Origin of the sequence: Paenibacillus sp. PK4536 (assembly GCF_028594455.2) — a bacterium.
GTDB lineage: Bacteria > Bacillota > Bacilli > Paenibacillales > Paenibacillaceae > Saccharibacillus > Saccharibacillus nuruki.
The window spans coordinates 242,171-299,841 of sequence record NZ_CP126313.1 but is presented as its reverse complement, the minus strand read 5'-3'; the positions used below and the strand labels follow the sequence as shown (position 1 = coordinate 299,841).

At 40.3% G+C, this 57,671-nt stretch carries 53 protein-coding genes, 2 tRNA genes, 3 rRNA genes and 1 riboswitch (1 of these 59 cut by a window edge); of the genes, 45 read left to right on the top strand and 13 right to left on the bottom strand.

The genetic code is table 11. The features are described from left to right. The first annotated feature begins 92 nt into the window (after positions 1-92). Positions 93-1,025, top strand: a complete 933-nt coding sequence (gene abnA, locus PO903_RS01505) for an arabinan endo-1,5-alpha-L-arabinosidase AbnA (protein WP_245703385.1) — start codon at positions 93-95, stop codon at positions 1,023-1,025. A 229-nt stretch (positions 1,026-1,254) separates the two neighbouring features. Here abnA and PO903_RS01500 read toward each other — a convergent pair whose 3' ends face one another. The 7 genes from PO903_RS01500 to PO903_RS01470 all read right to left on the bottom strand — a co-directional run bounded on the left by PO903_RS01500 (position 1,255) and on the right by PO903_RS01470 (position 8,542). Beyond that, on the bottom strand, positions 1,255-2,733 hold the full coding sequence (locus PO903_RS01500; protein ID WP_273592426.1) for an amino acid permease: 1,479 nt from the start codon (positions 2,731-2,733) through the stop codon (positions 1,255-1,257). A 147-nt stretch (positions 2,734-2,880) separates the two neighbouring features. Then, a riboswitch (Lysine riboswitch) is annotated at positions 2,881-3,078 on the bottom strand. A gap of 136 nt (positions 3,079-3,214) precedes the next feature. Next, positions 3,215-4,360 (bottom strand): virulence factor, encoded by a 1,146-nt coding sequence (locus PO903_RS01495; RefSeq protein WP_273592425.1) that lies wholly within the window; start codon positions 4,358-4,360, stop codon positions 3,215-3,217. A 122-nt stretch (positions 4,361-4,482) separates the two neighbouring features. Next, positions 4,483-5,238, bottom strand: a complete 756-nt coding sequence (locus PO903_RS01490; protein ID WP_273592424.1) for a DUF4253 domain-containing protein — start codon at positions 5,236-5,238, stop codon at positions 4,483-4,485. A 173-nt stretch (positions 5,239-5,411) separates the two neighbouring features. After that, positions 5,412-5,747: a heme oxygenase gene (gene isdG, locus PO903_RS01485; protein ID WP_069325621.1), complete on the bottom strand. Its 336-nt coding sequence runs from the start codon at positions 5,745-5,747 to the stop codon at positions 5,412-5,414. Positions 5,748-5,749: 2 nt separating this feature from the next. Then, complete coding sequence (locus PO903_RS01480) at positions 5,750-6,574, bottom strand: ABC transporter ATP-binding protein (protein WP_137225309.1); 825 nt, start codon at positions 6,572-6,574, stop codon at positions 5,750-5,752. After that, a complete protein-coding gene (locus PO903_RS01475; protein ID WP_273592423.1) occupies positions 6,571-7,575 on the bottom strand; it encodes a FecCD family ABC transporter permease in 1,005 nt (334 codons plus the stop codon). The genes PO903_RS01480 and PO903_RS01475 overlap by 4 nt, the downstream gene beginning before the upstream one ends. A 1-nt stretch (position 7,576) precedes the next feature. Continuing rightward, positions 7,577-8,542, bottom strand: coding sequence for an ABC transporter substrate-binding protein (locus PO903_RS01470; protein WP_273592422.1), 966 nt, complete (start codon positions 8,540-8,542; stop codon positions 7,577-7,579). Positions 8,543-8,936: 394 nt separating this feature from the next. Between PO903_RS01470 and isdC the strand changes: the two genes are divergently transcribed. The 11 genes from isdC (at position 8,937) to PO903_RS01415 (ending at position 22,372) form a co-directional block, all read left to right on the top strand. Beyond that, positions 8,937-9,416, top strand: a complete 480-nt coding sequence (gene isdC / locus PO903_RS01465) for a heme uptake protein IsdC (protein ID WP_273592421.1) — start codon at positions 8,937-8,939, stop codon at positions 9,414-9,416. Between the two features lie 28 nt (positions 9,417-9,444). Continuing rightward, positions 9,445-9,927, top strand: a complete 483-nt coding sequence (locus PO903_RS01460) for an NEAT domain-containing protein (protein WP_273592420.1) — start codon at positions 9,445-9,447, stop codon at positions 9,925-9,927. Between the two features lie 123 nt (positions 9,928-10,050). After that, positions 10,051-10,542 carry an NEAT domain-containing protein gene (locus PO903_RS01455; RefSeq protein ID WP_273592419.1) on the top strand — a complete coding sequence of 164 codons (492 nt, stop codon included), beginning with the start codon at positions 10,051-10,053 and terminating at the stop codon, positions 10,540-10,542. 103 nt (positions 10,543-10,645) lie between these two features. Beyond that, positions 10,646-14,614 carry an NEAT domain-containing protein gene (locus PO903_RS01450; protein WP_273592418.1) on the top strand — a complete coding sequence of 1,323 codons (3,969 nt, stop codon included), beginning with the start codon at positions 10,646-10,648 and terminating at the stop codon, positions 14,612-14,614. A 121-nt stretch (positions 14,615-14,735) separates the two neighbouring features. After that, positions 14,736-15,602, top strand: coding sequence for a heme ABC transporter substrate-binding protein IsdE (gene isdE, locus PO903_RS01445; protein ID WP_273594609.1), 867 nt, complete (start codon positions 14,736-14,738; stop codon positions 15,600-15,602). 24 nt (positions 15,603-15,626) lie between these two features. Beyond that, the gene (locus PO903_RS01440) at positions 15,627-16,685 is read left to right on the top strand and encodes a FecCD family ABC transporter permease (RefSeq protein WP_137225321.1); all 1,059 of its coding nucleotides are present in this window, start codon (positions 15,627-15,629) and stop codon (positions 16,683-16,685) included. Continuing rightward, complete coding sequence (locus tag PO903_RS01435; RefSeq protein WP_069325614.1) at positions 16,675-17,451, top strand: ABC transporter ATP-binding protein; 777 nt, start codon at positions 16,675-16,677, stop codon at positions 17,449-17,451. The genes PO903_RS01440 and PO903_RS01435 overlap by 11 nt, the downstream gene beginning before the upstream one ends. A gap of 127 nt (positions 17,452-17,578) precedes the next feature. Further along, positions 17,579-18,583 (top strand): MBL fold metallo-hydrolase, encoded by a 1,005-nt coding sequence (locus PO903_RS01430; protein ID WP_137225334.1) that lies wholly within the window; start codon positions 17,579-17,581, stop codon positions 18,581-18,583. A 304-nt stretch (positions 18,584-18,887) separates the two neighbouring features. Continuing rightward, positions 18,888-20,513 (top strand): ABC-F family ATP-binding cassette domain-containing protein, encoded by a 1,626-nt coding sequence (locus PO903_RS01425; protein ID WP_069325612.1) that lies wholly within the window; start codon positions 18,888-18,890, stop codon positions 20,511-20,513. 336 nt (positions 20,514-20,849) lie between these two features. Further along, positions 20,850-21,725, top strand: coding sequence for a cation diffusion facilitator family transporter (locus tag PO903_RS01420; protein WP_069325611.1), 876 nt, complete (start codon positions 20,850-20,852; stop codon positions 21,723-21,725). A 50-nt stretch (positions 21,726-21,775) separates the two neighbouring features. After that, complete coding sequence (locus PO903_RS01415) at positions 21,776-22,372, top strand: hypothetical protein (RefSeq protein WP_273592417.1); 597 nt, start codon at positions 21,776-21,778, stop codon at positions 22,370-22,372. 129 nt (positions 22,373-22,501) lie between these two features. Here the strand turns inward: PO903_RS01415 and PO903_RS01410 are convergent, their stop codons facing one another. Next, positions 22,502-22,666 carry a DUF1328 domain-containing protein gene (locus tag PO903_RS01410; RefSeq protein ID WP_083243274.1) on the bottom strand — a complete coding sequence of 55 codons (165 nt, stop codon included), beginning with the start codon at positions 22,664-22,666 and terminating at the stop codon, positions 22,502-22,504. A 334-nt stretch (positions 22,667-23,000) separates the two neighbouring features. On the opposite strand from PO903_RS01410, the gene PO903_RS01405 reads away from it, so the two are divergent. From PO903_RS01405 to PO903_RS01360, 10 genes are all read left to right on the top strand, one after another. Then, a complete protein-coding gene (locus PO903_RS01405) occupies positions 23,001-23,510 on the top strand; it encodes a DUF948 domain-containing protein (RefSeq protein WP_069325609.1) in 510 nt (169 codons plus the stop codon). Between the two features lie 88 nt (positions 23,511-23,598). Further along, positions 23,599-24,177, top strand: coding sequence for a hypothetical protein (locus PO903_RS01400; protein WP_273592416.1), 579 nt, complete (start codon positions 23,599-23,601; stop codon positions 24,175-24,177). A gap of 78 nt (positions 24,178-24,255) precedes the next feature. Continuing rightward, positions 24,256-24,612: a YflT domain-containing protein gene (locus PO903_RS01395; RefSeq protein WP_241669431.1), complete on the top strand. Its 357-nt coding sequence runs from the start codon at positions 24,256-24,258 to the stop codon at positions 24,610-24,612. A gap of 202 nt (positions 24,613-24,814) precedes the next feature. Further along, complete coding sequence (locus tag PO903_RS01390; RefSeq protein ID WP_069325607.1) at positions 24,815-25,984, top strand: PP2C family protein-serine/threonine phosphatase; 1,170 nt, start codon at positions 24,815-24,817, stop codon at positions 25,982-25,984. After that, positions 25,981-29,685: a response regulator gene (locus PO903_RS01385; RefSeq protein WP_069325606.1), complete on the top strand. Its 3,705-nt coding sequence runs from the start codon at positions 25,981-25,983 to the stop codon at positions 29,683-29,685. Before PO903_RS01390 ends, PO903_RS01385 begins: the two co-directional genes overlap by 4 nt. Before the next feature lie 102 nt (positions 29,686-29,787). Further along, entirely contained in the window at positions 29,788-30,681 is an 894-nt protein-coding gene (locus PO903_RS01380; RefSeq protein ID WP_083243273.1) for a CheR family methyltransferase, read from the top strand. 18 nt (positions 30,682-30,699) lie between these two features. Then, entirely contained in the window at positions 30,700-32,370 is a 1,671-nt protein-coding gene (locus PO903_RS01375) for a hybrid sensor histidine kinase/response regulator (protein WP_069325605.1), read from the top strand. 198 nt (positions 32,371-32,568) lie between these two features. Continuing rightward, complete coding sequence (locus tag PO903_RS01370; protein WP_069325604.1) at positions 32,569-32,907, top strand: STAS domain-containing protein; 339 nt, start codon at positions 32,569-32,571, stop codon at positions 32,905-32,907. Between the two features lie 18 nt (positions 32,908-32,925). Next, on the top strand, positions 32,926-33,378 hold the full coding sequence (gene rsbW / locus PO903_RS01365; protein WP_069325603.1) for an anti-sigma B factor RsbW: 453 nt from the start codon (positions 32,926-32,928) through the stop codon (positions 33,376-33,378). Then, positions 33,375-34,151, top strand: a complete 777-nt coding sequence (locus tag PO903_RS01360; RefSeq protein ID WP_069325602.1) for a sigma-70 family RNA polymerase sigma factor — start codon at positions 33,375-33,377, stop codon at positions 34,149-34,151. The genes rsbW and PO903_RS01360 overlap by 4 nt, the downstream gene beginning before the upstream one ends. Before the next feature lie 227 nt (positions 34,152-34,378). Here the strand turns inward: PO903_RS01360 and PO903_RS01355 are convergent, their stop codons facing one another. The 5 genes from PO903_RS01355 to PO903_RS01335 all read right to left on the bottom strand — a co-directional run bounded on the left by PO903_RS01355 (position 34,379) and on the right by PO903_RS01335 (position 37,021). After that, entirely contained in the window at positions 34,379-34,744 is a 366-nt protein-coding gene (locus tag PO903_RS01355; protein WP_069325601.1) for a DUF5665 domain-containing protein, read from the bottom strand. Positions 34,745-34,861: 117 nt separating this feature from the next. Further along, on the bottom strand, positions 34,862-35,404 hold the full coding sequence (locus PO903_RS01350; protein WP_069325600.1) for a YtxH domain-containing protein: 543 nt from the start codon (positions 35,402-35,404) through the stop codon (positions 34,862-34,864). A gap of 172 nt (positions 35,405-35,576) precedes the next feature. Then, positions 35,577-35,834: a GlsB/YeaQ/YmgE family stress response membrane protein gene (locus PO903_RS01345; protein WP_069325599.1), complete on the bottom strand. Its 258-nt coding sequence runs from the start codon at positions 35,832-35,834 to the stop codon at positions 35,577-35,579. A 119-nt stretch (positions 35,835-35,953) separates the two neighbouring features. Continuing rightward, entirely contained in the window at positions 35,954-36,682 is a 729-nt protein-coding gene (locus tag PO903_RS01340; RefSeq protein WP_137226268.1) for a phosphatase PAP2 family protein, read from the bottom strand. 114 nt (positions 36,683-36,796) lie between these two features. Beyond that, positions 36,797-37,021 carry a DUF1128 domain-containing protein gene (locus tag PO903_RS01335; protein ID WP_069325597.1) on the bottom strand — a complete coding sequence of 75 codons (225 nt, stop codon included), beginning with the start codon at positions 37,019-37,021 and terminating at the stop codon, positions 36,797-36,799. Between the two features lie 176 nt (positions 37,022-37,197). On the opposite strand from PO903_RS01335, the gene yyaC reads away from it, so the two are divergent. From yyaC to PO903_RS01220, 23 genes are all read left to right on the top strand, one after another. Continuing rightward, on the top strand, positions 37,198-37,752 hold the full coding sequence (gene yyaC, locus PO903_RS01330) for a spore protease YyaC (RefSeq protein WP_273592415.1): 555 nt from the start codon (positions 37,198-37,200) through the stop codon (positions 37,750-37,752). A 16-nt stretch (positions 37,753-37,768) separates the two neighbouring features. After that, entirely contained in the window at positions 37,769-38,566 is a 798-nt protein-coding gene (locus tag PO903_RS01325) for an alpha/beta fold hydrolase (RefSeq protein ID WP_273592414.1), read from the top strand. A 19-nt stretch (positions 38,567-38,585) separates the two neighbouring features. Then, positions 38,586-39,239: a DUF6483 family protein gene (locus tag PO903_RS01320; RefSeq protein WP_069325595.1), complete on the top strand. Its 654-nt coding sequence runs from the start codon at positions 38,586-38,588 to the stop codon at positions 39,237-39,239. Positions 39,240-39,268: 29 nt separating this feature from the next. Then, positions 39,269-40,450 (top strand): class I SAM-dependent methyltransferase, encoded by a 1,182-nt coding sequence (locus PO903_RS01315; protein WP_273592413.1) that lies wholly within the window; start codon positions 39,269-39,271, stop codon positions 40,448-40,450. Between the two features lie 234 nt (positions 40,451-40,684). Continuing rightward, on the top strand, positions 40,685-41,296 hold the full coding sequence (gene uptA, locus PO903_RS01310) for an undecaprenyl phosphate transporter UptA (RefSeq protein WP_069325593.1): 612 nt from the start codon (positions 40,685-40,687) through the stop codon (positions 41,294-41,296). Positions 41,297-41,300: 4 nt separating this feature from the next. Next, positions 41,301-41,870, top strand: coding sequence for a thioredoxin family protein (locus PO903_RS01305; protein ID WP_273592412.1), 570 nt, complete (start codon positions 41,301-41,303; stop codon positions 41,868-41,870). A gap of 3 nt (positions 41,871-41,873) precedes the next feature. Continuing rightward, complete coding sequence (locus tag PO903_RS01300) at positions 41,874-42,512, top strand: MBL fold metallo-hydrolase (protein WP_273594608.1); 639 nt, start codon at positions 41,874-41,876, stop codon at positions 42,510-42,512. A gap of 255 nt (positions 42,513-42,767) precedes the next feature. Continuing rightward, a complete protein-coding gene (locus PO903_RS01295) occupies positions 42,768-43,145 on the top strand; it encodes an ATPase (protein ID WP_069325590.1) in 378 nt (125 codons plus the stop codon). 129 nt (positions 43,146-43,274) lie between these two features. Next, the gene (gene gatC / locus PO903_RS01290; RefSeq protein ID WP_069325589.1) at positions 43,275-43,562 is read left to right on the top strand and encodes an Asp-tRNA(Asn)/Glu-tRNA(Gln) amidotransferase subunit GatC; all 288 of its coding nucleotides are present in this window, start codon (positions 43,275-43,277) and stop codon (positions 43,560-43,562) included. 54 nt (positions 43,563-43,616) lie between these two features. After that, on the top strand, positions 43,617-45,071 hold the full coding sequence (gatA, locus tag PO903_RS01285) for an Asp-tRNA(Asn)/Glu-tRNA(Gln) amidotransferase subunit GatA (RefSeq protein WP_273592411.1): 1,455 nt from the start codon (positions 43,617-43,619) through the stop codon (positions 45,069-45,071). 30 nt (positions 45,072-45,101) lie between these two features. Next, positions 45,102-46,535, top strand: a complete 1,434-nt coding sequence (gene gatB / locus PO903_RS01280; protein ID WP_175425093.1) for an Asp-tRNA(Asn)/Glu-tRNA(Gln) amidotransferase subunit GatB — start codon at positions 45,102-45,104, stop codon at positions 46,533-46,535. 115 nt (positions 46,536-46,650) lie between these two features. Next, positions 46,651-47,145, top strand: coding sequence for a GNAT family N-acetyltransferase (locus PO903_RS01275; protein WP_273592410.1), 495 nt, complete (start codon positions 46,651-46,653; stop codon positions 47,143-47,145). Then, positions 47,145-47,852: an MgtC/SapB family protein gene (locus PO903_RS01270; protein WP_069325586.1), complete on the top strand. Its 708-nt coding sequence runs from the start codon at positions 47,145-47,147 to the stop codon at positions 47,850-47,852. Before PO903_RS01275 ends, PO903_RS01270 begins: the two co-directional genes overlap by 1 nt. A gap of 29 nt (positions 47,853-47,881) precedes the next feature. Beyond that, positions 47,882-48,463, top strand: coding sequence for a hypothetical protein (locus tag PO903_RS01265; protein ID WP_069325585.1), 582 nt, complete (start codon positions 47,882-47,884; stop codon positions 48,461-48,463). After that, a complete protein-coding gene (locus PO903_RS01260) occupies positions 48,447-49,853 on the top strand; it encodes a DUF4097 family beta strand repeat-containing protein (RefSeq protein WP_273592409.1) in 1,407 nt (468 codons plus the stop codon). Before PO903_RS01265 ends, PO903_RS01260 begins: the two co-directional genes overlap by 17 nt. A 143-nt stretch (positions 49,854-49,996) precedes the next feature. Then, positions 49,997-50,431 (top strand): peroxide-responsive transcriptional repressor PerR, encoded by a 435-nt coding sequence (perR, locus tag PO903_RS01255; protein ID WP_069325583.1) that lies wholly within the window; start codon positions 49,997-49,999, stop codon positions 50,429-50,431. A 110-nt stretch (positions 50,432-50,541) separates the two neighbouring features. Continuing rightward, the gene (locus PO903_RS01250; RefSeq protein ID WP_273592408.1) at positions 50,542-52,254 is read left to right on the top strand and encodes a glycosyl hydrolase family 18 protein; all 1,713 of its coding nucleotides are present in this window, start codon (positions 50,542-50,544) and stop codon (positions 52,252-52,254) included. A gap of 258 nt (positions 52,255-52,512) precedes the next feature. Continuing rightward, positions 52,513-53,397 carry a nucleotidyltransferase-like protein gene (locus PO903_RS01245; protein ID WP_273592407.1) on the top strand — a complete coding sequence of 295 codons (885 nt, stop codon included), beginning with the start codon at positions 52,513-52,515 and terminating at the stop codon, positions 53,395-53,397. A 401-nt stretch (positions 53,398-53,798) separates the two neighbouring features. Next, positions 53,799-55,353, top strand: a 16S ribosomal RNA gene (locus PO903_RS01240). Between the two features lie 168 nt (positions 55,354-55,521). Next, positions 55,522-55,638: ribosomal RNA gene (rrf, locus tag PO903_RS01235) — 5S ribosomal RNA — on the top strand. A 35-nt stretch (positions 55,639-55,673) separates the two neighbouring features. Continuing rightward, positions 55,674-55,750 (top strand) — tRNA-Ile (locus PO903_RS01230). A 23-nt stretch (positions 55,751-55,773) separates the two neighbouring features. After that, positions 55,774-55,849 (top strand) — tRNA-Ala (locus tag PO903_RS01225). Positions 55,850-55,990: 141 nt separating this feature from the next. Continuing rightward, a 23S ribosomal RNA gene (locus PO903_RS01220) occupies positions 55,991-57,671 on the top strand (it continues 1,379 nt past the right edge of the window). The 16S, 23S and 5S rRNA genes sit together here with 2 tRNA genes alongside, the layout of an rRNA operon.

Here is a 57,671-nt window from a genome sequence, read left to right as displayed (position 1 = left end):
AGGCGCTAAACGTTGTCAATAAAGCATTTGGCGGACTTCGGAAGCAGGAGGCGAACATCATTAATATGAAGCTGAAAAGCAAATTAGTTTTAATGTTGACCTTAACAGCACTTCTTTTTTCTTTTGCACCCAATGGTAAAATTTTTGCAGCACCATGGGCATTATCTGGTGATGTAGGGGTACATGATCCATCCCTAATTAAAGAAGGCAATAGCTGGTATACCTTTTCTACCGGAAAAGGCATTCAAGTATTGAAATCCGACAATGGCACGAACTGGTACCGTGTGCCTCAAGTATTTTTATCTCCTCCAGCTTGGTGGAAAACATACGTACCTAAGCAAGCAGCAAATGATGTCTGGGCTCCAGATGTAAAAACATATAACGGTCGCACATGGTTGTACTATTCGATTTCGTCATTTGGTTCGAATACATCTGCAATTGGACTTGCTTCGGCTAGCAGTATTGGTGCAGGTAGCTGGCGTGATGATGGTCTAGTGTTACGCACGACTGAAGGTTCTAATGATTACAATGCCATTGATCCTGAATTGGTTATTGATGCTTCTGGTAATCCCTGGTTAGCTTTCGGTTCATTCTGGAGTGGTCTTAAATTAACCAAGCTCGACAAAAATACGATGAAACCAACAGGTAGCATCACTTCGATTGCGGCACGTCCTAACAATGGTGGTGCTATCGAAGCGCCATCGATCACGTACCGTAATGGATACTACTATTTGTTCGCTTCTATCGACAACTGCTGTAAAGGTGTAAACAGTACGTACAAAATCGTCTATGGTCGTTCCGCCAATATTACAGGGCCTTATGTTGATAAAAATGGTGTGAATATGCTTAATGGTGGTGGTACAATTCTAGATAGTGGTAACGCTCAATGGAAAGGTCCAGGCGGTGAAGACATCGTCGGTAACAATATTATTGCTCGTCATGCTTATGATGCCAATGATAATGGTGCACCGAAGCTGTTAATCAGTGATCTCAATTGGGATTCCAGCGGTTGGCCTACGTATTAACTTTATGATTTAAACGTAAAATAAAAGAACAGATCACGCTATCATATCAAAATAGGTGATACCAATAACGTAATTGTAAATGATGTCATGCGATGGTTCTGAACATACACTAGTTTAAAAAAGAATTTCAGAAGCACACATCAAAAAAACACCTTCCTACTTCTCTAGCGATTTTGTCATTAGAGAGTGGAAGGTGTTTTTTTATTCAATCACAGTATATGCGATAAGATTACTTTTTATCTAAATGAGGCCCACTGTTCAGGTCACATTCAGTTAAAGGCACCACTTTTGTGTTTTTAATTAACTTATAACCAAGCCATAAGATCAAGAACAATGGAACACTAATATAAGAAGCAAAAATAGATTTCCAGTCAATCGCTTCTGGTGTAATATACGCCAGACTTTGACCGAGAATAACAATTGCACATAAGATAAATGCAAATAACGGACCGAACGGGAACCATTTTGCTTTGAAAGGTAAATCATCTATACTTTTACCTTGAGCGTAAAAAGCACGGCGGAAGCGATAATGACTGATTGCAATGCCCAGCCATGTAATAAAGCCACACATCCCTGAAGCATTGAGTAACCATTGATACACAATACCATCACCGAACAACGAAGCTAGAAATGCCAGCATACCTACAGCAGTCGTTAACAACAACGCATTTTGCGGAATTCCGCGACGATTTAATCGACCGAACATTCGTGGTGCTTTGCCTTCTTTAGCCAGCGCATATAAGACACGGGTTGAAGCATACATACCTGAATTACCTGCGGATAGAACCGAAGATAGAATAACCGCATTCATGACTGCTGCGGCAAAAGCCAAACCTGCTTTTTCAAAAACAAGTGTAAACGGACTCACTCCGATATCGGTTAAATCACGTTGTAATAAAGAAGGTGTTGTATATGGAATAATTAATCCAATCACTAGAATCGCTAAAATATAAAAGATCAGAATACGCCAGAATACCTGACGAATCGCTTTTGGTACATGTTCACGTGGATTTTCACTTTCACCCGCCGCAACTCCGATTAACTCTGTCCCTTGGAAAGAGAACCCTGCCGCCATAAATACACCGATAAAGGCTAACAATCCTCCATTGAAAGGGGCATCGCCCATCGTAAAGTTACTGAATCCTACAGCTTTGCCACCTAGAATCCCGAAGATCATCAACACACCGACTACAAGAAACAGAATAACAACGACAATCTTAATCATCGCAAACCAGTATTCTGATTCTCCATACCCTTTGACTGATAAAATATTAAGCAAAAAGATGACAGCTAGAAATAGCAGACTCCAGATAAAAGAAGAACTCTCCGGAAACCAATACTTGATAATAATTGTTGCCGCAGATAATTCCGCTGCAATCGTGACCGCCCAGTTGTACCAGAAATTCCAACCCATAGCGAATCCAAATGCAGGATCGACATAACGAGCGGCATACGTATTGAATGAACCCGATTCAGGACGATAGGTTGCCATTTCACCCAGACTAGTCATTAAGAAATACACCATAATTCCGACACAAGCATAAGCGAGTAGTGCACCACCGGGTCCTGCTTGAGCGACGGCGCCACCACTGGCGAGAAATAGACCGGTACCGATCGAACCGCCCAAAGCGATCATCGTCATATGTCTTGCACGTAGACCTGCTTTGAGTTCACGCGGTGGTGAGGATGGAGAAGATGAAGATGCCATAATAGTTAGATACACTCCTTACTGAATTAAGCATGTCAACGCATGCTGAGAATAGATAAAGGAAGCAGACAAACGCAAGAACACAACAAAAAAGACCACGTATATATACGTGATCCTTTAATTATGATCCGCACCATACTTTTCCTTTGTAAAGATAGCTCAACACAGGACACATCCGAAGATGGTTCACTGTGACAGTCCTGTTCCTTTCGGACACAGTCCCAGCATAAGTAACAGAAGAGCGTTACGTATACTTCGGCAACGATACCTTTTTATTTGGGATCAACAGCGGCTCTAACGCTTTCTCCAAATAGACTCATTATAGTTGCGACCTCTACCTCATCGGATATTGTGTGATGAGGCAATTATTATGCAATTAGTGTCATTAATAAGATGACTGTTTTCCAGTATACGTCTAGTCTTTGTTTTTGACAACCACTTATATCATGAAGCTCTTATGAAGAACGAGTAATCACAATAATCATCCGTTATCTTTCGCACGACTTTTCGCCATTTGTTGCCAGATCGTACCTGCGGCTTGTTCACCTGACTCTATCCGTTCAAGCGCCATTTTGGCTTGTAGACTCACTTCAAATTCAGGATCTTCTACAGCTAATTCTAATTCATCACGTGCTTCTTCGGTTCCGACTTCATACAAGAAGCGTGCAGCACGCCAGCGTACTAATTTGCTGCTATCTTTCAGTGTAGTGAGCATGGCAGGTGTTGCCGCAGGATCACCAATATCAGATAAAGTATCCCCAGCTGTACGACGAACTGCCGCCGATTTATCTTGTAGTGCTTTGTATAGTAGCTCCATTGCTTCAGGTGTTTTGAGATCTCCGAGATAGACAACAGCTAGACGACGCAATTGCATTTTCTCATCGAATAACGCTTTTTCAATCAAGGGTAAGCTATGCTCGTCTGGTTGCAACAGATCAAAAGCCGCATAACGAACACGCCAGTCTGGATTTTCAAGAGCTATAGCGATATCATCTGCTTTCATTTCACGACGTTGTTCTACAAATTCTTCCTGACTGGCTCCATGAGAGATCGCTTGCTCAATAATTTTTTTCAATCGATCTTCTGGAAAAGCGGCTTCGATTTCTTGTTCAACTTCACGCGCAATATCAGCAAGTTCACCATAGCGCACACCATAGTCGGTTAATTTGCGTTCTTTGATCATTGTCGCTACAGCTACTTCGGTAACAGCCTGAACAAACCGATCCGCTAGACCAATACGTTCTTCTTTGGTTCCCGATTTCACTCGAATCTGCATCGGAATTCCACGGAAAAATTGTACAAATACTTCTGCTTCTCCAAAGTGCTCACCGGAAAGATCTGTCGGCACTTCGAATTTATTTTCAATCCCTTCTTGACCCATCTGTGCTTGGACTTCATTTAGAATATCAGACCAATCTGCACTTGCTTTGCGATCTAAAGCGACGAAATCAGCAGTATGGAATACACTTTTGACCCCTGCAATATGAAGCATTTGCTGAATAAATAAAGGCGCAGAGCGTTCATTAGTTAATGTATATGTTTTACGGATACCATGAGGTAATTGCTCATCCAGATGCAACATCATCGTATTCGGACTTGGCGTAGGTTCAATCGAAGTGATTTTCATAATACTGTAGATACCCTCCTTAGGAATCAAATGACATCAAGTAGCGTGCCATTTGTTTTAAATTTAATATAATACCATCTTCATATTGTACCCCAAAAAGGGTACTTATGATTGACTCTTTGTTAATCCCACCAGAAATACCAGAACTCTTGCTCTTGCAAATAACTAGCATATTCTCCAATCGAATCAAAGGATTCCAGTACATAAGAACAGAAGATAAAATGCTCTTGAGCCAGTTGTAGTGCTTCTTGATCGGTTTGTGGTCGGCTATGTGCTTGCAGAATCCACATACTTTCATCGACAACGATCGGGATAGCCTTATATTTGGTTTGCCAGTATTGAAATAAAGACGCTTGCAAAAGAGGAGCAGGGCATTCATTGAATCCACCCATCGGAACCATCAGTGGAGCTGTATATTCTTTGCCCGCAGGTAAAGGCAACTGGATCCATTCATCTGTATGTTCACTTTTTGCCTGTAGATCAGGTAATAAAGAAGTCACTTTACTTGGAATCAATGACTCATCTATCAAAGGCATTTCCCATAGACTGCTGTAGGTATGGTACAAGGATGCCCAATCCATACTTTGTACCTGTTCACTCTGGTCAGCGATATCGGTATAAAGTAATTGATGACTGACTAATGTTCGAAATGTATCCAGTACATTCATCTGCTCAACCTGTGCTAACTGTTGATCGACATAATCGGTTAATGAATCGTACTCATCCAGCGTATCTTCCATGATCTCCGCGATATTATCATCAGGAATAATAAGTAAAGAATAAGGGCTATCCTGTGCTTGGATCGGCAGAGAACTATTTTTTGCTTCTATAGATAATGCACTATACGGTTGCAAATAATCTAGAATCTCTGAACTCATTCATATCATGCTCCTTTAGGATATCAAGTATGTATCTTATCCGTAGATTATCTTAAATATAACGTAATGCCTCTAATGAAAACAAATCAAAAACAACCCTTCGATGATAGCAAGGGTTGTTTGGAGTAAATCAACTATACCTATTTGAGTTGTGCAAAAAGGATCATTTGAATTTAGACGACAGCTTGATCATTTTCAACTTGAATCGGATTACGTACTATCTTTACGTCATAAAAAGAGATTTTATTTTCGATCATATAATCTGGCGTAGAACCATGAGCATGGGATTCACGGAAAGCTTCGCTTTTAGTCCATCCTTGAAAAGCTTCTTTGGACTCCCAACGTGTGCTGATTGTGACTTCCTCGAATTCTTTGCTACTCTGATTGACCAATACTTCAAGCCCTAGAAACCCATCCATATATTCCACTTTGCCCACTTTATCAAACCGTTCTACCAACAAGTGCGCACTACCTTTAGTTAATTTAGAAGTGTTTGTTACGATAATCATATTCAATGACCTCCTGATTGATGATGGGGGATTACAGGTAAAATAACCGGATAACCACCCTCAAATTTAATTTGTGCTTGCATATGATAAATGTCTTGGATGAATTGAGCGGTGAGAATATGCTTTGGAATACCCGACGTAGCGACTTTGCCTTGCTTGAGTGCAATCATATAATCACAATAAGCGACTGCTTGTTGCAGATCATGCAGTACCATCACGATCGTTAGACCGGATTCTGCATTGATCCGTCTTAACATATCCATCACTTCAAATTGATGAGCAATATCGAGAAACGTAGTCGGTTCGTCCAATAACAAAATTTCAGTCTGTTGAGCCAGTGCCATCGCTATTCGTGTACGCTGTTGTTCACCTCCTGATAAAGTATGGAACATGCGATCTTGATAATGTTCAATTCCTGTCCAGTGCATCACCTGATCGATCATGTCTGTATCTGCTGAATCATAGGATCTTTGCCAGCTTCGCTTATAAGGCATTCGGCCGTAAGCAATCAGTTCACGAACAGTCAATTGCGGAAGCATTTCTTTCATTTGCGGTAACATCGTAATCGTTGTCGATAATTCTCGCAGAGAATATGTATTCATTGGACGATTAAGTAGTTGAATCTGTCCGCGATCAGGTTTAAGCAGTCTGGTGAGCAATCGCAACAAAGTCGATTTACCAGAACCATTGGGACCTACAATTGCTGTTAATTGACCTTTAGGTAACGAGATATCAATCTGATCTAATAGAAAATGACCATTTTCAAGGCTAAGTTGTTTGCCTTCAATGGCTGCTGTAATAGTCGAAGGATGAATCGCCTCTATCATGATAGACCGAACCTCCCTTTGCGTTTCAAAAGGAATAAAAAGAAGGGTGCTCCGATAACAGCGAGTAAAATGCCAACCGGTAATTCAATAGAGCCAAACCATGAACGTGCTACAGTATCTGCAAATACAACCAGTGTGCCACCACCGATCATCGAGAAGGGAAGAAGGAAGCGATAATCTTCGCCAATAATTAGCCGAATCATATGAGGAACTACCAGTCCAACGAATCCGACCAATCCTGCTACACTTACCGCAGCTCCAGCTAGAAATGCAGATAACAAAATAATAAGCAAACGATTCATTTCGACACGTTGCCCTAACAATTGAGCCGAGTCATCGCCAAGCAATAGTATATTGGCAGGCTTGATAGCGAATAACGATAAGATCAACCCGACTACAGCATAAGGAGCCACAAATTCGAGGTGATACCAGCTTCGCCCATTCAGTCCACCGGATAACCACGGAAGAACAGCTTGTACCCGATCACTATAGATCACCATGATACCGTTGGTTAATGCACCAAGCAGAGCATTGACGGCTACCCCTGCTAGAATAATTTTCACCGGCGAAGCTCCGCGATCCCAAGCAAGTAAATAGATCAGTACCGCAGTGACAAAAGCGCCTAAGAAAGCCGTTATCGGAAGTAGATAGCTTAATTGGGGTAACATGACCATCGTGATCATCGCTGTGATTCCACCACCGGCAGAGACACCAATAATACCTGGATCAGCTAAAGGATTTTTCATAACACCTTGTAACAGTGCTCCAGCAGTAGCCAGGCAAGCTCCGACTAACCAACCAATGATGACACGTGGTACACGTAGATCCATTAAGATGGTACGATAAGCCGATGGTTCATTCCCCCATAAGATAGGCATTACTTCACGCAGTGGAATAGAGATCGATCCATATAAGACACCGTACAGACAAGCGATCAGCGATAAGATAGGCAAAACGATAGCGACAAGCCATCGCCTGCGATTACGTTGCTGTTTGTTCATCTTATGGAGATACCGGATACAAAGCTTGATGAATCAAATCCAGTGCATCTGTTACTTTGGTTCCAGGATTTGTCCCGAATAGATGAGATGGAAGCACTTCAACCTGATTGTTCTGTACGGCTTTGATACTGCTCCATGCTGGATTGTTTTGCATTTCTTTCAAAAAGCCTGCTTTAACTTCATCTGTATTCCCATGCGTCATAATCATAATGTAGTCAGGATTACTTTGAACGACCTGTTCGGTATTCAACTGTGCATATTGCGGGAAATTTTGTAGACCGGGTAGATCGGCTGCAATATTGCTCCCACCTGCCACTTCAAGAATATTTCCACTTAATGAATTGGGTAGAGCCGCCATATAGGTTCCAGGTGCTCCATAGACCAGCAATACTTTAGGCTTAATAGTAGAATCAGACTGACTTAATGTTTGGATATGATCTTGTATCTGTTGGTTGAGCTGTTTGGCTTTTGCTTCTTGTTGTAATAGTTGTCCAAACAATGTAATTTGGGACTGAATATCTTGAATCGAGTTGGCGCCTGTTAAGATAAGCTTAGAACCAATTCCTTCGATGGCAGGAATATCTTTTTCATTCATTGGATGATTTCCAAGCACTACATCAGGTTGTAAAAAAGTAATCTTTTCCAGATCGACTTCATGAGTGGAACCAATTTGTTCGACTTCTTCAGCAGCAGGAACAACCGCAGGGCCATTGGAATTGGGTCGACCGACCACTTGACCACCTAACGCATAGATAATATCCATATCCCCATTACTAAGTGCAATAATACGTTGTGGTGACTGAGCAAATGGAATCTGTCGTTGAGCAAAGTCAGTTATAGTAAATTGAGTCGTCTGTGTAGTAGCGGCAATAGCAGAAGGAGTAGCGACATTTGTTGATGCAGATGAACTACACCCGGTTACTGCCAGTAGAAGAACAGCAGATGACCAGAGTAAAGATGATTTCATGAGTATCCTCCTAATTACCATTCGCACTGCAAATGATAATCATTTTCAATTAAACTTTAACTAAATGATAATGAATATCAATTAACTTGTCAACGTAAAATATAATTTTTTTCCACATTTTTGAAATGAAATACAGACTTGATTTGATCGCATATATAGGAAAAGCTTTTTGAGAATAGATACTTAAAATTCATATATCACAGATTTTATGATGATATTAACGTATTGACAAGCACTGGAAGGTTGCTCTAATATCGGAGTTGTATCCACTTTGTTTTGCGATTCTGTATCGTGAAAGGAGAGAGACGACAGCTCATAGCGAGCTTCTTTTTTAATTCTCAATTGAGAATGATAATCAATTAAATTTAAAATAATTAGGAGGAATGCTGTCCATATGTATAAACGATATTCCGTACTTGTACTTTCAATCTTGATGGTGAGTCTGTTTATGATAGGGATGAAGCCTGTATCAATCACACAAGCAGCTTCTTCTTCAGGACTGGCGAATGGTACATATACCCTCAAGTATGATGTGTTAAAGGCGGAGAATAATTCGGTGTCGATGGCAAATGATTACTTTGAAAAACCTGCCAAGTTATATGTTAAAAATGGGAAAATGACGATGCAGGTGCAGCTCAATCATAGTGAGTGGACAACGCAATTCAAAGTGAAATACAAAAGTAAAATAATGGATACGAAAGTCATTCAAAGTAACAGTAAAAAAGATACACGGATTGTGCAATTTCCGATTGCAGATATCAAAAATCCAATTGTATCTAAAATTCATGTAACAGTGAGTTCGTACAACTATGATCACGACTATACGATTCGCTTAGCTTTAGATCAAAAAAGTCTGAAAGCGATCAAAAAATAAAATTAAACCTATAGGAGAGTGTTGAAGAATGAACGCAGTTATGAACCGTATGGAAAAAATGGATTTTAAAAAGGTATTTATGATGATCATCTTGGCGGTTTTGGTATTCGCAGTATTGGCTCCATTATCTGCTAAATCGGCACATGCAGCTCTAGCCAATGGCACGTACAGTGTAGATTACAAAGTATTAGCAGATGGTACAGAAAATACGTCTCGTCTGGATAGCTATGTAGTGAAGCCTGCTACAGTCACTGTTGTTAATGGTGTGAATACAGCGCGTCTGACCATCACAAGCAGTAACTTAATTACAGCTTTTAAAGTAGAACAAAATGGTCAATTGGTAGACGCTACTGTAGTAAGCACGAATACGTCTGCGAACACAAGAGTAGTGGAGTTCCCTGTAGCTGACTTGGACAGCAAAGTGAATGCTTATGCAGAAATCAAAATTCCTGTGATTAATTACACAGGTAAATATAACGTACAACTGCAATTCGACACAGACAGCATCTAATGCGTCACGCTATACTATTCTATTGGCATATAAGGTGCAGTAGATAAGTATAGATGAACATGAATAGTTCGAAATATGGATTTATTTTCGCATCACATTATAGATAGAAAAGAGGATGGAACTATGAATATGATGATAAATACAGTCGAGAAGTTTTCTTTGAAAAAAGTAATCACGATGGTAATGATGGTAGCTCTAGTATTCGCAGTACTAGCTCCGTTATCTGCTAAATCGGCACATGCAGCGATTCCAGATGGTACGTATGGTATTGATTACACCGTATATGCGGATGGAACGAACAATGCTTCTTATATGGATAATGGTGAATACTCTATCAAACCAGCGACTTTGATTGTCAAAAATGGCGTAGCTAAAGTCAAAGTCACATTGAAGCACAAAGACTGGATCAAATCGTTCAAAACACAGCAAAATGGTGCGTATGTTGAAGCTACGACAACAACAAGTGGCGATACCAAAACATTTGAATTCCCGGTGAGCAATTTATCTACTAAATTGAACGCACAAATTCATGTAGTCGTTCCAGCATCTGTTGCAGGTGTTGCGTATGACCATACGTATACCGTTCAATACTTGTTTGATGAAGATAGCGTATAAGTATTCATTTTAACGAATCATGTATAGAAAAAAAAGGATATTGCTTCTCTGGGACAATCTTGTTCCAGAGAAGTCTATTTTATTAACAGGGGGATCATATACATTGAAAAGGCAATTTAGAACTTATTTGATCGTATGTACTGTATTTTTGATGATGTTATCGTTGGTATCTCCGACGTTATCAGCTGTATTTGCAGAAGAGACAGATTCTTCATCATCAAGCAGTGCAACAGGATCAAGTGTAACTGGCGATACGTATTCTTCTTCAGACACAACGTCCACGACTACAACTCAGGCAACAACCCCTACAACAGAAACAGCAAAACCATTATTTACTGTACAATCTCATGATCCTTCAGTGACGTCTGCTACCTATGATACGTATGCAGATGGCGAATATACGATTGCATATCAAGTGATGCGTACGAATGCTTCTGGAAAAGTAGTAGCATCCAATGTATTCAAATCTTCAGAAAATGCGACCAATCCGGGTCAATTAACGATAGACAACGGCCATTATCATTTCTCCTTCGAGAGTAATAATGCATATCTATTTACCCAATTCAAAGCCACTCAAAATGAGCAAACTAATGATGCTCAGATCACATTAGCATCTGGAAGTACAACGAAAGGTACAGTTGCATTTGACGTATACGATCTAACCAAAGAAATCAATATTAACTACACATTTAACGAAATGTCTAACAATGAACGTCTCACTCTGAATCCTTCCACTTTGAAAGTTATAGACAAGACACCGCCTGTGATCCCGGTTGAACCGGCTACAGGAACGGAGACTGCTATTGCATATACGGTATTAAAAGATGGAACAACTACAACATCAATGATGGATAGCTATTTGCAAAAACCAGCTAAACTAATCACGAATGGCTCCCAAAAATATGTTCAACTGACGTTGAAAAATAGCAATTGGATTCAAGCTTTACAGACGGATGTAGATAAAGACAGCAACTATACGGATGTTGATCTCATTTCTTCAGACACAGCAACTAATACAAGATTGATACAATTTGCAGCCAATTCATTATCCAAAACCAATCCTGTGATCAATGCCAAAGTGCATGTGGTGATTCCAGCGGGCACGATTCCGAATATGGGTGCTTATGATGAATGGCATACGGTTCAATTGAGCTTTGACCCAGCTTCGATTCCATTATCGTTAGCAGATGGGCAATATAGTCTGACTTTTGCGACGCTAAAAGAAAAAACAGATGATGCGTCTTCTATGGCTAATTATTTTGGTAGTCCGGCTATATTAGTCTCCAAAAACGGTAAGTACGAAGTGATTTTGAATATTATCAAAGATAGTTCTGTGATCACATCACTCCAAACAGAGCAAAATGGAGTGTTCACCGAAACAAGTATAGTAAGTGCAGATAAAACAGCGAATACAAGAGTAGTTACATTCCCTATCGCTAATCTAGAAAGTATAGTGAACGCTAAAGTGCATATCAAAACATCATATGCAGGTTCAGTATACGAATCGGATTATCCTATTCGATTCAAATGGGATACAACGAAGATTGCCCCAGTGATCACACCTATACCGGATAGTTCAACGACACTGAATTATCAAGTATTTAAAGATAACAGTAGCGAAATATCGGTAATGGATGGATATGTGACAAAACCAGCTACATTGATTACCAAAGGTGAGAAAAAGTATATCCAGCTCACACTGAAAAATAGTGCTTGGATCAAATCGTTACAAGTCGATGGCAATGGTGGCAAGAATTATACCGATGTCACGGTCATTTCGACTGATTCAGCAGCGAACACAAGAGTCATTCAATTTGAAGCCAGTCATTTATCCAAAACGAATCCTGTGTTAAACGCCTATACTCATGTGGTGATCCCACCTGAAGTTGTGCCTGATTATGATCATTACTATACGATTCAATTCAAATTTGATAGTACTCAATTGCCAGAACCGACAACACCAACAGTACCAACACCTGTGGTCATCGACAATGGAACCTACACGATCCCGATGTCTACATTAAAATCCACCACAGATGCTGTATCGACAATGGGTAGTTATTTTGATTCCAAAGTCACGTTGACCGCAGTCGATGGTAAATATCAGGCATCTCTCAATGTGATCAAAGATAGCTCGGTGATTACTACGTTTAAAACAGAGCAAAATGGCACACTGACGGATACCGAGGTGATCAGCGAAGACACAACAGCAAATACAAGAGTCGTTACATTCCCTGTGACCGATCCGAGTCGTCCATTGAATGCTCAAGTGCATATCAAAACATCATATGCAGGTTCCGTATACGAAGCCGATTATCCGATTCGCCTCAAGTTCGATCTTGCGAATATGACGTTGGTTCCGACTACACCAGAAGAGCCAACTGCACCAACAGTACCAACCAACCCGAATGAAATGGCAGACGGGAAATATAGTGCTGGCTTTACCGCTTATAAGTTTAAAGAAAAAACGTTATCCGTAATGGATGAATATACACTCAAACCAGCTACAGTGATCAAGCGCTCAGGCAAGTTGTATGTCCAGATTACTTTAAAAGAAAGCGATTGGATCAAAACATTTAAAGTAGGCGGTAGCGATGCACAAGTCATTTCGACCAGTGGCAATCAACGTGTTGTTCAATTTGCTGTTAAAGACTTGTCAGAGACAATCGTAGTCAATACCCATGTGGTGATTCCATTAGGTGAAGTTGCAGGTTTAGGGGTATACGATCATACGTACAATGTCGATTTCAAATTCGGTTCACTGGGGCCGTATGAAGAACCCAAAGCTTCGGCGACATCTACACCTTTGATCCCGCTTGATTACGATAAATTAAGCAATGGGAAGTACAATATGCCATTCCAGGTTCTTGTACCTAACTCATCTTCGGATGAGGTATCTCCTGTACAACGTTATATATCCAAAGATCAGCCAGCTCAATTCGTGGTTGAAGGAGATCAACGTTATGCGGTCGTAACTCTTCAAGATGCCAAAGAAGTCAAAGCATTACGTGTTAGCAATAACGGCATCTATACCGATGCAGAAGTGACAGCAACAGATGAACAAGCGAATACCAAAACGGTGCGTTTTAGTGTAGCTGATTTCAAAAAGAATATTGCTGCACAGTTAGTGACAAACAGTGGAGTTAGTATAGCAAGTACTCCTACTGATAGTAACAATGAGACAGTCTATGATTTTGAATTTAAATTTGATACGGCTAAGGTCACCAAAGATACAACCGAGACGACAACCACAGTAGAAAAAGGAACCAATACTATCGAAGATGGTGAGTATACCGCTCCATATCGTATTTTACAAAATGGTAGTGAACAAGATTCGATTCTTGCTGATTATGTAGATCAGACTGCACATCTGACTGCGAAAAATGGCAAAGTCTACGCCACAATTACAATCGAAAATAGTCAGGCGGTACCTACATTCCAGACTGATTTCGAAGGCAAATATACCGATCCAACGATTGTAGCCAATACAACAACAAGTAACGCACGTACCGTTACATTTGAAGTGCCTAATCTGGATCAAAAATTAAGTATCTTCAGTCAAGTGTCTATGCCTGATCGTTATTTGAACGATGAGAAAATGGGCGGGCAGATCCTCTTTGATCGCAATACGCTCAAAGGAAACGGAATGGAGCCCACAGTAACAGCACCTGTTCAAGAAACACAACCAGCAGAACCAACAGAACAAAAATACAAAATAGCTTATAAAGTATACAAAGATCAAAGCAACGAATTATCCGTTATGAATGATTATGTGAACAAACAAGCGACTTTGATCCAAAAAGACGGTAAAACATTTGCTCAAATTACACTGGATAAAAGTAGCTGGATGCCTGTTCTACAAGTGAAGCAAAATGGCACTTTGCAAGATGTAGAAGTGATCTCAACATCGGGTGATCAGCGTGTGGTGCAATTTGAAGTGAATGATTTATCTCAAAAAATCAGTGCATACACCCATGTCATTGTACCGGGCTTAGTTATCGGTGGTGTGGCGTATGATCACTGGTATAGCGTCCAATTCCAATTTGATCTGTCCAGTAAAAAAGAGCTGTAAATTCATAAAGATAAGCAACAAAGTCTGTGAGTCTTGGCGCAATTGTGCCAGGACTTGTAGGCATTTAAGGCAGTAACCATAGAAAGAGGGGAAATAAGTGAAACGTTTAGCTTGGTTATGGATGCTTGTTCTTGTATTAGCAGGATGTTCGACAGGCGCTCAAGCAGGGCCATCTACAGCTACCCACGATACGTCTACGAATACCGCTTCGTCTGCACGGATTGTAGCGACAACTGTAGCTATTACTGAGATTACTGCTGCACTGGATCTTCCATTAGTCGGCAAACCAACCAGTACCAAGACATTACCTCCACAATATAAAGATATTCCTGATGTGGGTAATCCGATGAGCCCTGATATGGAGAAAGTATTATCGTTACAACCTACAGATGTATTGTCGGTCACAACGCTACAATATGATCTGGAACCCAAATTCAAAGATTTGAATATGAATGCTGAATTTTTAGATTTTGAAAGTTTGGAAAAAATGGAAAATGAAATTTTGAAAATGGGAACGCAATTTGATCGCACAACCAAAGCAAAAGAAATCACAGATACCTTAAAGGCTAAAGTGGCTGAAGTGAAAAAGACCGTAGCAGACAAACCTTCTCCTAAAGTATTGATTTTGCTAGGTGTGCCGGGAAGTTATCTTGTGGCTACTGAACACTCGTATATCGGTGATCTTGTGAAGATTGCAGGTGGAACCAATGTAGTCCAAGGAGAAAGTGTTGAATACTTAGCGTCCAATACAGAATATTTGCAAAAGTCGAATCCAGATATTATTTTGCGAGCGGCTCATGGGATGCCTGAAGAAGTGGTAAAAATGTTCGATGAAGATTTCAAAACGAATGATATTTGGAAACATTTTAATGCGGTTAAAACAGGACAAGTCTATGATCTGCCAGAACCTTTGTTTGGAACTACAGCCAGCCTGTCTGCTCCTCAAGCATTAGATGAATTACTGCAAATGATGTATCCCTCTTCCTAATCTATGACAAGAAGGATGTTATAAATGATAGCTAAACCATCTACAGAATATTCAAATCCATCTTCTTCTAAAAGTGAGCAGACTGCATATACTCATCAGAATCGTAAGCGACTATGGAGCTTTATAGTTGTCTGTGCGCTACTGATCGGAGTTGTGCTGTATTCAGCGATGACGGGCAGTCTCAAAGTAGGGATATGGCAACTGATACAAGGATTATGGACAGGCAATGATAATCAGGTCAATGTTGTACGAGACTTACGATTGCCTCGTATTATTGTAGCTATGATGGCAGGCGCAGCACTAGCCGTAGCTGGCGTATTATTGCAAGCAGTGATGAAGAATCCATTAGCTGATTCAGGAGTGATTGGCATATCTTCTGGAGCCGCATTAGTGTCACTTATTGCAGTGACTCTATTTCCAACCTTATATTTTTGGATGCCTTTATTTTCGTTTTTTGGCGGGGCTTTGGCTTGCTTCATGGTATACGGGTTTTCATGGAAATCGGGACTGCATCCGATTCGATTGATCTTAATCGGTGTTGCAGTGAACGCTATTTTTTCAGGACTGGGGCAATCTTTTAATTATCGAGGAAGTTATGCAGTCACCAGTATTAATCAAGTCACCACTTCAACATTAGCTATGAAAAAGTGGGTCGATGTAGAGATCATTTTAATATATGGTGGAATAGGATTAATTCTTGCCATGTTAGTGTATTCATGGTGTAACTTTCTAGCCTTACAAGAAAAAACAGCGAAAAATCTAGGTCTGCATGTTACCCGTGCTCGATTGTTGATCTCTGTGATTGCGGTTATTTTGGCGGCTACAGCTACTGCAATCGCAGGAGTGATTGTATTTATCGGATTATTGATTCCTCATATTGCACGCCAACTTGTTGGATCGGATCATAAGTGGCTAATTCCTTTTTCCGCAGTCGCAGGAGCTTTATTATTGTTGCTTGCTGATACGCTTGGAAGAACGGTACTGGCTCCTAATGAAATTCCAGCTTCGATTATTATGGCGGTTATTGGTGGACCTTTTCTTATTTTCCTCATTACAAGGAGTGACCGTATCTATGGACGTTAACGATATTACTTTTTCATATGATCGTCGTATTGATCGTCTTCATCAAGTCAATGCACAGATTCAGCCAGGGAAAATTACAACGATTATCGGTCCCAATGGATGCGGCAAGTCCACCTTACTGCATGTGATGTCTAATAATGCGGTACCTCGTCTTGGACAGGTGATATTAGATGGCAAAACCATTGCTCAATATAAACCGAAAGAATTAGCACGCAAATTAGCGGTTGTGCATCAGCAAAATGAAGCACCTACGGATCTGACGATCGAAAAATTAGTTAGCTTTGGTCGATTACCGCATCGTACACTATTTAGTTCACTACAAGCAGAAGATGAGCAAGCGATAGAGTGGGCATTAGATTGTACTAATTTACACGAAAAAAGATTCAGCACATTAGATCAATTATCTGGTGGAGAACAGCAACGGGTCTGGATTGCTATGGCACTTGCGCAACGGACGCCCATTCTTTTTCTTGATGAACCGACGACGTATCTCGATATGTATTATCAGTTAGAGATTATGGAATTGATCGATCGCCTGAATAAAGAACATCAATTGACGATCGTGATGGTGCTTCATGATATCAATCAAGCGATTCGTTACAGTCATCATCTGATTGCGATGAAAGCAGGTGCGATTATAGCCAGCGGAGTACCAGATGATATGATTACTCACGATCTTATTCGGGATATCTATGGAGTAGAAGTGCTTGTACGGCATGATGCTGAAGCAGGATTACATCTCATTCCGATAGGTGTAGGTTTGTAAAAGAATCGTTCTCTGATGCGCTTATTTGGTCTATTCTATCTATTACTGAACAGACGTAGATTGATACGCTTTTTTGAAAATAGGGTAATAATGGAAGAAGAAAAGCGTTGAGGAGAGTGAGTAGCACATGCCGAAAATTCGTTATAACAATATGGATAATATAAGTACAGATAAGACGCTTAAGCAATTACGGCAATGGCGTGAAGAACGACGACTCAAAAATAAAGATCATTCTTATATCGTTCCTAATCAACCCCCTGAGATCGATTATTTACATAATAATCGTGAAGATGCTTCGATTACATGGGTAGGGCATTCAACCTTTTTTATCCAATATGAAGGATTGAATATCGTAACAGATCCGGTATGGGCAAGCCGAATGGGTTTTCAAAAAAGGATAGGACAGCCGGGCATTCCGATTGTAGATGTGCCTCCTATTGATGTTATTCTACTGTCTCATGCTCATTACGATCATATGCATATCAGTTCGATTCGTCAGCTTTACCGTAGTTCGACGATTATTATTGTTCCCCAAGGACTCAAAGCCAAAATGAAACGTAAAGGATTTGCACGTTGTCATGAAATGCAGTGGTGGGAAACATTCAAAGTAGGCGATATCCATATTACTTTTGTGCCTACCCAACACTGGAGTCGGCGTACTTTATTAGATACCAACACATCACATTGGGGCGGTTATATTATCGAACCTGTTCATCATCCTGTTACGTTACAAGAGGTAGAACATCCAACAGATCATTCCACTGAAGAAAAAGTACCACCAACGATCTATTTTGCTGGAGATAGCGGTTATTTCCCGGGCTTCACTGAAATTGGTAAACGATACAAGATTCATATCACGTTGATGCCGATTGGAGCGTATGAACCGGAATGGTTTATGAGTTCGCAACATACCACTCCTGAAGAAGCGCTTCGCGCCTTTTGCGACGTGAATGCAGAGACGATGATTCCGATGCACTATGGTACATTCCGCCTTGCTGACGATACTGCCCGTGAAGCATTGGATCGCTTAGAAGCGGAACGCCAACGTCTTGAGATTGCTGAAGAGCGTATTCGTGTTCTAGCTCACGGTGAGACTTTAATCGTTCATGGGAATGCTGATAGTACTAAATGATACATGGATCTATTTCAATACGCTAAATCTACACATTCAACCGTTTAACGTATCCAAAGTTAAACGGTTTTTTACTTTGCTAGATCATAACTTATCTTTACTTGATATTTCAAATCATATATCCAATCCCAAAATGTTGATCATATTTTTTTCCAGTTTCCTCAATACTGCTGTTCGATTAGATGGTGTTGTGTGGTATACTATTGCCATCGGCAATTTTATGAAAACAGCGATGCTTATTTTCATGAAGGTCAACATGTTCTACAACAAATACTTCACTAACGATAAGGATGGTAATGAATACATGATCAATACAACAGGTGTCACGCTTCGCTATGGTAAGCGCGCGCTTTTTGAAGATGTAAATATCAAGTTCACGCCGGGTAACTGCTATGGTCTAATCGGTGCGAATGGTGCAGGTAAGTCTACATTTTTAAAAATTCTTTCTGGTGAGATTGAGCCTAACCAAGGCGAAATCCATATTACACCGGGCGAACGTTTAGCTATTCTAAAACAGAACCAATCTGAGTATGATGAATTTCCGGTGCTAGAGACTGTAATGATGGGTCACAAGCGTCTGTACGATATTATGAAAGAAAAAGATGCATTGTATGCCAAAGCTGATTTCACAGATGAAGATGGTATGCGTGCAGGCGAATTGGAAGCTGAATTCGCTGAAATGAACGGTTGGGAAGCAGAATCCGAAGCAGCAGAAATGCTAAACGGTCTGGATATCAACACTGAAATGCAATCCAAATTAATGAAAGAGCTTGGCGGTAACGAGAAAGTTCGCGTATTGCTGGCGCAAGCATTGTTCGGTCATCCGAATATCCTGTTACTGGATGAGCCTACCAACCATTTGGATATCGAATCGATTCACTGGTTAGAAAATTTCTTGGCCGATTATGATGGTACTGTTATCGTAGTCAGTCATGATCGTCACTTCTTGAATACTGTATGTACGCATATTGCCGATATCGACTTTGGTAAAATCCAAATGTATGTAGGTAACTATGACTTCTGGTACGAATCCAGTCAGCTTGCGCTACAATTGGGTCGTGAACAGAATAAGAAAAAAGAAGACAAAGTTAAAGAACTACAAGCCTTTATCTTGCGCTTTAGTGCGAACAAATCGAAGTCCAAACAAGCGACTTCTCGTAAAAAAATGCTTGATAAAATCACTTTGGATGATATTCGTCCATCGAACCGTAAATATCCATTTATCAACTTCAAAGGTGAACGTGAAGCAGGTAAACAGTTATTGTTAGTTGACGGTTTAACGAAATCAATCGATGGTGAAAAAATCATCGACAACTTGACTTTCACTGTAAACAAAGGTGATAAAATTGCTTTGGTAGGTCCAAACGGATTGCCAAAAACAACATTATTCCAATTGTTAATGGGTGAAATCGAGCCAGATGCTGGTACATTCCAATGGGGAATTACAACGTCTCAAGCGTATTTCCCGAATGATAACTCATCTTACTTTGATGGCGTAGAAGATTCACTTGTAGACTGGTTGCGTCAGTATTCTAAAGATCCAGACGAATCTTTCCTACGTGGATTCTTAGGACGTATGTTGTTCTCAGGCGACGAAGCGCTTAAAAAAGCAAACGTCTTGTCTGGAGGAGAAAAAGTACGTTGTATGCTATCTCGTATGATGTTGATGGGTGGTAACGTTCTACTATTAGACGAGCCTACCAATCACTTGGACTTGGAATCTATTACAGCATTGAACAATGGTTTGACTGATTTTGATGGTACGATTATGCTTACTTCTCATGACCATCAGTTTATCCAAACGATTGCGAATCGTATTATTGAGATCACACCAACAGGTCTGATTGATCGTATGATGAGCTATGATGAATATTTGGAAAATAAAGAAGTTAAAGAAATGCGCGAACGCATGTATCCAGTACAAGTGTAAATATAAGATTAGAGTGAAACAGCGGCTCTTTACGGAGAGCCGTTTTTTATTTGTGCCCAGAGCAGAATGATTTCGCAAAGGTAGATAAAGATGCGAAATGATTCGGCTTATTTTTCCTGTGGGCAAAAATGTTGGACAATCATTACAAGATTTCGTCAGTCATACAACATTTGCTTGGTCTCACAACGTTTGATCTAACCTACAACGTTTCTCTAGACCCACTATACATTCATTTGATAAGATGAACGGACGCTCATTGTGGCTAGCTAGGTAAAATTTGTGATCAGTGTAATCTCAGCATTTTCAAATGCTTACTTTTATAGCAGGGGGAACAAAATGGTTGATGTATATCAGAATATTAAAGCAGGGGAACGCGGGGCATGGGTTAGCATTATCAGTTATCTCATCTTATCCTCTTTCAAATTGACCATTGGCTATCTTTTTCTATCCAGCGCACTCAAAGCAGATGGTCTTAACAATTTAACTGATATTGTAGCTTCATTAGCTGTACTGATCGGGCTGAAGATTTCGAGAAAACCGCCTGATTCTGATCATGCGTATGGACATTTTCGTGCAGAGACAGTAGCCGCGCTGATCGCTTCATTTATTATGGCGATGGTTGGAGTGCAGGTGTTAGTAGATGGAGTACAATCTTTATTTGCAGGTCGAGAAGAATCCCCTGCATTATGGACAGCAGGAGTCGCTGTACTATGTGCTGTAGTGATGTATTTTGTGTACCGTTACAATATCAAGCTTTCCCGGCAGACAGGCAGTCAAGCGCTCAAAGCGGCGGCTAAAGACAATCTATCCGATGCTCTGGTCAGTATAGGGGCAGCAGTAGGAATTATTGGCTCTCAATTTGGGATGCCGTGGTTAGATATTGTGGCTGCTCTGGCAGTAGGATTGATTATTTGCAAAACAGCATGGGAAATTCTAAGTGAATCGATGCACCGTTTAACAGATGGCTTTGATGAAAAAGAATTGCCCGGTTTACGTCAAACGATTGAATCAATCGACGGGGTAGAACATATCAAAGATATCAAAGCTCGTGTAAATGGAAGTCAGACGTTGCTTGATGTCGTTATTGAGGTACAACCGGACTTAACCATTATTGAAAGTCATGATATTACCGATGAAATTGAAGCCAAAATGGAACAGGTTCATAATATTCGCTATGTTCATGTTCATGTGGAACCCAAAAATATAAAATAAATACATCCTACCAGAATTACACCATTATATTGGATAAAGGGGCAGCTTATATGTCCGTTACACGTTCTAAAGCGGTTCGTATCCGTTTGTGGATCATTTGCATATTAAGTGGAATTATAGCATTACTAATCATTGGAGCAGGAACGTTATACTGGATTGCGGCACCTGAGCGTCCATTGAATTTGGAGTATACGGATGTAGATACCACAGCCAAAATCATCAGTATGGTCGAAACGAAAAAGCTAGAAACCACTATTTCACAAGATGAATTCAATCAATTGGCAAAGCAAGAATTGCTAGATCGCCAACATGAATTTCCTTTGGGACTCAAACTGACTGGTGCACAATTTACATTGCATAACCAGAACGTCACTGCTGATCTAAGAGGGACATATTGGGGAATTCCTTTTGGAGCCTTGCTAGACTTTCATATCAAACGTGAAGAAAATCGCTTAGTTCTAGATCATCAAGCCACTCATGTTCGACATGGAGATTTTAGTGGAGCTTGGATCGAACCGATTACCATATCATTGACCAAATACTTCCCAGCTATCGTCAATGTGAATCAAATGGAATTTGCACAAGATCATATTCAAGTATCATTCAAGTTAAACTTGCTGAGTCTGCCCAAGTTATTACTGCGATAATCGCTACGGGCACTTACATATAAGGTATACAGAATATAGTTTGGATAAAAGATAAAAAAACGCTTATCTCTCTAGGAGATAAGCGTTTTTTGGTACATCATCGTATTCAGTTAAGCCTCTACAATGATGTTAGAAGCTTCGTTTTCTGCCTGTGAACAAGCTGATCACGAACAATACCAAGAAGATAAAGAACAACACTTTAGCAATAGAAGCAGCAGCTTCAACAATTCCGAAGAATCCGAAAATACCTGCTACTAATGCGATGATAAGTAAGATAACGGACCATTTCAACATAAGTAATCACCATTCCTTTTCAAATATTAAGTATAATAAAATAACGATTTAAATAAATCGTAAGACGACGTCCATTGAGTATATATGTATGTTTACTCTGAGATGACTCAATGTTGTGATGTCGTTGGTAGTTGTATCTTAACCGACAAACTTTAGCTTGAAACAATTTACATTGTTTAAGCAATCGTATCTTGATGCTCATAACGCTCTCATGTTTCGGTGGTAAAACTGAGGGGTAGTTATTGAGTAACATCTTGAAATGTTGACAGATACTATTTTTACCAGAACACCTTGTAACACCAAATCATATTGAGAAGAAAAGAGAGGGAATGCCATGATTATTGAAATTAGTGTAGCCGTTATCGCATTAGCATTTGTAGCACTCGTTATTTTCCTTATTAAAGTGCTTCAATCTGCTGCAAAATCGTTAGACAATGTATCTTCTACTTTGGTAGACGTACAAAAAACAATTGAGGAATTAACGTATGAAGTGAAACAAACGATTCGTAACGTTAATGATATTACAGTCGATGTAGAGCACAAGTTAAAACAAGTTGATCCGTTAATGGAAACTGTTAAAAACTTGGGTGAAATCTTAAACGATGTAACTTTATCTTCAAAAGACTTGTCTTTACGAGTGATCGAGAAAGTTAAACATATTGGTGAAAGTAAACCGAAGCCGGTTGCTTCTAATCCAACAGGTGTCAACAATAAAGCGACTGCTTCTACACCGCAACAACGTACATTGCAGTCATACTCAGCTACATATAGCCACGCAAATGCTACCAACTGGATGAAATGGGTAGATACAGCGGCTACTGTATGGCAAAGATACCGTAAATAAACCACATTCAGACACGTTGACAGATAATAATTAAGGTATAACCACTAAATATGTATCAAGAGTTTATACCGTAAGAAAGGGTGAGACGATGATTACTCTCATGATGTTACTTGCTGGAATATTGTCCCCTTACTCCGGTTCTGCTCAAGTATCCGATGCTACTCCAGTACAGGCAGTTACAACTGTACAATCTGCTGATTACGAAGCAACACCAGTATTTCATACTGAAGTAGCAACACCTAAGTTAACAGCTTCGACTGCGGTGTATTCAACGACTGACTCTGTTTATGACGAACAATATAGCCGGTTGAATGGAATTTCTTTGGCAGATACTAGAGAAGATGTGCTGCGAATCAAAGGAAAACCATCCCATATTGTTGAAAATGAGTTAGGCGATCAAGAATATCAATATCAAGATGTAAATATTGGTTTTCAAGATCAGTGGATCACTTATATCAGTGTACCAGCCAAAGTCGGCACAATCACACTGGATGGTCAGAAGATAACGCTAGGTAGAGACGAAATCAGAAAAGCACTGGGCAAGCCTGACTTTTCAGCGGAAGATGGAGAAGGTTATACCAATGGATTATCTGCTCTTAAAGTGTTCACGGATTCGCAAACAGGCGCTCTTCGTAGCGTAGATATATTTGATGCAACTTCGGAATAAGTACTTGTTTGTATGTTTCATTTGATGTTCAGTAAGGTTAATACTATTCAATCATAAGTATACTGAGGAGAGTGGCGAATGATGAGTTCTACAAATTCAACAAATTCCAAAGCTTATGCCAAAGTAGTTGAAAATGGTGTACAGGCTGTAGAAGAAGCTAAAAACTTACAAAAAACAGGATATAGCTTTGAAGAAATTTACGTACTGGCCCATAAAAAAGATATTACTGAAAAAATTGCTGAAACAGCTAATGCCAAAGAAGTGGGTGTGAAAGAAGAAGGAATGTTTGATTCTGTAGCTAACTTTTTCCGTTCACGTGGAGACGAATTGCGCTCCAAAATCACATCGATGGGATTTACGAAAGAAGAGGCTGATTTCTATGAGAGCGAACTTGATTTGGGCAAAGTGCTTGTTATTGCCAATCGTAAATCATAAAGAAATGGTATCAAAATATAAATAAGTAACGATCAACCTTCAATTTTACTTTTCAAAGTAGAGTTGAAGGTTTTTTGACGAATTTTTGATATTGTTCCTTTTGGAGAAAAGCAGTATTTGATTTATAATAGAGATTGCACTTTATTTATGAAGCTAGATCAGTGTTTGTCTAAAAGCTGAAATAAAGCGACAAGGAGAAATTATGCATATATTAATAGTTGATGATAACCCTACTAACGTAATTATTATTCGTGAAATTCTCAAAAGAGAAAAATATACCAATATCACGACTTCCTCTTCAGCACGCGAAATGTTTGGACATCTGGGAATCAATGATGAGGGAGTTGTCAATAAACCGAAAATAAATGAGATTGATCTCATTCTTTTAGATATGATGATGCCTGAAATGGATGGGATTGAAGCTTGCCGCATTGTACAACAATATGATGAATTACGTGATATTCCGATTATTATGGTTACTGCTGTAGGCGATTCCAAAAAATTAGCAGAAGCTTTAGATGCTGGAGCAGTCGATTATGTGACTAAACCGATCAATAAAGTAGAATTGCTTGCGCGAATTCGCTTAGCTTTGCGTCTTAAGCATGAGAAAGATTGGCACAAAGAGCGAGATCAACGTATTCAAGATGAGTTGAAATTAGCTAGTCAGGTGCAACATGCCGTATTAAGTGTGCCTATTCAAGATCTTAATATTCAGATTGAAGCTTTATATAAGCCTTCTTTTGAATTAGCAGGAGATCTTTATGCATGGTATCCATTAGGCGAAGGTCGATATGGAGTCATTCTACTGGATATGATGGGACATGGTATTTCTTCTTCTTTGTTCTGCATGTTTATCGCTTCAGTACTCAAAGACACAGTGACTACCTATGTAGAACCTGAAAAAGTTATTCAAGAGCTGAATCGACGCTTTAACCAATTGCATATCGAAAATCAGTTAGTGCAATATTACTTCACAGCGATTTATTTAGTAGTCGATACCAAATACAAACGTGTTGATTATGTTAATGCAGGGCATCCACCAGGACTCTTTTTCCATGATGATGGTCAGATGACCAAATTATCTACCACGACATTCCCTGTAGGATTGTTTGATCGTATTGATGCGGAATCCAAAAGCTTCACTTATGAAGGTGATGCTCATCTTGTTCTCTACACAGATGGCTTACTTGAAATGGTTGAAGGAGATCAAGATGTACAGTTAGAGTTCTTGATCAATGAATTGAAATCCAGTCATCATATTAATACCCAACAGATCGAAAAAGTATTTTTTGACGAAATATCTTCACAAGAACGTGATGATGATAAATGTTTAGTATGGATTTCATTGAGTGAAGGAGCGGACATTGGATGAAAATTAGAACCAAGCTGGTTATAGGATTCAGCGTTATCATTATGTTAATGATGACGCTGGCTTTTATCAGTTATGATCGAATGAACTACATGAATGAACAGCTAGATAAAGTATACCAAGATCGTTATCTCAAAGTGAGATATTCTACCAGCTTGCGTGGAGATATGAACAGTATAGCCAAAGCACTAGCGAACCAGTTATTGAGCGCTTCCTCTGAATCGGTAGCCGAAAGTCGTGCCACTGTTCAAAAGTTAAGTGATGATGCACAGAAGAATGTGAATTTATTACAAGAAAGTGCACAGACGTTAGAAGAAAAACAGATGGTAAATGAAGTAGCTGATGCATGGACCGATTTTGATGCTTATGGAGATCAAGTGTTGAATTTATTAGCAGATAATCAGATTGCTCAAGCAAACAATTATCGTACAGGCACAGGACTCGCTGCGCAAAATAATTTGGGAGCTTTAGCGAATGAATTAGCAGATTATCAAGATCTAGCGATTGATCAAGAAATCAAAAATGCGAATGAAGCGTATCAAAGTTCTATTCAGACCACCACCTATGTTATGTTGGGTGGCATTTTGTTGAGTCTACTCATTATGATGTGGATTATTCCGAGTATTAGCAAAGGTCTAGGAACGGTTTCCTTAATGATCAATGGCTTTTCAGAAGGACGTTTACGTGCGATCAGCCGGATCAAAGTGCAATCCAAAGATGAGATAGGCGATGTAGCCCGTGTTTTTCAAGAAATGGCAGAAGATTTGGAACAACAACGAGAAGCAGAACATCGTTATCAACAAGCACAGCAAGATCAATCTTGGTTGAATTCCAACAGTGCACGTATTACTGAATTATTACGTGGTGTGAGCACACTAGAACAAAGTGCCCAAACGTTTATTAATGAATTCTCTCCAACGCTTGGTGCTCATTTTGGAGCCCTTTATGTACGACCGCTTAATAATCCTAACTCTCTAACTTTACAAGCTTCCTATGCAGGCGAAGGCATGTTAAAAGCGAAGCATTCACTGGTATTAGGCGAAGGTCTAGCAGGACAGTGTGCATCCGATCAACATCCAATCATTTTGGATGAAGTTCCTGATGATTATATTTCGATTCATTCTGCAACAGGACAACATAAACCTCAAAGTCTAATGATCTATCCTATTTTATTTGATGATGAATTATTAGGGGTTATTGAGCTAGCTTCATTAGGTACGTTTACATCATTGCAAAAACAATTATTAGCTCTTTTAACGCACAACTTAGGTGTAATCCTTAACAATATTAATCGTCGTTTGCATATTGAAGAATTGTTACGTGAATCGCAAACGATGACTGAAGAATTGCAAAGTCAATCAGAAGAACTACAGATGCAACAAGAAGAACTTAAACGTTCTAACGAAAATCTAGAAGAGCAGACAGAAGAACTCAAACGCTCAGAAGATTTGTTGCAACGTCAGCAAGAAGAGTTAGAACACTTTAACAATGAACTGATTGCGAAGACACGCGAACTGCAAGAACAAGTTCAACAAGTAGAAGAACAGAATCAAGAAATTGAACAAAGCCGTCATCAATTAGAGCAACAAGCGATGCAATTATCAGTCACAAGTAAATACAAATCAGAATTTCTTGCGAATATGTCTCATGAATTACGGACACCGCTAAATAGTCTATTGATTCTATCTCAATTACTAACTGAAAATAAAAACGGTAATTTGACAGAGAAACAAGTAGAGTATGCAAGTACAATCTATATGTCTGGTGCAGACTTGCTGAAAATGATTGATGAAATTCTAGATTTATCCAAAGTCGATGCAGGCAAAATGGATATTAATCTGGAAGCTGTTCCGATGAAATCTATTGAAACGTTTGTCAATATGAACTTTGCTCCAGTAGCTATCCAAAAAGGAATAGACCTGAATATCAATATAGGCGATCAAGTACCAGAAGCAGTAGTGACCGATGATCACCGAGTGAAGCAAATTCTACGAAATATGTTATCCAATGCATTTAAATTTACAGATACAGGTTATATCAATGTCAATATTGAGCTTCCATCTATCGATCAAGTGCCTCCTTATCTCAATCGTAAGCAAGATTATATTGCGATTACAGTGGAAGATAGTGGTATAGGGATTCCGGCAGATAAGCAGGATATTATTTTTGAAGCGTTCCAACAAGTCGATGGTACCACCAGTCGTAAATATGGAGGTACAGGACTGGGTCTATCAATTAGTCGTGAGTTGTCTCGCCTTTTAGGTGGAGGAATCGGACTACAATCAGAAGAAAATCGAGGCAGTGCGTTTACTCTTTATTTGCCTAGACAAGATGCTTTAAGTGATGAACAAGTAGCGCAATCAGAAGAATCTAACAACCATTACTCCAATAATGAAATGTATATGCCAGCTGACTTCTCAGAGCAAGTTCTTCGTCATTCATCCGATTTCCCGGCTTACAAAAAAGATAGTAATGACGAAAAAATGATTATTCCACAGCCTTTGGCAGATGATCGAGATCAATTGAACAAAAATGATAAAGTCATTTTAATTATAGAAGATGACGTAAACTTTGCTAAAATTTTGTTAGAAATGGCTCGTGGTCGTGGATTTAAAGCATTGGTAGCTATGCAAGGAGATACCGGTATGCATATGGCTAAAACGTATATACCGGATGCGATTATTCTTGATATTCAGCTTCCTGTAATGGATGGCTGGTCTATTTTGAGTGAACTGAAAAGCAATGCACATACTCGCCATATTCCTGTTCATGTGATTTCTGTTGTCGATGATGTCAAACAAGGACTGATGATGGGGGCTATCGCTTATCTCAAAAAACCATCCAGTAAAGAATCGCTAGAACAAGCATTTTCACATCTAGAATCGTATACGTCACAAAGTCTTAAGCAGTTATTGATTGTTGAAGATGACGAGAATCAGCGTAAATCGATTATTGAATTAATCGGTCATGACGATGTAGCGATCACCGCAGTATCCACAGGTGTAGAAGCATTACATGAGCTGCGAAGCAAACGTTATGATTGTATGGTGCTTGATCTGATGCTTACGGATATGACAGGGTTTGAATTATTAGATCGTATTCGAGATGATCAACAATTAAGTGATCTGCCGATTATTATTTATACAGGTAAAGAACTCGATAATAAAGAAGAGACACAATTACGCAAATATGCAGAATCGATTATTATCAAAGATGTGAAATCTCCAGAACGTTTACTGGATGAGACTACATTATTCTTACACCGCGTCGAAGCAGATTTGCCAGAAGACAAACGTCGTATTTTGCAAAAACTTCATAATAAAGAAACGTTATTTGAAGGCAAGCGAATTCTATTGGTTGATGATGATGTCCGTAACGTATTTGCTTTATCCAGTGTGCTTGAAGGCTATCGTATGGATGTAACATTTGCAGAAAATGGAAAAGAAGCCATCGACATTTTACAACATGAAGATTTCGATCTAGTATTAATGGATATGATGATGCCTGAGATGGATGGTTATGAAGCAATGCGTATTATTCGTCAGATTCCAGCTTATGAGAAATTGCCGATTATCGCATTGACTGCCAAAGCTATGAAAGATGATCGTGCGAAGTGTATTGAAGCAGGCGCTTCTGACTATGTGAAAAAACCAATTCAAACCGATCAACTTTTATCATTAATGCGTGTATGGTTGTATTCGTAAGTGAATAATTTGGGTAATGGATATTAATACTCAAATTTTATAAATGACTATACCTTAAAGAGCTTCAACCTATAAAAGTAATTTGAATCGGGGCTGAATATAATGACATCAACAAAACGTGACCAATTAGCAAGCCAATCCGAACCGCCCCAAGCGGATGAATTGATTGTCAATAATCTAGCAGAACGCGAAAATATTGAAGTTGATTTACTGATGGATGGAGTACATCGTCTGTATGGATATGATTTTCGTAATTATGCTAGAGCTTCGTTAACGAGACGCATCTGGCATCATGTACATGCCGAGAATCTTAAATCGATCTCGGCTCTTCAGGAAAAGGTACTGCATGATCGAGCTTGTTTTGAACGTTTAGTCCAAAATTTATCGATACCTGTCACTGAAATGTTCCGTGATCCTTCTCTTTTTCGTATGTTCCGTGAAAAAGTGGTTCCTTTATTGCGAACTTATCCGTATATTCGGATATGGCATGCTGGATGTTCTACAGGGGAAGAAGTATATTCGATGGCAATCTTATTACATGAGGAAGGTTTGCTAGATAAAGCCAGAATCTATGCAACAGATATGAACAATCGCTCGTTGCAACAAGCACGTGAAGGCGTATTTGGAATAGAACGTATGCAACTCTACACTAAAAATTATCTAGAAGCGGGCGGGAAGCGTTCGTTTTCTGAATATTATACAGCGAAGTATAGTTCTGTAATCTTTCAACCTTTTTTACGTAAAAATATGATCTTTGCTGAGCATAACTTAGCAACCGATCGTTCGTTTAATGAATTTAATGTCATCCTTTGCCGGAATGTAATGATATATTTTAACGACGAATTACGTGATCAAGTCCACGGATTGTTTCACGAAAGTTTGAGTCGTTTTGGAATCCTAGTCTTAGGTTCTAAAGAATCTATGCAATTTACAGAGTACAGTGATAGTTATGAATTATTGGATCGCGTAGAGAAAGTATATCGGAAAATTAATTAGAGATTGTAGGGGGATTCCATGAGGTTTCATGAACCGATTCATATCTTATTGGTAGATGATCGACCAGAAAATTTGCTCGCTCTGGAAGCCGTTCTTGAGAGTGAACGTTATAATCTGATTAAAGCAACATCTGGAGAAGAAGCATTACGCTGTCTGCTCAAAGATGAGTTTGCTGTGATTGTACTAGATGTACAAATGCCAGGGATGGACGGGATTGAAACGGCAAAACTCATCAAAGCGCGCGAGAAAACTAAAGAAATTCCAATTATTTTTATATCAGCAAATAGTAAAGAATCGGAGCACTTATTCGCAGGCTATTCTGCGGGTGCGATTGATTATATGGTCAAACCATTTATTCCACAAATCCTCAAGTCCAAAATTGAAGGATTTGTCAGTATGTATTTGACCAATAAGCGTCACAAAACACAGTCGATGTTGTTACAACAGAAAACATTAGAACTGGAGAAAATCAATCAAGAACTAACAGTGGCAAAAGAAGCAGCAGAAATTGCAGCCAAAGCCAAAACTGAATTTTTAGCGATGATGAGCCATGAAATTCGGACGCCGATGAATGGTGTGATTGGCATGATTGATCTGCTTATGGATACAGAATTGCAAGAAGAGCAGAAAGAATATGCTTCGATTATACGCAGTAGTGCAGACACACTGGTTATGGTGATCAACGATATTCTTGATTTTACCAAAATGGAATCTGGAAAAATGGAATTGGAAGAACATCCATTTTCGCTGGAAGCATGTATTTCCGAAGTGTTCAGTCTGTTTTCTGTCGATGCAGGCAAAAAAAATCTAGAACTTATGTATTCAATAACAGAAGATGTTCCAACGTATCTATATGGAGATATGGCTCGCTTACGCCAAGTGTTGATCAACTTAACCGCCAATGCGATCAAGTTCACTGAGCAAGGTGGTGTGTACTTGGAAGTGACGATCAAAGACAAGCTTGCTGAACGATTGGAACTTGAATTTAAAGTAAAAGATACAGGGATTGGCATCGCTGAAGAAAAGCGTGAACAATTATTCCAACCTTTTTCACAATTAGATTCGTCGATGACCCGTAAGTATGGTGGAACAGGACTGGGATTAGCCATTTGCAAAAATCTAGTGCAGATGATGGATGGAGAAATCAGACTCGAAAATACACCGCTTCAAGAAGGTTCTGGAGCTGTATTTGTTTTTACTATTTGTACCGGTGAATATGTTATGGAAGATCCCACTTTAGGATTGTTAGAAGAACGTGCAGATCAATTATGGTCGAATCGTAGTACAGAAGCTCCTAATATTCTGGTCGTGGATGATCATCCAATCAATCAGAAATTAATGGTAAGTATGCTGAATCGATTGGGATATAGTCCGGATATGGCAGATGATGGTGAAGAAGCGATTCGAATGGCTTCGGTTCATCAATATGATTATATTTTTATGGACGTTCAGATGCCTAATATTGATGGTCTAGAAGCAACCAAAATGATTCGTAATCTGCAAAAAGATGAGAATCCGGTTATTATTGCGATGACTGCCGATGTGATGGAAGGAATCAAAGGACGCTGTTTTGCAGCAGGCATGGACGACTACATTAGCAAGCCTGTCAAAATGGCTAGCGTTAAAAATATGTTAGAACATTACTCAATTAATCATCGTAACTATGAAACGAAAAAAAATGTTTTTTAAATAAATGGTTTCTTTAAAATAAGAAAATAAATTTTATTTCCTGCCTTTAATACGGATAACAAGAGATAAAATTATTTTCTGGACAATATATTTGTTTAAACAACAAAAATAGGGTAATATTATCTTCTGTTTCGGATGTTTCAGAAGTTTTACAGTTGGGTTATTAGTAAAGAAACCATTGTTCAGGGGAGAATGTCTATGACTACTAATAAAAATGAGAAATTTAATGTTGTAACTGAAATGGATGAAAGAGCATGTACCGTATTTTTGAGTGGGGAAATGGATTTATCGGTTGCTCCAGAATTCCGTCTTGTAATGGAACCTCTTGTTGGGGAAGCAGAACAAGATCTAATTATCAATATGAAAGACCTGAAATATATTGACAGTACAGGTATTGGTATTCTACTTTCGATTCTCAAAGCACGGCATGGTATGAACGCCAGCTTTACTGTTGAAGAAGTTCCTCCACAGATTCAAAAATTATTTGAAATGACAGGTATTGCTAAGTTTTTTGTCCCTCAGGAGAATTCCCAATAGGAAAGGATCGAACATCGTATGAATGCTGATACTCAAAAAGTAGTTCTTAATTTGCCAGCGACGGCAGAATTTGTGGACGTAGTTAGACTAAACTTGTACGGAATTGCTTCTAAAATGGGCTTTTCCTATGAAGATATTGAAGATATGAAAGTAGCAGTCTCTGAAGCTTGTAATAACTCTGTGTTGTATGCGTACGGACAAGAGGGAGGACATGTGGAAGTGACTTTTGAAGTTGGTGAAGAAACATTATCCATTATTGTCGAAGATGAAGGGGAGAGCTTCGAATCAGTAAAGGATATGGGACAAAACAATACACTTCATGATAAAGACCTACACGATGTACAAATCGGTGGCTTAGGTTTTTATTTGATGCAAGCATTAATGGATAATGTGAGTATCGAAAATTCTGCTGGTCAAGGTACCCGTGTAATATTATCCAAAAACCTTGCTCTAAGCGAGGAAACTGTATGAGTGAAAGATTAACTCCCCCCGAGTCTATGGACGAGGCAATCAGTATGATCTGGGAGTATCAACAAACAAAAGATAATGACATCGCTACAGTACTGATCAAAAAGTACGAGCCTATGGTCAAAATGGCTTCGGGTAAAATTGCCCGTAACCGACCAGACTTGTATGAAGATTTGTACCAAGTAGGTCAGATGGCATTAATCCGTTTGTTGCAGCAATACGATATCTCACTTGGGATTCCGTTTGAACCATATGCCATGAAGAGTATGATCGGGCATATGAAAAATTTCTTGCGCGATAAATCTTGGTACATACAGGTTCCCCGCCGTATTAAGGAAAAGGGAGCGTTAGTACAACAAGCTATCGATGAATTAACCATGAAGTTAGAACGTTCACCCCATGTGCGTGAGATTGCTCACTTTCTAGATCTATCTGAAGAAGAAACGATTGAAGTTCTAGCTGGACGTGAATGCTATCACTATGTATCGTTGGATTCTCCTCTATCACAAGAAGAGAGTGCGGCTACACTTGGTGAATTGATTAGTGCAGATGTGAATGATTACGATTCTGTAGAGAAACGTATGGATTTACAACAAGCACTTAGTCAGTTAAAAGAGCAAGAACAGAAAGTACTGCTATTGGCTTTCCAGGAAGGTCAATCTCAACGTGCGATTGCTCAGAAACTTGGTGTTTCTCAAATGAGCGTATCTCGTATCCAAAAACGAGCAACTGAAAAGTTGAAGCAGATTATGTCGAATGCTTCCACTTCCGGATAAATACATTTAATGTATGTTACGAAGTGTAGCAACGATGCTAGGATACTTTGGAAAATAGATGATTATTAAAATGCGCTGTATTGTTCCGGAAAGGAATAGTATAAGCGCATTTTTTGTGCAATGGACTATTAACAGATCAAAAAACCTCTATATTCAATGCCTAAATCACATAAGGTGATTCATTGAATGTAGAGGTTTTTTGACTTTGATACTCATAATGATCACTATTATCTGCCTTGAGAAGCTTTAACATAGTCTAGAATTTGAGCAATATAGTTTCCAATAAGAGGTAGAGAAACCATTTGGCTTAAAATAAAACCGAGAATAGCTAGAATTACAATCGTACCTAGAGATAATCCTAGACCACGTGCTGCACCTGCTACAAAGTTAACCACGAGCCGACGTTTCACACTGCTATAGTTCTCAATAATATCTTGAATCTCTGCTTTATCTAACGATTCTGCAATCTGATCCAGACGTTCATTGAGACGTTTCACTTCGTGACGTAATTCAAAAGGATGTTCGCCGATTGCCTCAGGTGGCTTAACGAGTTCTGGAGAGCGTGGTGATACTTCTTTGTTGTCATGAGCCATAGATGTTCCCTCACTTTCGTATAAATAATAAAATAAATTAAGTATAAATATCCGATATTCTATGAACGAGACATAAAAATAGCCGACTACAATGAGCCGGCTATTTGTGAATCACTATTAACGTGTAGGGAAGCTTGTGTTGTTACTACCCGGTGTAGACGTTGTAGAGTTCACTTCTTTTTTAACTTCATTGGTTTTGTTTTGAGCTTCTTTAGCTACATCGTTAGAAGCATCTTTCACATCTTTACTTACGTTGTCAGAAGCATCTTTGATATCTTTAGCTACGTTTTGAGCAGCATCAGACAAAGAACTGCTTACTGTTTCTTTGTTATCTGTAATTGATTTAGCTACATCTTTAGCTTTAGTAGAAACGGTTTGAGCTAGAGAAACAGCAGAATCGCTTACTAGACCCGCTACTTGAGAAGTTTGATCTGCTACAGTTGTAGCAATCTCTTTCGTACGGTCTGTTACATTACCAGCAACTTCTTTAGTTTTGTCTGTAGCTTCTACAAACTTCTCAGAGATATCTCCGCGTAATTCGCGACCTGGTTTTGGTGCAAACAACAATGCTGCTGCTGCTCCCAACAATCCTCCGATAAATACACCTTTTACAAATGTAGAACTTGTTTGAACTGGGTACTGTTTTTCTACTTCATTCATTATTAATCACTCCTTGATTTAATTTAGATCGATTTGTCTAAGCAGATCAACCTTTGTAAGTAAGAAAAGAATGCAGCCATATGTTATTCCTTAGTAAAGCTGTTCTTGAAGTTTAAGTATTATGTGTAGCTTACTTTAAGTATGGCTTGTATATGTGATGCGAGGACAAGGTTCAGGCTGTTCTTCTGAACAATCTGGAAACCAAACCAAGCAAAAACACAAAGATAGCAGTACCTAGTATAGCAGGAATAATAGCAAAATCTCCAATAGTTGGACCGAAATTACCAAATACTAAAGCACCTAACCAAGCACCTACAAACCCAGCAATAGCAGCACCTATAATGCCACCTGGCATTTCATTACCTGCAAGCGCATTACCAATAACACCAATAATGACTGCCATTACGATACTGATAATAATGCCCCACATAGTAATCGTCTCCTTTGCTGTACAATGAAATATGTTGATCATTATACCAATCAGTTAGCAGTTTGTCTTACTTCGTATATAAACCCAGTACCAAAAGGTGAAACATTCCATTTCTGTGATCAATAACGAATAGAAGTCCTTTGTGGATCGGATTTTCGCCATAAGTGCAAAGAATACGCACATGCAGTCAGCCAAAGTGAACCAGCAATATAGCCACCAATGATATCTGTAGGATAATGTACGCCAAGATATACTCTCGACAAACCAATGCCTACAATCAGAAGAATACCGCAAACAATAGGAAGAGTAAGTGATAATTGATGTCTTTTGCGATGCATGCCCCAAATGACAAAGAGCATACCGTACATAGCAGCTGCAATTGTAGAATGACCACTGGGGAAGCTATACCCTGAAGCATGTGTCCAGAATTCTAGATCAGGACGTGGACGCATAAAGAAAGATTTAAGCAATACATTGATTTGCCAAGCACCCGCGGTTGTGACAAGAAGAGCAAGGCCTTCGCGATACATATTATGAACCATCAATAGAATCGAAAAGGATAAAGCAACAAATACAGTAGAATAGAATGAACCCATATAGGTGAAAAAGAGCATAATCGTGCGAATAGGTTCTTCGTGGAATGTCCTTACATAAGATTGAAATCCTTTTTCCCATGTGTGTATATCGTATAATGCTATAGATTCAACACCCCATACGATTCCCCTCAATAATAGGAATGAAGCTATACCTCCTCCTACTAATATCATAACAATCAGTAGCCAAACAGGAAGAGATGAGAATCGTTGTGGCTGTTCGTTGTTAGAGTTGGAAAATTGCTCAGATGACATCGGTATCGCCTTCTTTCTTTACATAGAGTTATGTTTAATTTAACCCTAGTTTAACAAATGAATCGAATATAAAAAAAGCCTTCCCTATAATTAGGAAAGACTCATTCGTTTTATTTATTTTTTGCGTAAACGTCCTAATTCAGAAACTAAGGCTTCAACTTCGCTAATACTAAGGTTCGGATTGTTCATCACAATATCATAGACCTCTTGAATATCTTCGTATTGTTCGGTAGAAAAAGCAGAAGCTTGCATTGCCGCTCCACTTGCCATCCGAAGTTTTGTTTTGATGCCTTCAATCATAAAAGCTATATTTTCTTGGGTAGGTTGAGACAAATCCATGAATGGGTTCTTCCTTTCTTCATTAAGCATAGGCTTATTTTTTGTATTGTATCATGGATAATGAGGTCAAACCAATTATTTTGCGGTAACTTCTTGCATAGGGTAAAATGAGTATCGACAAGATGTATGATGTATTTGCCTATCCGATAGGTATATACGTTTATTAAAGGAGGGACATGGTTTTTATTATGATCAATCGTCGTTCCAGTCTGCTTCCTTACAATGATCAGGATCGTCGCAATGTAAATACACATGGATTGACTGATTTTTTTCGTGATATAGCAGTTCTTCATTCTATAGATCAATTAGCTTTTGTCTGTATTGGTACTGACCGTTCTACTGGAGATGCCTTAGGTCCTTTAACTGGTAGTGGACTGGCTGCATATGGTTTACCTCATATTATAGGAACAATGGATTTTCCATGCGATGCGCACAATCTTCACGAACGTATTCCACAGATTCCCGATCATCTACAAATTATTGCTATCGATGCTTGCCTAGGTAGACATCATACTGTCGGGTTATATAGTATAGGTGAAGCTCCACTTTTCCCGGCTTTATCGGTAGGAGGACGTTTTCCAGGAGTAGGTAATTACAGTATTGCTGCGATTGTAAATGAAAATGGCCCCAAACCTTATTGGACACTTCAGACGACTTCACTGTATAAAGTAATGAATATGTCACAAGATATTGTCCAAGCTGTTGTTCAAGGCCTAGGTATATTAAAATAAGATAGGAGATGGATATATGAGTCAGCCAACCGAACAGCAACCGATTAAATTACACTTTTCAGATAATGGTCAAGGGGAACCGATTGTATTATTACACGGTTTTCTAGGAAGTTCCGCATATTGGGATGAAGTGATTCCTCTTTTATCGAGACATTATCGGTGTATCGTGCCTGATCTGCGTGGACATGGTCATAGTCCTGTATCGACAGATCCTTATACAATAGAAGATATGGCAGCTGATGTGGTTACCTTATTAGATGAGCTTGATCTGAAGCAAGTCACTCTACTAGGGCACTCGATGGGTGGTTATATAACGTTAGCGCTTGTAGATCAATATCCTTCTTATATCAAGTCTTGGGGACTTATACATTCGACTGCTTATGAAGATACAGAAGAAGCTAAGCAAAAGCGTTTAAATACGATTACACAGATTCGTACCAGAGGTATGATCGACTTTGTAGATGGATTTGCAGAAGGATTGTTTGCGCCACATTTGGTCTATAAATTGCCAGACTCGATTTTGAAAGTAAAAGAGATCGGTTATATCACTTCGCCTGAAGGTGGATGTGGAGCAGCGGCTGCGATGCGTGAGCGTCCAGAACGTTTGTCTATTATCCAAAATGCTAATGTTCCTGTATTATTAGTAGCCGGGGAATACGATCCGATTGCTCCACCAGATCGAATGTTTATTGCAGACTCTACACGTATAACCACAGCAGTTATTCCAGATATTGCACATATGAGTATGATGGAAGCACCTGAACAGTTAGTCAATATTATTCATGATTTTATGCAAAATCAATTGAAAGATTAATATTAAAGGCGGGATAGGAATGTTCAGAAATGATTACCTTATGGGTATGATCGAAGATATGGCATCAGTCATTTCTAAAGTGTTCGGATTGAAGCAACAGAAGAAATTGACAGAAGCCCTCTGGGAACTGGATGATATGGTTCGCCAGAAGTTCCAATTGAATAATGGATTGATTAATCGGTTACCGGCAGAAGAAGTGATCGAATTATTCCGTATCGGTTCAGTCGTTGAAGTCGATCGCCTGCAAGCATTGGCCCGACTGATGCGTGAAGAAGCAGATATTTACGAATTAAGTGAGAAAGAGCAAGAAGCGGTTGTACGCCGGATCAAGTCATTGCATTTATTTTTGTATTGCGCTGTAAATGATGCCGATCGGACGATGTTTGATTATCCCGAGCAGATTGATCAATTGACAGATGAATTAGCAGATTATGGGCTACCCCCTGCAATAGAACATCTCTTTATCCAGTATGAAGAGCAAGAAGGGTATTATGATAATGCTTTAGATGCACTCAAGCGCCTAACAGAGCTTGATCCTGCATTAGCAGAGACAGAAGGTCACGCGCTGTATCAACGCCTATTAGGGTTAAACGATGAGCAGCTAGAAGAAGGTGGCGTATCTCGAGCAGAACTTACAACAGCCTCTGCCGAGCTAGAAGCCAAGTCAAATTAAGTTGAAAGACAGAAAGCGAGCTGTACATCATGGATTCATTGCAACGATTAATTACTCAATGTATCGAAGCTGGCGAGCTAATCACAGCAACACTTAGCCAACTTCGCAAAAAAGATAACGATTCTTTTACCAAAGTCATTATCAAACCGGTTGAATTGAAAAAGCAACTTCATTATCAATTTGCCTATCATTACAGCAACAAGGTAACTCACGATAATGTGCTACCTACAGAAGCGATACAAGTATTGTTCACTTTATTACAAGAAACGATGCGTCAAGGATTACTGTGTACCCAAGAAGCTGATTATCAAGTATTGATCAGCAAAAAGTACAAAGTTTCTATTTTAACCAAAACACCGACCAAAATGTCTACCGATCTCAGTCATAATCGCAAAAAGCAATATATCCTTGAAGATGGCGAACCTGTTCCTTTTTTAATTGAACTGGGCATTATGAATGCAGACGGTAAAGTATTGGCTCGTAAATATGATAAGTTCCGCCAGATCAATCGCTTTTTGGAAATGGTACAAGATGTATTACCATCTTTGCCTGTAAACAAAGAACTTACGATTGTAGATTTCGGTTGTGGTAAATCGTATCTTACATTTGCCCTGTACCATTATCTAAATATTCAGCAACATCGTCCGCTCAATATTGTAGGTCTAGACCTTAAAGCCGATGTGATCGAACATTGTAGCCAATTAGCCGAAAAGCTTCATTATGATCAATTGAAGTTTTTAGTAGGCGATATTGCAGATTATAACGAGCTTGAGCAAGTGGATATGGTGGTTACTCTGCATGCTTGTGATACAGCGACAGATGCAGCTTTAGAAAAAGCAGTGCGCTGGAACGCGTCTGTGATTCTATCGGTTCCTTGTTGTCAGCATGAATTGTTTAATCAGATTCAGAATGATACGATGAGCCCATTACTATCACACGGTATTCTTAAAGAACGGTTTTCTGCGTTAGCGACAGATGCTTTGCGTGCCAAATTACTAGATCTGTTGGGCTACAAAACACAATTGCTTGAATTTATAGATATGGAACACACACCCAAAAATATTTTAATTCGCGCAGTGAAAGCAGAAAATGAACAAAATGCTGAAATGTGGCAGGAATATACTGCATTTCGAGATATGATTCAAGCGAAGCCGTATCTTGAAAATGCTTGTAAAGACCTTCTACAGTCCTATCAAAAATCATTAGTATAATGAACATTTTATGGTATAATCCAAGCTGGATTCGCTGTTCCAAAGTGAATTCAGCTTTTTTCATGGTAAGCTAGGTCATATATGCTTACGTACATAGTGGAATGGGTTCTGATGGCTGTGCTAAAATAACAGAACATCATGAATGCTGGCTTACTTGTACCGACATGGGAATACATACAGACAGGGATAAAGAGATAAAAGATACAAAGATAGAGTAAATCATAAGGAGGACTGGTGGAGATTATATCTGATATTATTGCCCAATTATTACACTGGGTTCAACAGCTTGGCTATTTTGGAATTATGCTTGGACTAATGATTGAAGTGATCCCAAGTGAAATTGTATTGGCTTATGGTGGATACCTTGTATCTACAGGAGCTATCAATTATTTTGGAGCTGTCTTTTTCGGAACAGTGGGTGGCGTGATCGCTCAACTGTTTATCTACTGGATTGGACGCTATGGGGGTAGACCGGTACTTGAGAAGTATGGCAAATATATTTTGATCAAGAAAAGCCATATCGATCATGCCGAAGCTTGGTTTGATAAATACGGCTCAGGTGTTATTTTTACCGCACGCTTTATTCCTGTAGTACGACATGCGATTTCGATTCCAGCGGGTATCTCTCGTATGTCACATATGCGTTTTATTCTACTGACAACATTGGCTATCATCCCTTGGTCTGCTCTTTTTGTATATCTAGGAATGGCACTTGGAAGTCAATGGGAGCATATTGATGATATCGCTAGTAAATATACATTACCGCTTATTGTAGCAGCGATTGTGCTGTTAGCAGCTTACTTTTTGGTTAAATGGAAGATGAAGAACAAAAAGAAGGGTGGATAATACGATGAACAAACCGAACTTAGCAGATAAATGGGAAAAGGGCATTTCTCCTGAACAATTTATGGAGGGTATGACTAAAAATAAAGAAGAATTCCATCATGGATATGAGTTATTCAATTGGACTGATTTAGATGATCATGAATTTTTTAAATTGTTAGCTCACCGTGATGATCTGCGTTCACTTATCTTAGCAGCAGATTGGTGTGGAGATGTGGTTCGCAATGTGCCGGTTGTTCTACGTGCGTTTGAAGAAGCAGAGATTCCTACCAAAATTTTGATTTTGGAAGAGAATTTTGACACGATGGATGATTATTTAACGATGGGTGGTCGTTCTGTACCTGTCGTAATTATTACAGATACAGGCGGACATGTACTTGCTCATTGGGGACCTCGTCCAGAGCACGTACAAGAATTAATGATCGCTTTCAAACAAGAGAATCCAGATCGTGAAGCAGCAGACTATCAAGAGAAGATGGCTGTTGTACGTCAAGGTATGGCGGAGCGTTATGGAGAAGGTTCGGCTTCGCACGCTATGATTATTCGTGAATTGCGTGAAATTTTATCGGGGGTGTAATGCATTTTGTTCAAAATAGAAAGTTTTTCATTAGGACCCTTACAGACCAATGCTTATTTATTAATCGCTGAAAATAGTTCCAATGCGATTGTGATTGATCCAGGTATGAATCCGGGAGCTTTGGTGCGTCGCGTACAATCATTGAATCTAAATGTAGAAGCGATTCTCCTGACTCATGCTCACTTTGATCATATGGGTGGATTAGAAGAAGTACGTACATTATGTAATTGCCCTGTGTACCTTCATGATCTAGAAGCCGAGTGGTTAACCAATGCTAAGCTTAACGGTTCAGCGAATTGGTCTCAAGTCACACCACCGATTACAGCAGAACCTGCAGAATATGCGTTAGATGAAGGACAACAGTTGAAATTGATCGGACATACCTTCACGGTGTATCACACACCAGGTCATTCGCCGGGCAGTGTCAGCTTCCTTTGTGGCAAAGATTTATTTGCAGGCGATGTTCTTTTCCGTATGGGCGTAGGTCGTACAGATCTTACCGGGGGTAGTGAACGTCAATTGATCGATTCTATTCGTACCAAATTGTATCGTTTGGCAGATGATGTAACCGTTTATCCAGGACATGGTCCAAAAACAACAATCGGTGCAGAAAAATCAAGCAATCCGTATGTTCCTGCTTAATTTCAGCTTATAAATGTAACATAATGAAAAAATGAGTCATCAAAAACACGTAAATGGGTGCAAGGCGCCTTTGTACGTGTTTTTGTTTTATTTATATTGGGTATCTAACAGTAAATGACATTAATCGACTTTTAATACGATATTAATGGTTATGCAAGTGTAATTAGCCTGATTTTTGGTAATAAAATTGGACATCATTATTTTTTTTTAGTATGATACAGAAATAAAGTAGATAAAGCTAGGGGGAGTTACACGATGCTGCATTTAGGAGAAAAAATCGTAGTTGTCGCTGATACCTTTGAGCAAAGTCTGCCTGTAGGAGATTACGGATATGTTATCGCATATGACCGTAACCCTGATAATGCCTTCGATTATGTCATTCGTATTCCTAAGGTCAATCGTAATTTCTTTGTACCTTCCGGTGATGTTGAGCCTGAAGAACGATTGCTCCAACAAGAAGCTGAACGAGTCGGACGCGAGGCGCTAATCGATTATGCTCTAGCGACACATAATGAGAAATTATTTTATCATATCATGAATGGTGAAGAGCTTCCCTTTGTTGAGGAGCCTTTAACGGATACTGTAGCGCAAGCAGATTTTGTGAAACAAATTAATTTGCGTGCATGGATTTAAAGAGTCGGCTTGCCGGCTCTTTTTTATTATCTACAAATAAGTCCAGATTTATTATAGAACTTCAATTGAATTGTCACCTTATGTACCCTATAATGAAAAAAGTTATTTTTAGCGAGGGAGGAAATCAAATTGAGTATCAATATCAATGATGTAGAGCATGTAGCTAAGCTAGCACGTTTAGATTTGAGTGAGCAGGAGAAAGAAATGTTCACTGCACAGCTAAGTGCTATTTTGAAATATGCAGAAAAATTAAAAGAATTAGATACAGATGACGTGGAACCAACTACCCATGTATTACATTTAAGCAATGTCATGCGGGAAGATGAAGTTCATGAGAGCCTTCCGATTGAGAAAGTGCTACGCAATGCACCGGACGAAGAAGATGGACAATTCAAAGTACCTGCTGTACTGGAATAGATGCTTCAACAAGATAAATAACCATGAACAACAGAATTGAAGGAGGAATAGGCATTGACTTTATTTGATTTGAGTCTGAATGAAATACATAATCGGCTTCATGCCAAAGACTTGGCAGTCACCGACCTTGTAGCTCAAGCATTCAAGACCATCGGTGAACAAGACGACAAAATACAAGCATACCTTACACTCAACGAAGAAGGAGCCACTGAATCTGCCAAAGCACTCGATGAAAAGCTAGTGAGTGGAGAAGCGCGGGGTCTACTTTTTGGTCTTCCTGTAGGGGTGAAAGACAATATTGTAACAGAAGGGCTACGTACAACATGTGGTAGCCAATTTCTGAAAAATTATGACCCTATCTATAATGCAACTGTAGCAGACAAGCTTCGTCAAGCAGATGCTGTGACGATCGGTAAGCTGAATATGGATGAATTTGCAATGGGCGGTTCGAATGAAAATTCTAGCTTTGCACCTGTTCGCAATCCTTGGAATCTAGATTATGTACCTGGTGGTTCAAGTGGGGGTTCAGCGGCAGCAGTAGCGGCAGGTGAAGCCTACTTTACACTGGGATCAGATACAGGCGGTTCTATTCGTCAACCTGCTTCGTATTGTGGAGTGGTTGGATTGAAGCCTACTTATGGTCTGGTATCCCGTTTTGGATTAGTCGCTTTTGCTTCTTCTTTGGATCAAATAGGCCCATTAACCAAAAACGTAGAAGATTCTGCTTATGTCTTACAAGCGATTGCTGGTTATGATGCCAAAGACTCTACATCTGCTAAAGTCGATATTCCTGATTATGTGAGTGCATTATCTGGTGAGATCAAAGGTCTCAAAATTGCTGTTCCTTCTGAATACATCGGTGAAGGTGTCGATGCAGAAGTGAAGCAATCCATTATGAATGCTTTGGCTGTCTTAGAAGGATTGGGAGCAGAGTGGGAAGAAGTTTCTTTGCCACATACAGAATATGCAGTAGCTACGTATTATTTACTTGCTTCTTCTGAAGCTTCTTCTAATTTGGCTCGTTTTGATGGTGTTCGTTATGGTGTACGTGCAGAGAACCCGGGCAACTTGTTAGAATTGTATCATCAATCCCGTAGTGAAGGTTTTGGAGATGAAGTAAAACGCCGTATTATGCTAGGAACTTATGCTTTAAGTTCTGGTTATTATGATGCTTACTACCTCAAAGCACAAAAAGTACGTACATTGATCAAGCGTGATTTTGATAATGTATTTGAAAAATATGATGTTATTATTGGACCTACTGCCCCTACAACAGCTTTCAAATTAGGTTCGCAATTGGATGATCCTTTAACGATGTATCTTAACGATATTTTGACGATTCCTGTAAGTCTTGCAGGCGTTCCAGCGATTAGCGTTCCTTGTGGATTCGCTTCAGGTCTACCTGTAGGTATGCAAATTATCGGCAAAGCCTTCGACGAACAGACGGTTTTGCGCGTGGCACATGCTTTTGAACAAAATACCAATCATCAACAACGGCCGCAGCTCTAAAACCGTGTGAAGAAGGAGGAAGCTATCAGTATGTCCAATTACGAAACAGTCATCGGACTTGAAGTTCACGTTGAACTACATACCAAGTCCAAAATCTTTTGCGGTTGTTCTACAGCATTTGGTGCACCTGCTAATACGCATACATGCCCTGTTTGTTTAGGTCATCCAGGCGTATTGCCTGTACTGAATCGTCAAGCTGTAGACTACGCCATGAAAGCAGCACTAGCTATCAATTGTAAAATAGGCGATGTGAGCAAATTTGATCGTAAAAACTATTTCTATCCGGATTCCCCTAAAGCTTATCAGATTTCTCAATTCGACCAACCGATCGGTGAACATGGTTGGGTTGATATTGAAGTGAATGGTACAACTAAGCGTATAGGGATTACCCGTTTACATTTAGAAGAAGATGCAGGTAAATTAACACATACATCAGGTGGATACGATTCACTGGTTGATTTTAACCGTGTGGGCACACCACTGATTGAAATTGTATCTGAACCGGATATTTCTTCGCCGGAAGAAGCTCGTGCTTATTTGGAGAAAATTCGTGCGATTATGCAATATTGTGATGTGTCTGATGTGAAAATGGAAGAAGGATCACTTCGTTGTGATGCGAATATCAGTCTTCGTCCAGCAGGGCAAAAAGAATTTGGAACTCGTGCTGAACTTAAAAACATGAACTCTTTCCGTGGTGTACAAAAAGGGTTAGAGTATGAACAATACCGTCAGGCTGAGATTTTGGATGATGGTGACAAAGTGATTCAAGAAACACGCCGCTGGGATGAAGCTCAAGGCAAAACATTATCAATGCGTGGCAAAGAAGAATCGCATGATTATCGTTATTTCCCTGATCCAGATCTAGTGACTTTGCATATTGATCAAGCATGGAAAGATCGTATTCAGGCTTCTATTCCTGAATTACCAGATGCACGTAAAGCACGTTATACTTCTGAATATGGGTTACCTGAATATGATGCAGGTGTGATTACATCTTCCAAGCCTTTGGCTGATCTATTTGAAGAGAGCTTAACGTATACCAGTGATGCCAAATCCGTCGCGAACTGGATGCAAGGAGAATTACTTGGTTATTTGAATGCCAATAATCTTGAATTAGCAGCCGTTCCTTTAACAGGGCAAGCATTAGGTGAATTGATCGGACTGATCGAAAAAGGCACTATTAGTAATAAAATTGCCAAAACGGTATTCAAAGAAATGCTTCAATCCGGCAAACTACCACAGCAAATCGTGGAAGATCAAGGATTGACTCAGATTAGTGACGAAGGTGCGATCAAAGGTATTGTTGAAGCTGTGATCGCCGCCAATCCACAGTCTGTAGAAGATTATCAAGCAGGCAAAGACAAAGCAATCGGCTTTTTAGTGGGGCAAGTTATGAAGCAAAGTAAAGGCAAAGCGAATCCGGGCATGGTTAACAAACTATTGGCTGAATTATTGCCTCGCTAATCTGGCATAATCCCGGGATGATAAACAGATATAGGGGCATGCCATATGGCATGTCTCTTTTTTTAGCAGATAGTACTTTTGCCAATACTATATGGGGAAGTAAAGGAGTGATCTTGTGATCCAGAAATGCATATTAGAAGATGACCATACGGTTCAGCAGATATGGGCATTACAACATATTGCTTATCGCTTAGAAGCACAGCTCATTGGCTTCAAAGAACTTCCACCATTACTGGACACGGTAGAGACTATTCGTCGGTGCCGTGAAACCTTTTATGCCTATGTGAATGAATATGAAGAAATTCAAGGTGTAATTTCTATTGAAAGAGAAGAGCATGATACATTAACGATTGCTCGTATGATGGTCCATCCTTCTGCTTTTCGTCAAGGGATTGCAAGTCAATTGATTGAACATGTATTTGCAGAGTATCCTGATGTACCTTTATATATCGTATCAACAGGTCAACTCAATCAGCCTGCGGTATCGTTATATAAAAAGTATGGATTTTACCCGATTGAGACGTTTGAAGTAGCGGCAGGTGTCAAATTAACTACTTTTCATCGTCCTAATCCTGCTTTAGCTCGTACAGGGGAGGATTCGATTGACTAATGTCTGATCCCTGGTATATTACCAATGTTCATATTTTACTTCGTTTACTAGCTTCAATGCTGATGGGCGGATTGATTGGTTGGGAACGAGAACGATCTAGCCACGCAGCAGGGCTAAGAACGCATATTTTAGTTTGTGTAGGTTCTACTTTGATTATGATGTTATCAGTCTACGGATTTGCTGAATTTGTCAAAGAACCGAATGTGCGACTGGATCCAGCTCGTTTAGCAACAGCTGTTATTTCTGGTATCGGATTTTTGGGAGCAGGGACAATTTTATTTACAGGTAAAGCGATTACTGGTTTGACAACAGCAGCTTCGCTTTGGGTAGTGGCTGCCATCGGTTTGGCTATTGGAGCTGGTTTTTATTTTGCAGCTTTTGTATGCACATTGATCGTTCTATTGAATTTATGGGTACTTAATATCGTAGAACAACGTTATATTCGTCGTAGCAAAGATCATCAGATTACGATCGAAGGGATAGCAGGTACGTTAACATTGGATAAAATATCCCGTTTTATGGATAGCGAACATATTCAGATTAAAAAAGTAACCTATGTCAAAGAACGTGGTGGCATTAGCATGACATCTGAAATGTTGGTTACCGAACTTCGCTTGAATGTCATTATCAAGCATGAATATGATTCTTTAGAGTTGATAGGTAATATTCAGAAGATCGAAGGTGTGACCGCAGTAGCTATTGAGTAAAGGCAAAGAACAAGGAGGCATGATCAACAGTGAAAAAGACCCCTGCCAAACTACCACTCAAACGCAAATTTATCGCTGTTTTTATCGCTGCTATTCTTCCTGGATTCGGTCATATGTATCTAGGATTGGCGCAAAGGGGAATACAATTTATTGCTATTTTACTGCTTGATATTGCTGCCCTTTTTTATTTTACATCCAAAGGCATTCAGATCAACGTTCCTCTTTTGATATTATTAGCACTGATGATTCCAGTTATTTATTTCTATAATGTGTATGATGTTCTGCAATCTACAGATTGGATTAACGATCATATCCGTGCGCTTATTCCCAAATACAAGCGCCGTAAATCGTTTGCAGGAGTACGCGGAATTTCATTTGGTTTAGTCTTAATGGCAGAAGGATTACTGATCTTTATGTTTTTAGTACGACCGTATTGGCTGCGTAATGTTGTCAGCTTCTGGGGTGGTTATATTACAGCAGTCATTTGTATTGTGATCGGTGTAGGGTTACTTGCTTTTCAAATTGTACGGATTTATCGATCAATTCATAAATCAACGTCATCTGCTAAATCTCAGGCTGTAGGAGGTGCTAGCAATGACAGGCAGAATTAGAGTAGGACGAATAACAGCTTCATTGTTATGGATAGCCTTAGGTATTTTAATTAGTGTGGATCAATGGAGTGGTGGCAGTCAGCTACTTATTTTGCTTCAATGGTGGCCACTTATTCTAGTATGTTGGGGTTTGGAATATATTATATTTTATATCCTTTCCCGTCGTAAACGAATGAGATTCCGCTTAGATATCAAAGGAATACTGACTGCTGTAATTGCAGCGGCAGCTATTTTTTTCGTGACCGAACAGAATCAATATTTATATCTATGGAGTAAAGTTAGTCTCGATTTAACAGCAGCTTCTTCCGAATTTAGTGAAGCTTCGGGTAATCGAATCGAATTAACACCTGTATCGATTCCAGTCGATGAAGATACCGACGAACTGACCATAGAAGGAATCAATGGAGACTTGATCGTTCATCGTGGCGATGTAGATAAGATTGAAGTACGTCCGGTAGTCTGGATCGATGAGATTGAAGCCGATGAAGCACAGAAGATTGCGGACGCTACGACTATCGAAGTGTCAGAAGGGGATGAGATCTCGATTCGTCCACAGACACAGACGTATGGTGAATCCAATAATCGTCAGCCTAGAATCAATATGGAGATCACTTTACCTGAAAAGAGTCGGTTAGATATTAATGCTCAGACAACGAATGGTAAAGTGACTATGACTAATGTAGAAGCATTACGTAATATAACCGTACGTTCAGGTAACGGTAGCTTAATTATGCGTAATCTAGTTGGCGATATCAAAGCACAGACCGTTAACGGAAATATGGATATTTCATCGATTCTTGGTAATGTCGATGCAGATACCAAACAAGGCACATACAAAGCGAGCGATATCAGTGGAATGGCTAAGCTGTATACACAAGTCGGCGATGTTTCACTAACAGGCGGTCTTGGTGATATTGATGTAAATACAAGAAATGGTAACGTGATGGTAGATGAGGCGAATTTTGCAGTCAAAGCTGAATCGTTAAATGGAAATATTGAGATTCGTTCAGTAAGTATTGGTGGAGATTGGTCTGTGTATAGTGCAGTCGGTGTGATTCATCTCTACTTACCACCAACCGGCGATTACAAAGTGTCAGGTTCTAACAGCTATGGAACAATCAATACTGATTTGCCTTTAAAAGTAGAAAAAAGAACCATCACAGGTGAATTTGGTACAGTCGATCATTCGATACAAGTGGATGGTAATGGCGACTTGAATATTATGCGTAATAGTGATGCTATGGTTAAAGACAATGACGACCAAACGATCGATCCAGCGAACCCAGAAGAGACCGATACTTCTTCAAATTCAGGATCACCAAGCACCACAGAAAGCAACAATACTACCAATACCGATGAACCAGTGACAGAGTCTCCATCAACGAACTAAAAGAGGTTGCGTTGACAATCCTCTTCATCTACCCGTACAATTAAAGTTGACGAATGTCTGCCTTGTCTGGTCACTTTCTTCTTTTATTAGTTCTTACCGGACATACAGTTTTTTTCGGAAAGTTCAATAAGGCGGTGAATAAGATGACGACAAGTGTGCAACACGCATTGGAACAGCTCAAAGTCAGCGGCGTACGGATTACACCGCAACGTCATGCGATTTTAAGTTATTTACTAGAATCCATGGAACATCCAACAGCAGATGAAATTTATCGTTCGTTAGAACCTCAATTTCCAAGTATGAGTGTAGCTACGGTATATAATAATTTGAAAATGTTTATTGAAGCAGGAATGGTGCATGAATTAACATACGGTGATAATTCAAGCCGATTCGATGCTAATATTACAGATCATTATCATGTGATCTGTCAGCAGTGTGGCAAAATCGAGGATTTTAGTTATCCTTCGTTAGAAGCAGTAGAACAACAAGCAGCTAGGCATACAGGATTTCAGATTTCTGGGCATCGGATGGAGCTTTATGGAACTTGCGCAGATTGCAGAGGCTTGAATCAACAGTAATTTCAAAAGCGCGAGAAACCATATGGTTTTTCACGCTTTTTTTATTAAAGTCATGCATCAAACGCTATTTAACAACAAGAGCTTGAATAACAAAGCACAAGGAGGATACTTTGAATAGAAAAGAACGAGCACATCTACACAGATCAAACAAACGTCGTTGGTGGGTATTAGGTTTTGTAGCTTTTTTAATAATCGGTTGGATTATATTTGAGATTTTCCCTAACCCTTTACATAAAGACCCGGATTGGAAAGGACTAGCTAAACCTATTTTTATCAAAGGTGAGATACTACCTTATTCGGCTATCGGAACAGGAGATTCTTTACAACTCCCTTTACCGGTTTTACAAGAACAGATCGATCCTAACATTCGATATGAAGAAGCAACACAATCCGTCATTCTAACAACAGATCGTAATCTCGTACAACTACAAAGTGGAAGTAAAGACGCACAACTTAATATGAAATCAGTACAATTGCGATTTGCTCCTCAACAAGAAGGGGAGGTTTTGTACGTACCACTCGCTCCACTCAAAGAAACCTATGGCATTAATGTCTACGAAGATCCTACAACAGGTGCTGTGATTTTGTTAAAAGCAGGCGAGAAAGTCCAATATGCACATACTGTAACTTCAGGAGCAGATCAGACGGTTGCATTACGTGTAGAAGCAGATATTCATTCTCGTATTTATACAGATGTCCCTCAGAATGCTAGATTGCGCATATGGGAGACAGGAGAAGAATGGTATACAGTACAGTTAGATAATGGATATGTCGGGTATATGCAGAAGGATAGCGTAGCCTTAGACGATCTGGAGACAGTATCCGTTCCGCAGATGCCTGATAACCGAGTAAACAGGGACTGGGCAGGAAAAAAAGTGAATCTAACGTGGGAAGCTGTCTATGAGCGTCAACCAGACACCACCAAGATCGGTGAGTTACCTGGAGTTAATGTAGTCAGTCCTACATGGTTTGAGATCGTTGATAATACAGGGAATGTACGTAGCAAAGCAGACATGCATTATGTAAATTGGGCTCATAATCGCAACAAAGAAGTATGGGGATTGATCAGCAACAACTTTGATGCAGATATGACCACAGGTGCTTTATCAACCTATGAGAATAGAAGTCGAGTCATATCACAAATATTAGAATATGCTGATCTTTATCAACTAGATGGGATCAATATTGATTTTGAAAGTGTGCATACAAGTGATGGACCTAATGTAACTCAATTTGTACGTGAATTACGACCACTCGCTCTTCAGAAAGACCTTGTACTTTCGATGGATGTAACACCAAAATCCAACAGCGAGCTATGGTCCAAATTTTTAGATCGTGAAGCATTAGCACCTTCTTTAGATTATATGATGCTGATGGCGTATGACGAACATTGGGCAGCCAGCCCCAAGTCTGGTTCAGTCGCTTCATTACCATGGGTGGAAAAAGCAGTGAATCGTGTTCTAGAAGAAGATGAAGTTCCGGCAAATAAATTGATTTTGGGAGTTCCTTTATATTCACGCGTATGGACAGAGAAGACGGAAGATGGTAAAACCAAAGTCTCATCCAAAGCATTAGGAATGAATGGGATCGCAGAATTAATCAAAGAAAAGAAATTGTCACCGAAGTTCGATCAGACGACAGGACAGAACTATGTAGAATACCAAGAAGAGGGTACACTCAAACGGATCTGGATCGAAGATGAAGTTTCTCTAACAGCAAGAGTACAACTTGCCCAAAAGCTCAATCTTGCTGGAGTCGCTTCATGGACACGTAGTTTAGGTGACGAACGTGCATGGAATACACTATCTAAGATTGAAAAATAAGATGGAGCAAGCAATAAGATGACACAGTAAATACAGAATAACTATATGAATGCAAAGGCTAGAATACTTACTCAGCGTCGTCTGATAGGTATTCTAGCCTTTTTTTACATAGTCAAATGATTTCAAAGAATATAATAAAATTACGCCTTTATGTAAATTACTTAGATTTCAAGCAGGAAAGGTATTCCAAATTGTAGAAATAAGTTCTATAGCTATAAGAACGATGAGTCAACTTTCAACCAAATGAAGGAGGACAATGTGGAATTAACTAACCTTTCTTTTCTACATGCACATTCCAATCACCGTAAGATTATCGGAGCCGTTGCATCGAAAAGTCAAAACCAGCAATTCAATGGTTCACTTTTACATGATTTTGAAGTTCTTATTATCGTCGTATGTAGCTACCATGAACAAGTCGAAATCATCGAGCATCGTATTGATGGATCGAATACTCACGTACAAGTGATATATGTGGATCAAGATATGTTAGAACATTGTATGATAACCGGAGACAATCGTATGATGATTGAACACTTTCTGAATGGAGAACTACTCTGGGATACAGATGAACAGATAGACAAGTTAAGACAACAATTCACCCACTTTTCCAGTCCTCTACGAGAGCGTAGAATATTTTTAGAATTCACCCATTTTTTAACGTTGTATGTAGAAGCAAAGCACTATATGAAGCAGAACCAAGTGATGGATGCTTATAATAGTATTTTTCAAGCATTACAACACTGGGCAAGAATTGATTTATCTGAAAAAGGCATCTATCCAGAATCAGCAGTCTGGGAACAAGTCAGAACCTTAAAGCTTGATGTATACAAATTATACGAGCAACTGGCTTTCAGTGTAGAAACGATGGAGCAGCGAGTAGAATTGGTTTTGCTAGCTTGCGAATTCTCTGTGATGTCCAAAATGAGAGAATGTTCATCTATACTCTTCCAAGTTCTTCGAAGTCGCAAACAACCATGGAGTGTCAAAGAATTAGTACAACATCCTGATCTATCGCATGTAGGCAATATGCTACCTATGGTTATTCGTAAGCTCGTATACCGTTCATTGATCAATGAAGTGGTATCTTGGCGGCCTGAACAAGCAGGTGGAGAAAGAGAAATACGTTATTGGCTCAACCGATAACAACCGAAGAAATGAACAATTAGAAACGAAGCGGAATATAACTATATTCGACTCCTAATCATTTGCTAAATAAGTAGTTGACTTGGATCAACATTCTATGATAAATTATAAAACGTTCCGCTTCAACGGATACAGTCATCAACATCATATAATTCTTCTATATAAGAGAAATCTTATAAACGAAAATTAAAAAGCTTTTCAAAAAAAGTGTTGACGAAATGAAATGAGCATGATATATTATAAGAGTTGCTGATGCGATAACGCGTCGGTGCACAAAAGCAAAATAACGAAATGTTTGATCTTTGAAAACTGAACAACGAGTGAGTAATGAAGGTCTTAGCCGACCTTTAAAATAGAGAACTTCGGTTCTCGCCAGTTTAAGAATTGAGCAAGTCAAACACTTTATGGAGAGTTTGATCCTGGCTCAGGACGAACGCTGGCGGCGTGCCTAATACATGCAAGTCGAGCGGAGTTGACGAGAAGCTTGCTTCTTTGATGCTTAGCGGCGGACGGGTGAGTAACACGTAGGCAACCTGCCCTCAAGCTTGGGACAACTACCGGAAACGGTAGCTAATACCGAATACATGATTTGTTCGCCTGAACGAATCTGGAAAGACGGAGCAATCTGTCACTTGAGGATGGGCCTGCGGCGCATTAGCTAGTTGGTGAGGTAACGGCTCACCAAGGCGACGATGCGTAGCCGACCTGAGAGGGTGATCGGCCACACTGGGACTGAGACACGGCCCAGACTCCTACGGGAGGCAGCAGTAGGGAATCTTCCGCAATGGACGCAAGTCTGACGGAGCAACGCCGCGTGAGTGATGAAGGTTTTCGGATCGTAAAGCTCTGTTGCCAGGGAAGAACGTCCGGGTTAGTAACTGAACCCGGAGTGACGGTACCTGAGAAGAAAGCCCCGGCTAACTACGTGCCAGCAGCCGCGGTAATACGTAGGGGGCAAGCGTTGTCCGGAATTATTGGGCGTAAAGCGCGCGCAGGCGGCTTTTTAAGTCCGGTGTCACAGCCCAAGGCTCAACCTTGGGTCGCACTGGAAACTGGAGAGCTTGAGTACAGAAGAGGAAAGTGGAATTCCACGTGTAGCGGTGAAATGCGTAGAGATGTGGAGGAACACCAGTGGCGAAGGCGACTTTCTGGGCTGTAACTGACGCTGAGGCGCGAAAGCGTGGGGAGCAAACAGGATTAGATACCCTGGTAGTCCACGCCGTAAACGATGAATGCTAGGTGTTAGGGGTTTCGATACCCTTGGTGCCGAAGTTAACACATTAAGCATTCCGCCTGGGGAGTACGGTCGCAAGACTGAAACTCAAAGGAATTGACGGGGACCCGCACAAGCAGTGGAGTATGTGGTTTAATTCGAAGCAACGCGAAGAACCTTACCAAGTCTTGACATCCCTTTGACCGGACTAGAGATAGTCTTTTCCTTCGGGACAAAGGAGACAGGTGGTGCATGGTTGTCGTCAGCTCGTGTCGTGAGATGTTGGGTTAAGTCCCGCAACGAGCGCAACCCTTATGCTTAGTTGCCAGCACATCATGGTGGGCACTCTAAGCAGACTGCCGGTGACAAACCGGAGGAAGGTGGGGATGACGTCAAATCATCATGCCCCTTATGACTTGGGCTACACACGTACTACAATGGCCGGTACAACGGGAAGCAATATCGCAAGATGGAGCCAATCCTTAAAAGCCGGTCTCAGTTCGGATTGCAGGCTGCAACTCGCCTGCATGAAGTCGGAATTGCTAGTAATCGCGGATCAGCATGCCGCGGTGAATACGTTCCCGGGTCTTGTACACACCGCCCGTCACACCACGAGAGTTTGCAACACCCGAAGTCGGTGGGGTAACCTGCAAAGGAGCCAGCCGCCGAAGGTGGGGTAGATGATTGGGGTGAAGTCGTAACAAGGTAGCCGTATCGGAAGGTGCGGCTGGATCACCTCCTTTCTATGGAGAATCGTTTCCTGCAACGGAAACATTCGAACGTCGTTCTTTTCGGAGAACGACAAACGCAGAACACTTCGGTGGATCTGTGGTCACCCAAGTGGTGACACACTCACTCGTTGTTTAGTTTTGAGAGGTCAATCTTCTCAAATGTTACCGTATGTTTCATCGTTTGGTGGCGATGGCGGAGGGGTTCCACACGTACCCATCCCGAACACGACCGTTAAGCCCTCCAGCGCCGATGGTACTTGGACCGCAGGGTCCTGGGAGAGTAGGACGCCGCCAAGCGCATTCTTTTGCTGTCTAAAAGAATTCATTCATACGGGCCCTTAGCTCAGCTGGTTAGAGCGCACCCCTGATAAGGGTGAGGTCGGTGGTTCGAGTCCACTAGGGCCCACCATATCGTTTCATTATCCCAATTATGGGGCCATAGCTCAGCTGGGAGAGCGCCTGCCTTGCACGCAGGAGGTCAGCGGTTCGATCCCGCTTGGCTCCACCATATTATTTTTAATAAGTTGATCCTTGAAAACTGGATACCGAAAACGAAACATCGCGTTTTAGAATGTTTCTTCTCTACGACTGTGTTAAACAGCAGTAGGCGAGAAATAATATACACCGTTTCTATTTATAGAAACACTTAGGTTAAGCTACTAAGAGCACACGGTGGATGCCTAGGCGCTAGGAGCCGATGAAGGACGTGGCGAACAACGATAAGGCCTCGGGGAGCTGTAAGCAAGCTGTGATCCGGGGATGTCCGAATGGGGAAACCTAACTGGATTCATCTCCAGTTACTCACACCTGAATACATAGGGTGTGCAGAGGCAGACGAGGGGAACTGAAACATCTAAGTACCCTCAGGAAAAGAAAACAAGAGTGATTCCGTCAGTAGCGGCGAGCGAACGCGGAACAGCCCAAACCAAGAAGCTTGCTTCTTGGGGTTGTGGGACGTCTCTTTGGAGTTACAAAGGAATGAGGTAGGCGAAGAGGTCTGGAAAGGCCCGCAAGACAAGGTGAAAGCCCTGTAGCTTAAATCTCATTCTCTCCGAGACGGATCCCGAGTAGTGCGGGGCACGTGAAACCCCGTATGAATCTGCCAGGACCATCTGGTAAGGCTAAATACTCCCTAGCGACCGATAGTGAAGCAGTACCGTGAGGGAAAGGTGAAAAGGACCCCGGAAGGGGAGTGAAATAGAACCTGAAACCGTGTGCTTACAAAAAGTCAGAGCCCTATGAATGGGTGATGGCGTGCCTTTTGTAGAATGAACCGGCGAGTTACGTTCCCGTGCAAGGTTAAGGTGAAAAGCCGGAGCCGCAGCGAAAGCGAGTCTGAATAGGGCGACTGAGTACGTGGACGTAGACCCGAAACCAGGTGATCTACCCCTGTCCAGGGTGAAGGTACGGTAACACGTACTGGAGGCCCGAACCCACGCACGTTGAAAAGTGCGGGGATGAGGTGGGGGTAGCGGAGAAATTCCAATCGAACCTGGAGATAGCTGGTTCTCCCCGAAATAGCTTTAGGGCTAGCCTCGGAAGTTGAGTCGTGGAGGTAGAGCACTGATTGGATGCGGGGCCCGCAAGGGTTACCAAGTTCAGTCAAACTCCGAATGCCACAGACTTTATTCCGGGAGTCAGACAGTGAGTGCTAAGATCCATTGTCGAAAGGGAAACAGCCCAGACCATCAGCTAAGGTCCCCAAGTGTGTGTTAAGTGGGAAAGGATGTGAAGTTGCACAGACAACCAGGATGTTGGCTTAGAAGCAGCCACCATTGAAAGAGTGCGTAATAGCTCACTGGTCGAGTGACTTTGCGCCGAAAATGTAACGGGGCTAAACACACCACCGAAGCTATGGCTTGATACTTTGTATCAGGGGTAGGGGAGCGTTGAATGAAGATTGAAGGTGTACCGCAAGGAGCGCTGGACCTCATTCAAGTGAGAATGCCGGTATGAGTAACGAAAAGATCAGTGAGAATCTGATCCGCCGAAAACCCAAGGATTCCTGAGGAAGGCTCGTCCTCTCAGGGTAAGTCGGGACCTAAGGCGAGGCCGAAAGGCGTAGTCGACGGACAACAGGTTGAAATTCCTGTACCACCGAAAGCCGTTATGAGCAATGGGATGACGCAGGAGGATAGTGACGCGGACTGATGGATGTCCGTTCAAGCAGTGAGGCTGATATGTAGGCAAATCCGCATATCGCAAGGCCAGGCTGTGATGAGGAGCGAAAATTGTAGTAGCGAAGGTCATGATTTCACACTGCCAAGAAAAGTCTCTAGCCAGGAAGCAGGTGCCCGTACCGTAAACCGACACAGGTGGGTGAGAAGAGA

What these genes read in the sequence shown, in the direction of transcription:
- abnA (WP_245703385.1), top strand. Translation starts at nt 93, where the DNA reads ATGTTGACCTTAACAGCACTTCTTTTTTCTTTTGCACCCAATGGTAAA.
- PO903_RS01500 (WP_273592426.1), bottom strand. Translation starts at nt 2,733, where the DNA reads ATGGCATCTTCATCTTCTCCATCCTCACCACCGCGTGAACTCAAAGCA.
- PO903_RS01495 (WP_273592425.1), bottom strand. Translation starts at nt 4,360, where the DNA reads ATGAAAATCACTTCGATTGAACCTACGCCAAGTCCGAATACGATGATG.
- PO903_RS01490 (WP_273592424.1), bottom strand. Translation starts at nt 5,238, where the DNA reads ATGAGTTCAGAGATTCTAGATTATTTGCAACCGTATAGTGCATTATCT.
- isdG (WP_069325621.1), bottom strand. Translation starts at nt 5,747, where the DNA reads ATGATTATCGTAACAAACACTTCTAAATTAACTAAAGGTAGTGCGCAC.
- PO903_RS01480 (WP_137225309.1), bottom strand. Translation starts at nt 6,574, where the DNA reads ATGATAGAGGCGATTCATCCTTCGACTATTACAGCAGCCATTGAAGGC.
- PO903_RS01475 (WP_273592423.1), bottom strand. Translation starts at nt 7,575, where the DNA reads ATGAACAAACAGCAACGTAATCGCAGGCGATGGCTTGTCGCTATCGTT.
- PO903_RS01470 (WP_273592422.1), bottom strand. Translation starts at nt 8,542, where the DNA reads ATGAAATCATCTTTACTCTGGTCATCTGCTGTTCTTCTACTGGCAGTA.
- isdC (WP_273592421.1), top strand. Translation starts at nt 8,937, where the DNA reads ATGTATAAACGATATTCCGTACTTGTACTTTCAATCTTGATGGTGAGT.
- PO903_RS01460 (WP_273592420.1), top strand. Translation starts at nt 9,445, where the DNA reads ATGAACGCAGTTATGAACCGTATGGAAAAAATGGATTTTAAAAAGGTA.
- PO903_RS01455 (WP_273592419.1), top strand. Translation starts at nt 10,051, where the DNA reads ATGAATATGATGATAAATACAGTCGAGAAGTTTTCTTTGAAAAAAGTA.
- isdE (WP_273594609.1), top strand. Translation starts at nt 14,736, where the DNA reads ATGCTTGTTCTTGTATTAGCAGGATGTTCGACAGGCGCTCAAGCAGGG.
- PO903_RS01440 (WP_137225321.1), top strand. Translation starts at nt 15,627, where the DNA reads ATGATAGCTAAACCATCTACAGAATATTCAAATCCATCTTCTTCTAAA.
- PO903_RS01435 (WP_069325614.1), top strand. Translation starts at nt 16,675, where the DNA reads ATGGACGTTAACGATATTACTTTTTCATATGATCGTCGTATTGATCGT.
- PO903_RS01430 (WP_137225334.1), top strand. Translation starts at nt 17,579, where the DNA reads ATGCCGAAAATTCGTTATAACAATATGGATAATATAAGTACAGATAAG.
- PO903_RS01425 (WP_069325612.1), top strand. Translation starts at nt 18,888, where the DNA reads ATGATCAATACAACAGGTGTCACGCTTCGCTATGGTAAGCGCGCGCTT.
- PO903_RS01420 (WP_069325611.1), top strand. Translation starts at nt 20,850, where the DNA reads ATGGTTGATGTATATCAGAATATTAAAGCAGGGGAACGCGGGGCATGG.
- PO903_RS01415 (WP_273592417.1), top strand. Translation starts at nt 21,776, where the DNA reads ATGTCCGTTACACGTTCTAAAGCGGTTCGTATCCGTTTGTGGATCATT.
- PO903_RS01410 (WP_083243274.1), bottom strand. Translation starts at nt 22,666, where the DNA reads ATGTTGAAATGGTCCGTTATCTTACTTATCATCGCATTAGTAGCAGGT.
- PO903_RS01405 (WP_069325609.1), top strand. Translation starts at nt 23,001, where the DNA reads ATGATTATTGAAATTAGTGTAGCCGTTATCGCATTAGCATTTGTAGCA.
- PO903_RS01400 (WP_273592416.1), top strand. Translation starts at nt 23,599, where the DNA reads ATGATTACTCTCATGATGTTACTTGCTGGAATATTGTCCCCTTACTCC.
- PO903_RS01395 (WP_241669431.1), top strand. Translation starts at nt 24,256, where the DNA reads ATGATGAGTTCTACAAATTCAACAAATTCCAAAGCTTATGCCAAAGTA.
- PO903_RS01390 (WP_069325607.1), top strand. Translation starts at nt 24,815, where the DNA reads ATGCATATATTAATAGTTGATGATAACCCTACTAACGTAATTATTATT.
- PO903_RS01385 (WP_069325606.1), top strand. Translation starts at nt 25,981, where the DNA reads ATGAAAATTAGAACCAAGCTGGTTATAGGATTCAGCGTTATCATTATG.
- PO903_RS01380 (WP_083243273.1), top strand. Translation starts at nt 29,788, where the DNA reads ATGACATCAACAAAACGTGACCAATTAGCAAGCCAATCCGAACCGCCC.
- PO903_RS01375 (WP_069325605.1), top strand. Translation starts at nt 30,700, where the DNA reads ATGAGGTTTCATGAACCGATTCATATCTTATTGGTAGATGATCGACCA.
- PO903_RS01370 (WP_069325604.1), top strand. Translation starts at nt 32,569, where the DNA reads ATGACTACTAATAAAAATGAGAAATTTAATGTTGTAACTGAAATGGAT.
- rsbW (WP_069325603.1), top strand. Translation starts at nt 32,926, where the DNA reads ATGAATGCTGATACTCAAAAAGTAGTTCTTAATTTGCCAGCGACGGCA.
- PO903_RS01360 (WP_069325602.1), top strand. Translation starts at nt 33,375, where the DNA reads ATGAGTGAAAGATTAACTCCCCCCGAGTCTATGGACGAGGCAATCAGT.
- PO903_RS01355 (WP_069325601.1), bottom strand. Translation starts at nt 34,744, where the DNA reads ATGGCTCATGACAACAAAGAAGTATCACCACGCTCTCCAGAACTCGTT.
- PO903_RS01350 (WP_069325600.1), bottom strand. Translation starts at nt 35,404, where the DNA reads ATGAATGAAGTAGAAAAACAGTACCCAGTTCAAACAAGTTCTACATTT.
- PO903_RS01345 (WP_069325599.1), bottom strand. Translation starts at nt 35,834, where the DNA reads ATGTGGGGCATTATTATCAGTATCGTAATGGCAGTCATTATTGGTGTT.
- PO903_RS01340 (WP_137226268.1), bottom strand. Translation starts at nt 36,682, where the DNA reads ATGTCATCTGAGCAATTTTCCAACTCTAACAACGAACAGCCACAACGA.
- PO903_RS01335 (WP_069325597.1), bottom strand. Translation starts at nt 37,021, where the DNA reads ATGGATTTGTCTCAACCTACCCAAGAAAATATAGCTTTTATGATTGAA.
- yyaC (WP_273592415.1), top strand. Translation starts at nt 37,198, where the DNA reads ATGGTTTTTATTATGATCAATCGTCGTTCCAGTCTGCTTCCTTACAAT.
- PO903_RS01325 (WP_273592414.1), top strand. Translation starts at nt 37,769, where the DNA reads ATGAGTCAGCCAACCGAACAGCAACCGATTAAATTACACTTTTCAGAT.
- PO903_RS01320 (WP_069325595.1), top strand. Translation starts at nt 38,586, where the DNA reads ATGTTCAGAAATGATTACCTTATGGGTATGATCGAAGATATGGCATCA.
- PO903_RS01315 (WP_273592413.1), top strand. Translation starts at nt 39,269, where the DNA reads ATGGATTCATTGCAACGATTAATTACTCAATGTATCGAAGCTGGCGAG.
- PO903_RS01305 (WP_273592412.1), top strand. Translation starts at nt 41,301, where the DNA reads ATGAACAAACCGAACTTAGCAGATAAATGGGAAAAGGGCATTTCTCCT.
- PO903_RS01295 (WP_069325590.1), top strand. Translation starts at nt 42,768, where the DNA reads ATGCTGCATTTAGGAGAAAAAATCGTAGTTGTCGCTGATACCTTTGAG.
- gatB (WP_175425093.1), top strand. Translation starts at nt 45,102, where the DNA reads ATGTCCAATTACGAAACAGTCATCGGACTTGAAGTTCACGTTGAACTA.
- PO903_RS01270 (WP_069325586.1), top strand. Translation starts at nt 47,145, where the DNA reads ATGTCTGATCCCTGGTATATTACCAATGTTCATATTTTACTTCGTTTA.
- PO903_RS01260 (WP_273592409.1), top strand. Translation starts at nt 48,447, where the DNA reads ATGACAGGCAGAATTAGAGTAGGACGAATAACAGCTTCATTGTTATGG.
- perR (WP_069325583.1), top strand. Translation starts at nt 49,997, where the DNA reads ATGACGACAAGTGTGCAACACGCATTGGAACAGCTCAAAGTCAGCGGC.